This is a genomic window from Lactobacillus sp. RTP31084st1_F9_RTP31084_210423, assembly GCF_040919545.1.
GTDB lineage: Bacteria > Bacillota > Bacilli > Lactobacillales > Lactobacillaceae > Lactobacillus > Lactobacillus paragasseri.
In genome coordinates this window covers 403,700-461,370 of record NZ_JBCOVH010000001.1, presented here as the reverse complement: position 1 = coordinate 461,370, position 57,671 = coordinate 403,700, and the positions used below count along the sequence as shown (strand labels likewise).

The 57,671-nt window shown below is 34.8% G+C and carries 57 protein-coding genes, 1 pseudogene and 1 riboswitch (1 of these 59 cut by a window edge); of the genes and pseudogenes, 6 read left to right on the top strand and 52 right to left on the bottom strand.

Going from position 1 to position 57,671, the window contains the following annotated elements:
• From fetB to AB5359_RS02325, 8 genes are all read right to left on the bottom strand, one after another.
• On the bottom strand, positions 1 to 172 hold the start of the coding sequence (gene fetB / locus AB5359_RS02360; RefSeq protein WP_048686640.1) for an iron export ABC transporter permease subunit FetB. 587 nt of this gene lie to the left of the window's left edge; the window shows 172 of its 759 coding nt (coding positions 1-172); its start codon is at positions 170 to 172; its stop codon lies beyond the left edge, outside the window.
• Complete coding sequence (locus tag AB5359_RS02355; protein ID WP_020806994.1) at positions 169 to 807, bottom strand: ATP-binding cassette domain-containing protein; 639 nt, start codon at positions 805 to 807, stop codon at positions 169 to 171. The genes fetB and AB5359_RS02355 overlap by 4 nt, the downstream gene beginning before the upstream one ends.
• Before the next feature lie 232 nt (positions 808 to 1,039).
• On the bottom strand, positions 1,040 to 1,885 hold the full coding sequence (locus AB5359_RS02350) for an Rpn family recombination-promoting nuclease/putative transposase (protein ID WP_048686638.1): 846 nt from the start codon (positions 1,883 to 1,885) through the stop codon (positions 1,040 to 1,042).
• A gap of 315 nt (positions 1,886 to 2,200) precedes the next feature.
• Entirely contained in the window at positions 2,201 to 3,709 is a 1,509-nt protein-coding gene (gene abc-f, locus AB5359_RS02345) for a ribosomal protection-like ABC-F family protein (protein WP_048686635.1), read from the bottom strand.
• A 269-nt stretch (positions 3,710 to 3,978) separates the two neighbouring features.
• Positions 3,979 to 4,830 (bottom strand): alpha/beta hydrolase, encoded by an 852-nt coding sequence (locus tag AB5359_RS02340; RefSeq protein WP_048686633.1) that lies wholly within the window; start codon positions 4,828 to 4,830, stop codon positions 3,979 to 3,981.
• Positions 4,830 to 5,204, bottom strand: a complete 375-nt coding sequence (locus tag AB5359_RS02335; RefSeq protein WP_077410401.1) for a DUF2255 family protein — start codon at positions 5,202 to 5,204, stop codon at positions 4,830 to 4,832. Before AB5359_RS02335 ends, AB5359_RS02340 begins: the two co-directional genes overlap by 1 nt.
• 10 nt (positions 5,205 to 5,214) lie before the next feature.
• Positions 5,215 to 6,255: an alcohol dehydrogenase catalytic domain-containing protein gene (locus AB5359_RS02330; protein WP_368280121.1), complete on the bottom strand. Its 1,041-nt coding sequence runs from the start codon at positions 6,253 to 6,255 to the stop codon at positions 5,215 to 5,217.
• A 33-nt stretch (positions 6,256 to 6,288) separates the two neighbouring features.
• Positions 6,289 to 6,825, bottom strand: a complete 537-nt coding sequence (locus tag AB5359_RS02325; RefSeq protein ID WP_048686629.1) for a flavodoxin family protein — start codon at positions 6,823 to 6,825, stop codon at positions 6,289 to 6,291.
• A gap of 114 nt (positions 6,826 to 6,939) precedes the next feature.
• Between AB5359_RS02325 and AB5359_RS02320 the strand changes: the two genes are divergently transcribed.
• On the top strand, positions 6,940 to 7,086 hold the full coding sequence (locus tag AB5359_RS02320) for a LysR family transcriptional regulator (RefSeq protein WP_232001003.1): 147 nt from the start codon (positions 6,940 to 6,942) through the stop codon (positions 7,084 to 7,086).
• Positions 7,087 to 7,222: 136 nt separating this feature from the next.
• Complete coding sequence (locus AB5359_RS02315; RefSeq protein WP_232001004.1) at positions 7,223 to 7,645, top strand: hypothetical protein; 423 nt, start codon at positions 7,223 to 7,225, stop codon at positions 7,643 to 7,645.
• Between the two features lie 227 nt (positions 7,646 to 7,872).
• On the opposite strand, the gene AB5359_RS02310 is transcribed toward AB5359_RS02315, so the two are convergent.
• From AB5359_RS02310 to AB5359_RS02225, 18 genes are all read right to left on the bottom strand, one after another.
• Positions 7,873 to 9,789 carry a subtype A tannase gene (locus AB5359_RS02310; RefSeq protein WP_065425547.1) on the bottom strand — a complete coding sequence of 639 codons (1,917 nt, stop codon included), beginning with the start codon at positions 9,787 to 9,789 and terminating at the stop codon, positions 7,873 to 7,875.
• A gap of 120 nt (positions 9,790 to 9,909) precedes the next feature.
• Entirely contained in the window at positions 9,910 to 10,770 is an 861-nt protein-coding gene (locus tag AB5359_RS02305; RefSeq protein ID WP_048686625.1) for a LysR family transcriptional regulator, read from the bottom strand.
• Between the two features lie 162 nt (positions 10,771 to 10,932).
• Entirely contained in the window at positions 10,933 to 11,964 is a 1,032-nt protein-coding gene (locus AB5359_RS02300) for a YeiH family protein (protein ID WP_048686623.1), read from the bottom strand.
• Between the two features lie 196 nt (positions 11,965 to 12,160).
• Positions 12,161 to 12,622, bottom strand: coding sequence for a hypothetical protein (locus AB5359_RS02295; protein WP_003648742.1), 462 nt, complete (start codon positions 12,620 to 12,622; stop codon positions 12,161 to 12,163).
• Positions 12,623 to 12,889: 267 nt separating this feature from the next.
• On the bottom strand, positions 12,890 to 13,453 hold the full coding sequence (locus AB5359_RS02290; protein ID WP_003648741.1) for a metal-dependent hydrolase: 564 nt from the start codon (positions 13,451 to 13,453) through the stop codon (positions 12,890 to 12,892).
• A 158-nt stretch (positions 13,454 to 13,611) separates the two neighbouring features.
• Positions 13,612 to 14,214 carry a LysR substrate-binding domain-containing protein gene (locus AB5359_RS02285; RefSeq protein ID WP_048686621.1) on the bottom strand — a complete coding sequence of 201 codons (603 nt, stop codon included), beginning with the start codon at positions 14,212 to 14,214 and terminating at the stop codon, positions 13,612 to 13,614.
• 59 nt (positions 14,215 to 14,273) lie between these two features.
• Positions 14,274 to 15,161 (bottom strand): aldose 1-epimerase family protein, encoded by an 888-nt coding sequence (locus tag AB5359_RS02280; protein WP_020807000.1) that lies wholly within the window; start codon positions 15,159 to 15,161, stop codon positions 14,274 to 14,276.
• A gap of 27 nt (positions 15,162 to 15,188) precedes the next feature.
• Positions 15,189 to 16,583, bottom strand: coding sequence for an ATP-dependent protease ATPase subunit HslU (hslU, locus tag AB5359_RS02275; RefSeq protein WP_368280123.1), 1,395 nt, complete (start codon positions 16,581 to 16,583; stop codon positions 15,189 to 15,191).
• Between the two features lie 10 nt (positions 16,584 to 16,593).
• Positions 16,594 to 17,118 (bottom strand): ATP-dependent protease subunit HslV, encoded by a 525-nt coding sequence (hslV, locus tag AB5359_RS02270; RefSeq protein ID WP_003647372.1) that lies wholly within the window; start codon positions 17,116 to 17,118, stop codon positions 16,594 to 16,596.
• A gap of 3 nt (positions 17,119 to 17,121) precedes the next feature.
• The gene (gene xerC / locus AB5359_RS02265) at positions 17,122 to 18,045 is read right to left on the bottom strand and encodes a tyrosine recombinase XerC (protein ID WP_003648737.1); all 924 of its coding nucleotides are present in this window, start codon (positions 18,043 to 18,045) and stop codon (positions 17,122 to 17,124) included.
• A 2-nt stretch (positions 18,046 to 18,047) separates the two neighbouring features.
• Positions 18,048 to 19,364, bottom strand: coding sequence for a methylenetetrahydrofolate--tRNA-(uracil(54)-C(5))-methyltransferase (FADH(2)-oxidizing) TrmFO (trmFO, locus tag AB5359_RS02260; RefSeq protein ID WP_368280126.1), 1,317 nt, complete (start codon positions 19,362 to 19,364; stop codon positions 18,048 to 18,050).
• A 97-nt stretch (positions 19,365 to 19,461) separates the two neighbouring features.
• Positions 19,462 to 21,543, bottom strand: coding sequence for a type I DNA topoisomerase (gene topA, locus AB5359_RS02255; protein ID WP_048686614.1), 2,082 nt, complete (start codon positions 21,541 to 21,543; stop codon positions 19,462 to 19,464).
• A gap of 65 nt (positions 21,544 to 21,608) precedes the next feature.
• Positions 21,609 to 22,454, bottom strand: coding sequence for a DNA-processing protein DprA (dprA, locus tag AB5359_RS02250; protein WP_048686613.1), 846 nt, complete (start codon positions 22,452 to 22,454; stop codon positions 21,609 to 21,611).
• A gap of 51 nt (positions 22,455 to 22,505) precedes the next feature.
• Positions 22,506 to 23,258, bottom strand: coding sequence for a ribonuclease HII (locus tag AB5359_RS02245; RefSeq protein WP_048686611.1), 753 nt, complete (start codon positions 23,256 to 23,258; stop codon positions 22,506 to 22,508).
• Positions 23,255 to 24,094: a ribosome biogenesis GTPase YlqF gene (ylqF, locus tag AB5359_RS02240; protein WP_003648732.1), complete on the bottom strand. Its 840-nt coding sequence runs from the start codon at positions 24,092 to 24,094 to the stop codon at positions 23,255 to 23,257. Before ylqF ends, AB5359_RS02245 begins: the two co-directional genes overlap by 4 nt.
• Position 24,095: 1 nt before the next feature.
• Positions 24,096 to 25,544 carry a S41 family peptidase gene (locus tag AB5359_RS02235; protein ID WP_048686609.1) on the bottom strand — a complete coding sequence of 483 codons (1,449 nt, stop codon included), beginning with the start codon at positions 25,542 to 25,544 and terminating at the stop codon, positions 24,096 to 24,098.
• 7 nt (positions 25,545 to 25,551) lie between these two features.
• On the bottom strand, positions 25,552 to 25,779 hold the full coding sequence (locus AB5359_RS02230; protein ID WP_368280128.1) for a YozE family protein: 228 nt from the start codon (positions 25,777 to 25,779) through the stop codon (positions 25,552 to 25,554).
• The gene (locus AB5359_RS02225) at positions 25,779 to 26,636 is read right to left on the bottom strand and encodes a DegV family protein (RefSeq protein WP_048686608.1); all 858 of its coding nucleotides are present in this window, start codon (positions 26,634 to 26,636) and stop codon (positions 25,779 to 25,781) included. Before AB5359_RS02225 ends, AB5359_RS02230 begins: the two co-directional genes overlap by 1 nt.
• 141 nt (positions 26,637 to 26,777) lie before the next feature.
• Here AB5359_RS02225 and AB5359_RS02220 point away from each other — a divergent pair, with 141 nt between their 5' ends.
• The gene (locus AB5359_RS02220; RefSeq protein ID WP_039156405.1) at positions 26,778 to 27,443 is read left to right on the top strand and encodes a hemolysin III family protein; all 666 of its coding nucleotides are present in this window, start codon (positions 26,778 to 26,780) and stop codon (positions 27,441 to 27,443) included.
• Positions 27,444 to 27,489: 46 nt separating this feature from the next.
• Here AB5359_RS02220 and AB5359_RS02215 read toward each other — a convergent pair whose 3' ends face one another.
• Entirely contained in the window at positions 27,490 to 28,686 is a 1,197-nt protein-coding gene (locus AB5359_RS02215; RefSeq protein WP_003648727.1) for a CCA tRNA nucleotidyltransferase, read from the bottom strand.
• 55 nt (positions 28,687 to 28,741) lie between these two features.
• On the opposite strand from AB5359_RS02215, the gene AB5359_RS02210 reads away from it, so the two are divergent.
• Together AB5359_RS02210 and AB5359_RS02205 are read left to right on the top strand one after the other, a co-directional pair.
• Positions 28,742 to 29,632 carry a YitT family protein gene (locus AB5359_RS02210; RefSeq protein WP_048686606.1) on the top strand — a complete coding sequence of 297 codons (891 nt, stop codon included), beginning with the start codon at positions 28,742 to 28,744 and terminating at the stop codon, positions 29,630 to 29,632.
• Positions 29,633 to 29,840: 208 nt separating this feature from the next.
• Complete coding sequence (locus tag AB5359_RS02205; RefSeq protein WP_048686604.1) at positions 29,841 to 31,055, top strand: ATP-binding protein; 1,215 nt, start codon at positions 29,841 to 29,843, stop codon at positions 31,053 to 31,055.
• A gap of 210 nt (positions 31,056 to 31,265) precedes the next feature.
• On the opposite strand, the gene AB5359_RS02200 is transcribed toward AB5359_RS02205, so the two are convergent.
• The 10 genes and pseudogenes from AB5359_RS02200 to hsdR all read right to left on the bottom strand — a co-directional run bounded on the left by AB5359_RS02200 (position 31,266) and on the right by hsdR (position 42,205).
• Positions 31,266 to 32,207 carry a restriction endonuclease gene (locus tag AB5359_RS02200; RefSeq protein ID WP_077410404.1) on the bottom strand — a complete coding sequence of 314 codons (942 nt, stop codon included), beginning with the start codon at positions 32,205 to 32,207 and terminating at the stop codon, positions 31,266 to 31,268.
• 153 nt (positions 32,208 to 32,360) lie between these two features.
• Complete coding sequence (locus AB5359_RS02195; protein WP_231589400.1) at positions 32,361 to 32,468, bottom strand: FMN-binding protein; 108 nt, start codon at positions 32,466 to 32,468, stop codon at positions 32,361 to 32,363.
• A 177-nt stretch (positions 32,469 to 32,645) separates the two neighbouring features.
• A complete protein-coding gene (locus tag AB5359_RS02190; RefSeq protein WP_048686600.1) occupies positions 32,646 to 33,374 on the bottom strand; it encodes a potassium channel family protein in 729 nt (242 codons plus the stop codon).
• 4 nt (positions 33,375 to 33,378) lie between these two features.
• Positions 33,379 to 34,500 carry an AAA family ATPase gene (locus AB5359_RS02185; protein WP_077410405.1) on the bottom strand — a complete coding sequence of 374 codons (1,122 nt, stop codon included), beginning with the start codon at positions 34,498 to 34,500 and terminating at the stop codon, positions 33,379 to 33,381.
• A complete protein-coding gene (locus tag AB5359_RS02180; RefSeq protein ID WP_368280130.1) occupies positions 34,485 to 36,122 on the bottom strand; it encodes an ATP-dependent endonuclease in 1,638 nt (545 codons plus the stop codon). Before AB5359_RS02180 ends, AB5359_RS02185 begins: the two co-directional genes overlap by 16 nt.
• A 42-nt stretch (positions 36,123 to 36,164) precedes the next feature.
• Positions 36,165 to 36,777, bottom strand: a pseudogene (locus tag AB5359_RS02175) (restriction endonuclease subunit S).
• A gap of 64 nt (positions 36,778 to 36,841) precedes the next feature.
• Entirely contained in the window at positions 36,842 to 37,087 is a 246-nt protein-coding gene (locus tag AB5359_RS02170) for a restriction endonuclease subunit S (RefSeq protein ID WP_368280131.1), read from the bottom strand.
• A 37-nt stretch (positions 37,088 to 37,124) separates the two neighbouring features.
• On the bottom strand, positions 37,125 to 37,535 hold the full coding sequence (locus AB5359_RS02165; protein WP_368280132.1) for a restriction endonuclease subunit S: 411 nt from the start codon (positions 37,533 to 37,535) through the stop codon (positions 37,125 to 37,127).
• Entirely contained in the window at positions 37,525 to 38,970 is a 1,446-nt protein-coding gene (locus AB5359_RS02160) for a class I SAM-dependent DNA methyltransferase (protein ID WP_048686595.1), read from the bottom strand. The genes AB5359_RS02165 and AB5359_RS02160 overlap by 11 nt, the downstream gene beginning before the upstream one ends.
• Before the next feature lie 22 nt (positions 38,971 to 38,992).
• Positions 38,993 to 42,205, bottom strand: a complete 3,213-nt coding sequence (gene hsdR / locus AB5359_RS02155; protein ID WP_077410407.1) for a type I restriction-modification system endonuclease — start codon at positions 42,203 to 42,205, stop codon at positions 38,993 to 38,995.
• A gap of 211 nt (positions 42,206 to 42,416) precedes the next feature.
• On the opposite strand from hsdR, the gene AB5359_RS02150 reads away from it, so the two are divergent.
• Positions 42,417 to 43,571: a DUF3800 domain-containing protein gene (locus AB5359_RS02150; protein WP_048686593.1), complete on the top strand. Its 1,155-nt coding sequence runs from the start codon at positions 42,417 to 42,419 to the stop codon at positions 43,569 to 43,571.
• A 75-nt stretch (positions 43,572 to 43,646) separates the two neighbouring features.
• Here AB5359_RS02150 and AB5359_RS02145 read toward each other — a convergent pair whose 3' ends face one another.
• The 15 genes from AB5359_RS02145 to pfkA all read right to left on the bottom strand — a co-directional run bounded on the left by AB5359_RS02145 (position 43,647) and on the right by pfkA (position 57,576).
• Entirely contained in the window at positions 43,647 to 44,906 is a 1,260-nt protein-coding gene (locus tag AB5359_RS02145) for a tetratricopeptide repeat protein (RefSeq protein ID WP_048686591.1), read from the bottom strand.
• Positions 44,907 to 45,006: 100 nt separating this feature from the next.
• Positions 45,007 to 45,282, bottom strand: coding sequence for an HU family DNA-binding protein (locus AB5359_RS02140; protein WP_003647403.1), 276 nt, complete (start codon positions 45,280 to 45,282; stop codon positions 45,007 to 45,009).
• A gap of 164 nt (positions 45,283 to 45,446) precedes the next feature.
• Positions 45,447 to 46,754: a ribosome biogenesis GTPase Der gene (gene der / locus AB5359_RS02135; RefSeq protein ID WP_368280134.1), complete on the bottom strand. Its 1,308-nt coding sequence runs from the start codon at positions 46,752 to 46,754 to the stop codon at positions 45,447 to 45,449.
• 76 nt (positions 46,755 to 46,830) lie between these two features.
• Positions 46,831 to 48,030 carry a 30S ribosomal protein S1 gene (gene rpsA, locus AB5359_RS02130; protein WP_020807025.1) on the bottom strand — a complete coding sequence of 400 codons (1,200 nt, stop codon included), beginning with the start codon at positions 48,028 to 48,030 and terminating at the stop codon, positions 46,831 to 46,833.
• A gap of 62 nt (positions 48,031 to 48,092) precedes the next feature.
• On the bottom strand, positions 48,093 to 48,758 hold the full coding sequence (gene cmk, locus AB5359_RS02125) for a (d)CMP kinase (RefSeq protein ID WP_039156388.1): 666 nt from the start codon (positions 48,756 to 48,758) through the stop codon (positions 48,093 to 48,095).
• Between the two features lie 105 nt (positions 48,759 to 48,863).
• Positions 48,864 to 49,457, bottom strand: coding sequence for an ECF transporter S component (locus AB5359_RS02120; RefSeq protein WP_003648712.1), 594 nt, complete (start codon positions 49,455 to 49,457; stop codon positions 48,864 to 48,866).
• A gap of 79 nt (positions 49,458 to 49,536) precedes the next feature.
• Positions 49,537 to 49,647, bottom strand: a riboswitch (FMN riboswitch).
• A gap of 71 nt (positions 49,648 to 49,718) precedes the next feature.
• Positions 49,719 to 50,459: a LysM domain-containing protein gene (locus AB5359_RS02115; protein ID WP_035429661.1), complete on the bottom strand. Its 741-nt coding sequence runs from the start codon at positions 50,457 to 50,459 to the stop codon at positions 49,719 to 49,721.
• A 61-nt stretch (positions 50,460 to 50,520) separates the two neighbouring features.
• The gene (locus AB5359_RS02110; protein WP_048686588.1) at positions 50,521 to 51,240 is read right to left on the bottom strand and encodes a pseudouridine synthase; all 720 of its coding nucleotides are present in this window, start codon (positions 51,238 to 51,240) and stop codon (positions 50,521 to 50,523) included.
• 1 nt (position 51,241) lies between these two features.
• Positions 51,242 to 51,832: an SMC-Scp complex subunit ScpB gene (gene scpB / locus AB5359_RS02105; RefSeq protein WP_048686586.1), complete on the bottom strand. Its 591-nt coding sequence runs from the start codon at positions 51,830 to 51,832 to the stop codon at positions 51,242 to 51,244.
• A complete protein-coding gene (locus AB5359_RS02100; protein WP_048686584.1) occupies positions 51,822 to 52,565 on the bottom strand; it encodes a ScpA family protein in 744 nt (247 codons plus the stop codon). The genes scpB and AB5359_RS02100 overlap by 11 nt, the downstream gene beginning before the upstream one ends.
• Positions 52,558 to 52,920 (bottom strand): hypothetical protein, encoded by a 363-nt coding sequence (locus tag AB5359_RS02095; RefSeq protein ID WP_048686583.1) that lies wholly within the window; start codon positions 52,918 to 52,920, stop codon positions 52,558 to 52,560. Before AB5359_RS02095 ends, AB5359_RS02100 begins: the two co-directional genes overlap by 8 nt.
• 5 nt (positions 52,921 to 52,925) lie before the next feature.
• Complete coding sequence (gene xerD / locus AB5359_RS02090; RefSeq protein WP_368280139.1) at positions 52,926 to 53,816, bottom strand: site-specific tyrosine recombinase XerD; 891 nt, start codon at positions 53,814 to 53,816, stop codon at positions 52,926 to 52,928.
• Positions 53,806 to 54,699, bottom strand: a complete 894-nt coding sequence (locus AB5359_RS02085) for a S1 RNA-binding domain-containing protein (protein WP_048686580.1) — start codon at positions 54,697 to 54,699, stop codon at positions 53,806 to 53,808. The genes xerD and AB5359_RS02085 overlap by 11 nt, the downstream gene beginning before the upstream one ends.
• Positions 54,700 to 54,812: 113 nt before the next feature.
• A complete protein-coding gene (gene pyk, locus AB5359_RS02080) occupies positions 54,813 to 56,582 on the bottom strand; it encodes a pyruvate kinase (RefSeq protein WP_003648704.1) in 1,770 nt (589 codons plus the stop codon).
• A 34-nt stretch (positions 56,583 to 56,616) separates the two neighbouring features.
• On the bottom strand, positions 56,617 to 57,576 hold the full coding sequence (pfkA, locus tag AB5359_RS02075) for a 6-phosphofructokinase (protein WP_003648703.1): 960 nt from the start codon (positions 57,574 to 57,576) through the stop codon (positions 56,617 to 56,619).
• Positions 57,577 to 57,671 lie beyond the last annotated feature (95 nt).

Here is a 57,671-nt window from a genome sequence, read left to right as displayed (position 1 = left end):
AAATAAACTTTAGAACATAGCCAATAATTATTAGCTGGACAATTGCACGAATCACGCTAATTAAAATATCTTTGGTTAAACCAAGTTTCTCTTTAGCAGAAATTGCAATTGAAACTAGGACCAGCGCGAAGGCAAAGACTAACGACCAATTGCTTACCATTACATTTTTCATTTAAGAATGCCGCCTTTTTCAATTCGAACAATATGTTGTGCTGATTCAATTTCACTTTGATCATGCGTTACCTGAATAATTGTAACGTCTTTCCGATGAACTTGCTCAATCAGATGATGAACAATTTCTTTACTAGCTTGATCTAAACCTGTAGTAACTTCATCTAAAAGTAAAACCTCCGGTAAAAACAACAAATTTCTAATTAGGGCTATTCGCTGCTTTTCACCACCTGATAAGCTATTAATATCTTTATCTAAATATTCTGCTCCTAAGTTTACATCGCGTAACAACTGATATACACGCTCTTGATCAACTTTGAGATTTCTAATTTCATATGGGAAGGATAAATTATCTGATACTTTCTCTCCAAACAAAGATGGTTGCTGAAAACAATACGAAACATTTCTACGATATATTAGCGGATCGATTTTCATAATATCTTTGCCATTAAATAAAATCTTGCCATGATTTGGATTAATTAGATTAGCAATTAATTTCAAAATTGTGCTTTTCCCTGCACCAGACGGACCAATAAGGGTTAAAAATGCTTTTTCTTCTACTTCAAAGGATATATTTTGTAGAATTTGCTTTTGATTAGCTTGATAAGCTATATTTTCTAGTTTTAAAATAGCCATCATCTTTTCTCCATCACAAAATTAAATGTTCTTTTTCATTATTATTAACTATAATCCTTTTTAGAAGAGGAATAAATATAGTTAATATCTTAACTATCACACTAGCAATGCAAAATTTAACGCGTTCATTTTATACATTAGTTAGAAATTTAAATAAAATAAGCACTAACAACATTCTACTTAAAGTATCGGTGGTTATCAGTGCTTTTTAATTTTTTGGATAAAAATAGTTTTACTTCAAAAATTTTTCTAACTCCTCATCAGAAAAATCATCACTATAATCTTGTTTTAATTCTTGCAAGATCTGTTCATCGCTTTGATTCATTCTCTTTAGAATCTTAACTATTTTCCGTATATCAAAAATTCTTGCTTCTCTTCTTCCTTGCTCCAACCCCTGTTCTACACCTTGTGCAAGTGCCATTTCTTTAATTTGTTCCGTATTCATCACATGTTCACTCCATTCTTCTGTTTTACGATAATTATCCATTGTCTTTTTGATTCGTTTGATAAATTCACTATTTGTAGTATTTTTACCTTCCATCAACGAATAAAAATCTTCTAGTCCTTGACTAACGCTGCCTTTCTTCCCTTTGCTGTTTAAGTATATTATCTCAGATTCGTCGTTCAGTTCAACAGATTTATCTTCCCTAGCAGAGTAAGTGAAAGTATATCGCTTCAAGCCTTTGCCTTTAGGATCAAACGGTAAAACAAATATTACATAGACAGCCGTTAATTCACCATATCCTTCACCTTGATGTAAAAAGCCGCCTTCCATCATCTTATACATGTAGTAGCGTGCTCGTTTATCCAAGTCTTTTTGCGGTGCGACTTGCATCTCTATATCGTATCTTCTACCCTTACTGTCTTTTATTAAAACATCTAGTACAGAAAACTTTTCTTCCTTATTGAATGCAATCCTTTCCTGAGTTCGTACAGTAAGACCTTGAATATCTAAATCTGGAAAAACTTCATGCAAAAACATCCTGCAATTCACAGGATCTTTCATTACATTTTGAAACATCAGATCGTCTGTGATACCTAATAGTTTCGCTACATCTGGCTTTTTCTCTTCTTTCACGAAAAAGTCCTCCTAATAAATAGTTTAAGGAATCAATCCTCACTATCGATTACGCAAATGTGACGTTTATTTTTTCGTAATAATTAATTTCAAATAAAAAAAGAGAACATATCACTCAAGTCTTGGAGTGTATGTCCTATTTAGATACAGTTATTTAATATTATTTACCATAGTTTTTTATAGCATCTTTGGCTAGACGGTCTGCTTCTTCTTTCTAACGAGGGAATAACAAAATATATTTCTTTAATTTACCATTACTCAAAAAGAGGATAATTTTACACTAATGCTGTAAATCATCCTCTTTTTAAATTCAGTTTAATTTGATATAACGATCCGTTGATCTGCTACTTGCTCAATAAAATACTCATCGTGCTCAATCAAGAGCATCGCTGGCTTTACCTCTTGCAGCAGTTTAATCAACTGATCTTGATTGAACACATCTAAGTAATTAGCTGGCTCATCCCACAAGTATAAGTCAGCTTTCTCAACTAATGACTTAGCAATAGCAACCCGCTTCTGCTGCCCCATACTCATCTCTTCAATCGGCGTCTCAAAGTTTGAACGCGGAAAGCCCATCTTCTTCAACATATTAAGCAAGTCTTCATATGATATCCTCTGCTCTTGAGCAAACTTTTTTAAGCTTCCTTTGTATATAGTAAAGTCTTGCGGTAAATAGGAGATTGCCAATCCATTTGCCAACCTATAGTTACCTCGATAACTAACCTCTCTTGCTTTTTCCAGCAACAACTTTAGCAATGTCGACTTACCAGCTCCATTCTTGCCTTCAAGCGACACCACGCCGTGATTTCTTACCACTAAGTTTAGATCAGTAAACAATTCCTTCTCTTGAATGCTTACATTCAAATCTTTTATTTCAAGTAGAACTTGATGGTAATTAGGGCAATAATTCATCGTTAGGCTTGGCACATCCTCAATATTTACCATCAATCCTTCTTTTTCTTCAATCCGCTTATCCATTCTATTTCTAGCACTAATCGACTTCTTCATCATCTTCGCCGATGCATGACCTAAAGCTGCCTTATTGATTCTAGACCTTCGGTTAATAATGTGTTGCGTTTTTTGACCTAACTTCTTTTTAGCTTCTATCTTTTGTGCCCAATGGTAGAATTGTTCCTTTTGCCGATGAAGATTACCAATTTCACCAGCTAATTTTTGATTCTTTTCACGGTTGAACGCGTCTCTTTCTTCTTTAACTTCTTCATAAGTCGCAAAGTTTCCTTGATATAAATGAATTTCACTATTCTCAATTGCTAAGATACGATCCGTTACCTGATTCAAAAACTCACGATCATGGCTAACCACAATATAGCCTTGATGATGCATACGTAAATAATCGCTTACTTCCTTACGACTTGCTTCATCTAAATGATTGGTTGGTTCATCAATTAAGGGAAATGAATTCTGATCAGTAAACGAAAGCGCCAATAATATTTTCGTCTGCTCTCCTCCGCTTAGGGTATTAAAAGGTTGCCAAATCAGGTTTGGATCAGCACCTAGTAAATTTAATTCACGCTCTAACTCCCACTGCTCAAAATTCAACTGCTTTTGTAACTCATACAGAGTGATATTTTCCAGATCATTAATTGAAATAGGATAATAAGAGAAATTCAAATCAGTTTGTATCTTTCCTCTTCCCAATAACTTCTTATCTAATAGTTTTAAAAATGTAGTCTTCCCGCGTCCGTTTCTACCAACCAATCCTAGACGCCAAGAACTATCTAAGTCCAAATTCAATCTATTAAAAATATAATCGCTACTATCTTCATATCTAAATGATAAGTTCGAAATCTTGATACTACTCATCAAATCACCTCAAAAAAGAGCCTGCACTTATGACAAGTACAGACTCTTTCTTGCTTTTAAGATATCAAAAAGAAAATAGTGCCTAGCTTTAATCTTGTCAAAAGTGCATAGTCTTCCTATATAAAATAAAAAAATATATTTAACTATGCTTATTTTCACAAGATTAAAGACGCAACGGCGACCCTTCTTTCTAAGAGATGAATTTCAATTGATAAAATTAGAATATCATGAAATTTTATCAATTTCAATAAGAAATATACTAGTTTTTATCATTTATTCCATAAAAACTTAATCAATGCCCGATCAACTTCCGCATTTTCATGTAATTTTGAATGTTGCGCATATCGACCATTAATTTTTAAAACTCGATAAGTGCTATTGCCACTACCAATTAGGTATTGAAGCGATAAGGAAGAAATATTATCTACGCGACCATCACTACGGTTACCTAGGTCACCAATGATATTTAAAACCTTAACATGTTTCTTATTATAAATACTTCTAACTTTAGTCATCTGCTTATATGTAGCATTCATCTGGTTCGGTTTACCATTACTATCCAATTTCATCCCCTTAGGTTGCTTAATTGAATCTGGAATTCCATCAAAAGTTAAACCACCAAAATGGCCAGCAATATCAACTTGCTTTTGAATTTGTGGCCTCTTCCTATTAGTTCCATTTCGCAGCATGTAATAAATAATTGAAATATTACCTAAAGAATGACCAACCATATTGATTTTCTTAAACTTATACTTCTTTTGCAATTCCTTTACAACATTTGTCACATATACACCATGCTTATTAAAATCAAGCTGACGATTATCTTCATAATTAACTTCGCAGATTGGATTCTTTGCATCTTTAGGCCAAGTACCAGTTAAAGTTACTTTACCTGACTTTTTCACATTTGCTCGGATTAGAGACTTAGTTACGCCTGCCTTTTCAGCAGCCCACACCATGTGTTCTTCTGCATGATAAGAAGAACCTCCGCCATGGAAAAATAAAGTTGGCGTTGAAGTAATTTTGATTTTTTTACCAGACGAATTACTTTGACTTGAACAACCTGTCAAAACCAACATAATTCCAGTGACAATTAGAATAAGTAAATTTTTCTTCTTCATTATCTTTTCACCAAGGCTACTGTTGCCTTAGCAACAGGATCTGACACCATCAAGTCAATTGGATACTGACCATGATATTTTTTATTAAAAGCTTCGGTAACATCCTTAATTAATTCTGCGTTATTAACTGCTTGGTATTTCACTTCAAACTTTTGACCAGCAACTTCAATTTGACCGCCATTTTTGGTTCCAGCTTGATACCATTTAGTATCCTTAATCCCTTTAGCACCGCGAATGAAAACCTGATTATCGACAGTTACTTCCCAGGCAGGATTGTCTTCTTCAAAAGTTGTCTTATCATCATTATAAGGACGATTGTGTAAAGTTTGAGCCTTATCAAAAGCAGCTATTTCTTCATTTGTCCACTTATTCATATTTTTCTCATTAATCACTAACTTTAATGTAGGACTTAATTACTTTTCTATCTGCCATATCTTGATAAGCTTCATTAATCTGATCTAAATCATATGTCTTAGTGAAGACCTTGCCTGGATTAATCTTGCCATCTAAGACAGCCTTAAGCAATACTTCCTTATCATAAGTAGTCACTGAAGCTGGACCGCCGGCAACACTCATATTCTTGTAAAAAATCAAACCCGGATTTAATTCAGCTCTGTGTGGTAAACCAACACGGCCAACAATTGCACCCGGACGACCAACTTGCACAGCTTCTTCGTTAGATAACTTACTGCCGACACATTCTAAGACTGCATCCGCACCACCACGCGTAATGGAGATCAAATTTTGAACTCCTTCCTCATCTCGCTCAGCCACATTGTCAGTTGCACCAAATTCACGTGCTAACTTTTCACGATCTGGATGACGACTCGTAGAAACGATTTGCTTAGCTCCACGCAATTTTGATGCAATAATTGCGGACAAGCCAACTGCACCATCACCTAAAACAATTACTGAATCTCCGGGCTTTACATTAGCTACACGAGCCGAATGATAACCAGTTGCCATTACATCAGCTAAGGCTAAAAATGACTTAAGCTTTCCTTCAGTATAATCTTCAGGCTTACCCGGAACCTTTACTAATGACCATTGTGCATGCTGGAAACGCACATATTTTGCTTGATAGCCACCAGAGAAGTTTTCACTCAAGTCATGATTCATACATACACCGTCAAAACCTGCTAAACATGCCCGGCAATGACCACAACCATGGGTAAAAGGAGCAATTACAAAGTCCCCCTTTTTGACGGTAGTAATATTTTTTCCAATTTCTTCAATAATTCCAATAATTTCGTGACCGCTATTTTTATGACCTTGCTCTTCTAATCCACGGTATGCCCACAAATCTGAGCCGCAAACACAAGTACGAAGGACCTTAATAATTACATCGTCATCTTTTTCAATCTTAGGCATTGGTTTATCAATAATTTTCATTTCACCAGCCTTAACAAATTCTGCGTATTTCATTTTATTTTTCTTTTTCTTCCTATATACAATGTTTTACTTAATACTCTTACCTAAGTTATAAGCTGCTTGAGCAAATTTCGCTAATTTTTGCTTATTCCATGAATCATCTGCATAAATTTGATCAATCATTTGCCAGCGCATATAGTCGCTCAACTTCTGCATATGAAGCTTAACTGCATCCATATCTTCTTGAGTGCCATAACCAGCCATCATAAAGATCATCTTTTTATCCTTTAATTCATGATTATAGTCATAAAAACGATCAATGACTGTTTTCAGCTGAGCATTAATTTCAAAATAATAAAGTGAAGATACCAAGACAACTACATCTGCATCTAATAATTCTGGAATAACTTTCTTTTCTACCTCATCATTATCAGGAATGCCAACTTCCATACCAGGCGCATGCTCTAATTGTAAAAAATGCGGCTGACTATCTCCTTGAAGACCTGCATCATAACGATAAATGTGATTGCCAGCTTCTCTGACGCCTTTTTCAAAATTATCAGCTAATTTTTGTGAAGAGCCCTCATAATGAGGACTACCAGTTAAAATTACTACTCGTGCCATAAGTCATTCTTCTTCCTTTCAAACTTTTCATAAATGATTATACGAAGAAGATCTATACTTGAAAATTCAGAGTTTTTAATGCTAGGATAAATATGTTTTATAGTGAGGTAAATTATGATTGAAAATTATTTATTAGAAGAACTAGTAACTTTTGCCAAATACGGCACAGTTGCTAAGACTGCCGAAGTATTAGGTCTAACCCAGCCAGCGGTTACTCATTCCATGAAAAAGCTCGAAGAAGATTTGGGCATCACCCTATAGAAAACCAAATAAGCTTTACTTAAGCGAAACTGGTAAATATACAGCCCGAGAAGCTAAAAAGTTAATTGATGATAATCTTGATTTTACTAACCGAGTCAAGCAATTTGAAAAAGATCAAACCACTTTAATTGTTGGCGTGAATGCACCAGGACCGGGAATCGTTTTACGGTCTTTACATGACCAAAATATCCAGATCGTCAGCGATTTAGTTGAATCTAATTTTAAAAATTTATTAGCCGACCATCAAGTAATTTGCCTTTTGCTTAACTTTCCAATTGAAGACCGCGACATTACTTCAACTTACTTAGGCACAGAATCAATGTCTGTTAACTTACCTGCCGAATGCAATCTTAATCAACATAAGGAACTATCCTTCAAGATGCTTAAGGGCAAAACAATCTTAAGCCCTTCACCAATTGGCTTCTGGACTAAGATTTATCAAGACGAGATTCCAGATAGCAAAATCATTTTTCAAAATGAATCCAGTGAATACAGCGAGATTTTACAATACTCTGTTTTACCTTTCTTTACGACAAACTTAACGAGTTTAGACTCATAATGGGGACTTAATTTACCTAATAATCGTAGCGTTCGTCCATTAAAAGACGAAGTAGCCCATCAGAAGTTTTATGCTTGTTACTTAAAACAAAATAAAGATCGAGTCCAGCCTGTAATTGAAAAATTGCAAGATCAATGGAGTAAATATGATTAAAAAAGGCGATTGCACAAATAATGATGTGCAATCGCCTTTTTGATATATTGGTATTTTATAAATGTATATCACAGCTAATTTTTCAAACACTTATTAACCCACTTAATAAAGTTGGTTTCGTTATTTCCAGTTCTTTCAGCTTCAGTATGTCCTTGACCCCAAACCGTAGCAAAGTTAACACTTTTAACCTGACTATCTTGCTTTAAAGCTAAAGCTAAGTTAGTTTCAACAGTTAATGCAGTATCGCCCTGATTAATACCAGTTCTAATCCTCCAGTATTTAGCTACTTTAGTCGTATTATAGCCCTTGTAGTAATCAGACAAGTAATACATTGGATTATACATGTTTAATCTTGTAGTCATCGTGTTTCCTTGAGCATCTTTTTGCTTTAAATCTGATGCAAAGGCACTAGCATAACTAGATTTGTAATTCTTTAATTTAGCATATTTACCTGCATTTTCACTAAGTAAATTACTCATCGTAGAATCAAAGTGGCCATTTTTTCTCGTAGTTGTTGCAAACAAATTATTTTCGGTTTGTTGACGAGTAAGTCCATCAAAAGCTCCAACATCCTTTGAGGCTTCTTTACAATGAGTCACAAAAGCTTTCAAACTAGTGATTTTGGCAGTATTAGTTTTAGCGTTATATTTTACCCAAGTGCCGTTCTTATTCAAAGACTTAATGTAACTTTGAACGGTCTTATATGTTTTACCACTACTTTGTGAACCACCTGGTGCGCCAGCGCCACCATTTGGCATGCTACCACTTGGCTTCTTGCCGCTTGGTTTACTATTATTACCATTCTTCATGTTATTGCTTGGTGCACCACTCGGTTTTTGACCTGATGGCTTAGAACCAGATTGTTGTGCAGCTCCACTTGGACCATTCATTGAAGTAGCTGTATATGGGAACTTAGTATCCTTCAAGAAATTATTAAGCGACTGCTCTACTTCTGCCTTTAAATATTCGGCATAAGTCCCTGAAGTATAGATACCTGAGCTTGACTTCTTTAAGGTAAGTTTTTGGTTCTTACTATCCTTTAAACCAAGTTTATTAATGTATTCAGCATACTTTTTAGCCATATCGTTTGATAAAGCCTTGGTAAAGGTGCCAGAGGCACGTGTTCCACTAGTTGAATACTGTCCCATATTCCATTCGTAAGCTTCATTAGCAGTATCTAAACTAGTAATTGGACACCATGACATCGCACCTTCAGTTGCATCGCTTGTAGCCTTTCCAGAAGTAGTAGCAAGCGGTGCCCCGATTGCCTTCAAATATTTAATGTAAGCCTTACTATTTCCGGAACTACCTACAATAGCACTTTGAGCACCACCACCACTGTGGCCAAAAGTGAAAATACGATTAGTGTTTCCAGCTATTCTATTTTCATTCAAACGCAAAGTTCTAATAGCTGCCTTCAAATCAGTAACACCCCATGGTGAAGATCCGTTAGAACTATCAGTTTGGTTTAAACCACGGTAACCAGCAAGAACATAGATAAATCCTGCCTTAGTAAACTTGGCTGAACCAGATTCATAACCAGTTGGTGCTTGCTGTGCGGAATAGCCTGGCGTATTAATTGGCATTACAATTGGCGCAGTTGACGCAGTATAACCATTTACTTTCTTATTAGTATTAATTGAGATCTTATAGGTATTAGTACCAGATTTTTTGGCATTTACATAAGCTGCTGGAATATAAATTCCCATTGATTCATAAGAACTCTTAGTCTTAGTACCGTATTTAACGTTTACTTGATAGTAAACCTTGTTTTTAGCGTTATAGTGCCATTTACTTGAATTAATTAGGAGCTTTTTAGCGTTACTAATGTCGCTATTAGATACTTGATACTTAGTTGCCTTAGCAACAACTTTACTAGTATTAGCTGAAGAAGAATTATTATTGGTGGCGCTTGTTTGACAAGCAGTAAGTAAGGTTAAAGAGGTAAGCACCATTCCTCCTAGCAAAATTACTCTTCTTTTTCCTTTCATAATCAAGATCCTTTCTATAAATAAAACTAATATTTATGGAATACTAATTGGCTCTATTTTGATAAAAAACACTATGCTTAGCAATTCTTTTTTTGGATAGTTCAATTCCAAAAGAGAATATTATTTAACTAAGTAATTCCAAAAATCGCTGGCTATCTTAGTAGCTTGGTTAGGTTGTCGCACGCAAACTAATCTGGTAGAAAAAGCTGGCTTAATCGGTACATAAGTTACATCTTTCGCTTTTTCAGGAGCATGCATGAGAATACTAATTCCTTCATTATTCTTAACTAGATTTAAGATCGATTTTATGTTGTGGCTGGCAAAAGAAAATTGAGGTTCAAACCCACTTTCTCGGCAAAGGTCAAATACTGTGTGATATAACATCTCTTCACCTGAATAGAAGACAAAGTTTTCATTCTTTAAATCAGCTAGTTTTAAAGATTTTTTTGTAGCTAAAGGATGTTCATAATTTAGACAAGCACAGAAAGATTCATGATCAACTGTAAATTCCTCAAAATCGGATTTATAGCCATACGTAGTTCTTACAAAAGCAAAATCCAATTTACCCTGCTGGAATAAATTTGTTAAATAGTTTATTTCACCTTCTTTAATAATTATTCTCAAATTTGGGTTCTGTCTTTTAAAGTTACTTATTTGATCAAAAAAAGAATAATTCCAAAAAGTCGGTAAAACACCAATAATAATCTTATCGTCCCGATCCTGAAGACAGTTTCTCAAATCAGACAAAGCTTGATCGTTCAATTTGATTATTTTTTGAGCAGCTGGAAAAAGAATTTTGGCGTACTCCGTCATTCTTATTTGACGCTTTGCCCTGATAAATAGTTCACAGTTCAGTTCTCTTTCAAGTGATTTAATTTGTTTTGACACACTACTTTGGTTTATAAACAAATTTGCTGCAGTTTTTGAAAAACTCAAAGTAGAAGCCAATTCTACAAAAGTTTTTAATTTATTAATTTCCATAATTATCTTCCTTTTAGGCTTTAAATCCAATAAAGGAAATTATTCTAAATGAATCAAGATAAATAAGCTTGTTTTAGAAAAAGCCAAACTAATTAATTTTTTTATAAACATATAAAGAGGCGATTGCATAAGATTTAAGATGCAATCGCCTTTTTACTATATTTAAAAGAATAATTTACTCATGATAATCATGAAAATCATCAAACAAGTTGAACTAATTGCCGCAGCACCAAAAACTGTGCCACCGCGCTTAAAGATCACATTGAAGTTAACTGAAATTCCAAGCGCAGCCATTGCCATTCCTAAGAATACGTATGCTGCTTGAACCAAACTATCCAAAACTACTGGCGGAAATGGTAAGAATGTTCCTAAAACACTAGTTAAGATGAAACCACCTAAGAACCATGGAATTGGCAATTTTTTAGGTGCTTGCGTGTGATCCGCTGCACTCTCTTTAACTAGTCTTCGCTGATACCAGTAACCAACAATCAGGGCAACAGGCGCTAAAAGTAAAACACGAGAAAGTTTCATAATCAAGGCGCTATCTAAACTAGCTTCGCCAAATGCATTTCCAGCTGCAACAGCGTGAGCAATTTCATGTAGAGATCCACCAGCTACAATTCCAAACTGTGAATCAGTCAATCCCAGCATTGGCTTGATCACAATTTCAAGTAATGTAAAGACTGTTCCCATTACACAAACTACTGCAACCGCAAGAACTTCGTTTTCTCTTTTACGCTCTTCATCGCGGCTTTCAATTTGAGGAGAAACACCCATTACTGCAGCTGCTCCGCAAATACCAGTACCACAAGCAGATAGAACTGCTAATTCATCTTCTGCCCCAAATTTTTTACTTAACCAATAAGTTAAAACAATCGTACCGCTAACACCTAACATTGCCACTAAAATAGTCTTAATGCCAGCATCAGCTAACTTGGTTAGATTAAGCCTAAAGCCTAGTAAAATAATTCCTAGTCTCAAGAACTTATTAGAAATAAATCCAATTCCGGGTGCTGCCTCTTCTCTAACCCCTACTGGTAAAACCTGTAAAGATATTCCTAGTAGCAGTGCAATTACTAATGCACCGATTAAATTAAGATATGGCAATTTAGCAATAAAAATTCCAGCAACAGAACAGATTAAGGTCATTACTGCTGCTAGACCGAATGATCTACTTTTAACAATACTTATCAATAAAAAATACCTCCAGTTTAATTGCCTATTCCAACCCAGGAAAATTTACGGAATCTGCAATTTTGTAGTGTTATAAATTGATTCTCTCTAGAAAGCGAAATTTTATAGATACTATATTATCGGATTTTAAACTGAAAGTAAATTAATATGCTCATTAAATCACAATTATTTTAACTGATATAAAAAGGATGAAAGCTTAAATCGTACTTTCATCCTTCAATTTTGTGAGATTGTTCATAAAGTCTTTAAGATCAATCACTGTTTCAAAAGTGATAAAAAATAGTAATGCCTTAATCCATGATCGACTAAGTAAGAAAAAGAAGATGACTATTATTACCATGAAGCCAATAGCCATAAACAAAGCTAAAAAAGTCATCCCTGCACCAAACGAATTCATAATTTCCTTAAGACTGCTTGGCTCATTTTTAACTAATAATGACAAGGCGCGATATTGCTTGCTACTTCTGATTCTAAAAGAAAGTATGGTAAAGATCATTGCGATGATAATCATTAAAGAACCCAGCAATTGAAATGACATACTCATCGCTGGCTGTCTAAAAATAAGTATTCCACCAACAATTAAAAATAAATCAGCAATCAAGTTATAACGCAGACGCTTATGTTCTAATTTGGCAAAAATTAAATCGTTTGAATCCATAATTCATATCCTTTAATAGTTTCGTTATTATCAGTATACTGGCTAAATTAAAAATGACCAAGAGCAATTTTAACTCTTGGCCACTTTAATTTCTATTACCGCCCTTTGTGGACTGTGTCATTTTCAACTGGAATAGCCTGACTTTTCATATCTATCACAACATATAAAAGACTAATTAAACCAGCTATTACTAATAATTGGGACATACTAGGACTCCTCTCTTGGAATCTTCCCCCACTAATTATCTTAAAGGTGCGCAATGACTTTTCAAAACAAAAAGACTTGCGTCGCTGGTGTTAAGGAAATCCAGATCCAGTAAAAAGTTATCGTTATTACAGCTAAATAGGACATAATAGTTAAAAATTTTTCAAAACAGCCACCAACTTTATAATGAAACGGTGACTTTTTCTTTTTCTTATAAAATGGAGCTAACCACTCTACTCCCTGTTTACTGAAACTATCTTGAATTAAATGCAAAAAATAGCCAATTACTAGACCAAACCAAAGTGCACTCCAGTAATTCTGCGAAGTTAAATTATTAATCCGAATAGGGATAAATTTATTCATTAAATAATATAAACCACCAGAAAAAATTGCCCAACCAAGAAAAGAATGTGTAATCCCGCGATGTCTAAGGAAAAGGCTGAAGTTAATTACTGATTTCTTACTTGCTGAACTGTTGTATTCGTCAATGTCAGGTAAAGAAGCACCGATTGCAGTTGCAGCTAGAATAATAATGTTGTTAACTGGATCAATTAACAAGCGATTCGTTAACAATAAACTTAATTCGACGATTGCAATACTGCAAATCCGATGCGACTTAGTCAGCACTTCTTTTCACCCTCTCTATAGAACATACATTCTATTGTACCAAACTTCGCACCAGAATGGGAACTTGTATATCGCAAGGCAGGAAAAAACGTCCAGCTTTTTACACTGGACGTTTAAAATACACCAATCAAGGCAATACTTCACATAATTATTTTACTTTAATCAATACTTTCTTTCATTATCTTGCTAAATTCTGCTAATCTTGCATCATCTGGCTTAGCAAGTAAGACATACTTCTCACGCAATTGCTTACCATCCCTGAGCAAAAATAATTTCTGCACCTGATCGTCATCTACATGACTTGCAGTCATTTCATTCATTATTAAGTAACCTGACCCAGATTCAACCATCAAAATTGCTTCACCTAAAGTTTCAACTGCAATCAGATCGTTCTTTATTCTCAAAATGTCTTTTAGATAATGATACTCGCTCTTCTCATCTGCTACTGAAGCAACCATAATACACGGCACATTTTTCAACTCATCTAATTCAACAGTTTGCTGATACTTATTAAAATTACCTGCCTGAACTAAGGCAAGTAAGGCAATCTCACTTACTGAATAGCTTGCAAGCGCTTGATAAATGTCATTTCTAGAATTAACTAAGACTGCATCTACTTCACCATTTTGAATCTTAGCTTCAATCTCATCATAGCCAACTGGTTCTAAATCAATTTTTTCATTTTCATGTAAAGTCTGCCACTTAGATGACGCCTGTTCTAATTCATGTCTACCCAAATTCTTTAGATATCCGATTTTCATTTTTTCACCTATATACAAAATAAGACTTTGATCTCTCAACCAAAGTCTTAAATCTTTAATTACTTAGCCTTATCGTGGAAAGCCATTGTAAAACCATTCTCCCAAACTTCGTTTGGAGCAATGTGATTCATTCCACGCTTGTGCTCTAATTGACCATCACTATCTAAGGTGTCTGCAATACCCCACCATGGTTCAATACATATGTAATTACCAGATTTAGGATATTGTGACCATAAACCAACAAATGGCGCATTTTCCATTTTAACGTTGATATGATAATCACTTTTATCAGTTCTAATAGAAATCTTATTAGGTTGCTTTAATTCAAAGACCCAAGCATCATCCTTAAATAATTCATCACTAATTTCAAACAGTGAATCTGTTGCAAGCAATGAACGATTATCCCAGTCAAGGTAAGGTGCCTTCAATGGAATCTTCACATGATCCATGGATGGGGCAAATTTGAAGTAATAATCATTCTTAGTCAAACCATTATCAGTTGGTAAATTAAAGCCAGGGTGGCCACCGATACCAAAGATCATTTCCTTAGTATCTGTATTAGTTACCGTAAAGTGTTCTGACAACAAGTTATTGACTAAGCTGTAAGTTACTCTTAACTCAAAATCAAATGGATACATTTTTTTAGTATCTTCATTAGAAGTCAGAAGAAAAACAATGTGCTTATCGTCTTGTTCTTCAACAGTAAACTTCGAATCTCTTGCAAAACCATGTTGTCCCATATGATAAGTCTTACCATCATAAGTATATTGATCGTCCTTTAAGCGACCAACTACAGGGAACAAAACTGGCGCATGACGACCCCAAATTTTAGGATCAGCTTGCCAAATATATTCTCGACCACTGTTTACATCTTTAACGCTTTGGATTTCAGCACCCTGATCAGAAAGCGTTACTGTTAAAAAATTATTTTTTAATTGATAATCCATAATTTAACTTCTCTTTATCTACTAAAATTACAAAATAAATTTTGTTAAGTCCTTATTGATAATTATATCACTCAATTTTTGGTCAACATACTTCTGAGTAATAGTAATTTCGCCCACATTCATATCTGGACCCTCGTAAAGAACATCTTCAAGCAATTTTTCTAAGATAGTTGCTAAACGACGAGCACCAATGTTATCAGTACCTTGATTTACTTCAAAGGCGATTTGAGCAATACGGTCAATTGCTTCTTGAGTGAAGACCAGCTTAATACCGTCAGCTTTAAGAAGTGCAATATATTGCTTCAAAAGTGAGTTTTGAGGATCCTTCAAAATTTTAACAAAATCTTCTTGAGTTAAGGCGTTTAACTCAACCCGAATTGGAAAACGACCTTGCAATTCTGGAATTAAATCGCTTGGCTTACTTTCAGCAAAAGCTCCAGCTGCAATAAAGAGAATGTGGTCAGTTGAAACAGGGCCATACTTAGTTGAAACAGTTGATCCTTCAACAATTGGCAAGATATCTCTTTGGACACCTTCACGAGAAACTTCACCAGAAGTCTTCTTGTTGCCAGCGGTAATCTTATCAATTTCATCGATAAAGATAATTCCATTTTGCTGAGTCCGTTCAATTGCGCGTTGGTAGAGAGAATCGTAATTAATTAACTTCTTAGATTCTTCTTGGATTAAAATTTCACGTGCATCCGATACCTTCAAAGTACGCTTAACAGTCTTCTTAGGCATTAAATCTCCCATCAAGCTCGACATATCAATTCCCATTTGGCCCATCATGTCGCCCATTGGGTTAACCTTAGGTGCTTGTTCAACTTCAATTGTTACTTCACGATTTTCAAGTAAGCCCTTATTAAGTTGATCAGCTACGCTAAGACGTTCATTTCGAATATCATCAGTTACTTCTTCATTATCTTGAGCTTGGTTCATGTTGAAGTTGCCAGAAAGCATCTGCATCATTTGCTGCATTGAATTTTCACGGTTTTCACGCTTAATGCCTGGAACGATTAACTTAACTAAGCGGTTATTTGCCTTCTTAGTTGCTTGTACTTTAACACGGTCGAATTGTTCTTTTTCTTCCATGCGAACGGCTTCTTCAACTAAGTCACGCACCATTGATTCAACATCGCGTCCAACGTAACCTACTTCAGTAAACTTAGTCGCTTCAACTTTTACAAAAGGTAAGTCAACAATTTTAGCTAAACGACGTGCAATTTCAGTTTTACCAACACCAGTAGGACCAGCCATTAACATATTCTTTGGGGTAATATCTTGTTGCATCTGCTTAGGTAGCTGCAAACGACGGTAGCGATTATATAAAGCTACAGCAACAGATTTTTTAGCTTCGTTTTGGCCAATAATATATTTATCAAGTAATTCTACAATTTGTTTTGGAGTTTTTTCTTCAGTCAAAATATTTCACCTAGATTTCATCAGTAGTAATGTGGTCATCAGTAAAGACATCAATTCCAGAAGCAATCTTAACTGCTTCTTTGGCAATTTCACTCGCACTCATGCCACTACTATGGCGAGTCATCGCAATTGCTGCTGCTTGTGCAAAATTACCACCCGAACCAATTGCTACCACATCTTCGTCTGGTTCAAGAACTTCACCATTACCAGAAATTAATAATAAATCTTTGTCATTAAAGGCAATTACCATCGCTTGCAATTTAGCTAAAGTTGGATCTTTTCTCCAGCTTTGTGCCATTTCTACAGCTGCTCTACGTAAATCGCCTGAGTATGTTTCAAGCTTTCCTTCAAGCATATCTTGCAAGCTAACTGCATCTGCAACTCCGCCGGCAAAGCCAATTACTACTTGATCGTGATAAATTCTTCTGATCTTTTTAGCAGTTGCCTTAGCGATTACCTTTTCACCTAAAGTAACTTGACCATCACCTGCGATGGCGGTTTGATTGTTGTATCTAACAGAACAAATTGTTGTCATATATTATGCCTCGTCTTTCTTATCTTTTCTTGGGAAAAATTTTTGATAATCTGCTTGTAAATGCTTCATCGTAACATGAGTATAAATCTGCGTCGTAGATAAAGATTCATGTCCCAACAATTCCTGGACACTTCTCAGGTCCGCTCCATTATTGAGCATTTCAGTTGCAAAAGAGTGTCTAAGCATGTGGGGATGAACCTTGCCGCCAACTCCAGCTTTAATGAACACTTGCTGCATAATGTATTCAATCCCGCGTCCAGTTAGCTTCTGTCCGCGATTATTCAAAAATACATAGCCTAAATCTTCATTTTGACCAAGAAGAGCTGGTCGAACATCATCACGATATTCCTTTAAAGCATCAAGTGCATCTTTTCCAAAAGGAACATAGCGATCTTTATTACCCTTCCCATGAACTAAGATAATTTTTAAATCAAAATCAATCTGATCTAGCTTCAAAGATGCCATCTCACTTAGCCGCATCCCAGTCGCATAAAAAAGCTCAAACATGGCGCGATTTCTCACTACCAACCTGTCATGCCCCACAAGACTATCAAAGACTTGGCGCATCTCTTTTTCGTAGAAAAACTGTGGTAGTTTCTTTTCGCCCAATCTTAAGCTAATTGTCTGCATGGGATCATTTTCTAACACTTCTCGCTTAACGAGAAAGCGATAAAAAGATCTCAAACTCGACATCTTACGCGCTTGAGTTGTTCTAGACCTATTCTGTGTAGCTAAATTTTGTAAGAAAATTTCAACATCGCGACTTTTAACTTTATCCCAGCCGCTAAAGCCACCATTTTCTTTAAAAAATTGCTTCGCTTCATCTAGATCGTTTAAGTAAGAGCTTACAGTATTTTTACTATAATTACGTTCATAGTTCAAGTAATCTTGGAATTGTTTGATTAACTTATCATTTTCTTTAGACATTATTAATCAAGCTTCTTTTCTTCCTTAAAGGCTTCAAGATCTCTCAATGCTCGCTTAGAAATTTCCAGGTGTCTTTCCTGCTTATTTCTAACCTTATAATCTAGTTTTGGTAATAATGCATAAGATGCATTCATTGGCTGGAAGTGCTTAGCACTAGTAGTTGTGATGTAATGAGCCATCGATCCTAAAGCTGTTGACTTAGGAAATACTAATGTTTCTTCGCCTATGGCTTCTCTTGCTGCATTGATCCCAGCAATTAAACCAGAACCTGCACTTTCTACATAACCTTCTACCCCCGTCATTTGTCCCGCAAAAAATAGACCAGCTTGTTTTCTAGCTTCATAATTTGCATTTAAAACTTCAGGACTAGCAATGTAAGTGTTGCGGTGCATTTTACCATAACGGACGAATTTTGCATTTTCAAGACCTGGAATCATTGAAAAGACTCTCTTTTGTTCGCCATATTTTAAATGAGTTTGGAAACCAACAATGTTGTACATCGTGCTTGCCGCATTATCTTGACGTAGTTGCACAACTGCATATGGAGTCTTTCCTGTCTTAGGATCTTCTAAACCAACAGGCTTAAGTGGCCCAAAGAGCATTGTTTTTTCTCCTCTTTTTGCCATAACTTCAATTGGCATGCAGCCTTCAAAGACATTTTTATCTTCAAAGCCATGCAAAGTAGCAGCTTCTGCACTAACTAAGTTTTTATAGAAATTATAGAATTCTTCCTTAGTCATTGGACAGTTCAAGTAAGCTGCTTCACCTTTGTCATAGCGAGATTTCTTATAAACGATGTCACGATCAATTGAGCTTGCAGCTACAATAGGCGCAGCCGCATCAAAGAAATGAAGTGAATCAGTACCACAAAATTCCTTAATCTGTTCTGCCAATGTATCTGAAGTGAGTGGTCCAGTCGCAATAATGGTTATCCCGTCTTTTGGGATCTTAGTAATCTCTTCTTCATGAACGCGCAAATTCGGCAAGTCCTTTAGAGTTTTTGTAACCACTGAACTAAACTTATCCCGATCAACTGCTAAAGCTCCGCCCGCAGGCACAGCTGTTTCATCAGCAGCCTTCATAATTAAAGAATCAAGCTGACGCATTTCCTCTTTTAACAAACCAACGGCGTTTGAAAGTTGGTTTGATCTCATTGAATTAGTACATACTAATTCGGCAAAATTTGCAGTTTCATGAGCAGGTGTGTTTTTCTTTGGTCGCATTTCATATAAATCTACTTCAATGCCACGCTTAGCCAATTGCCATGCAGCTTCACTTCCTGCAAGGCCTCCGCCAATTACGGTTACATTTTTTACCATGCAATCTTTCCTTTCTGCTCGACTCTTTCAAGTCTATATAAAAATGATATCATTAAACCGCTTTCGTTTTAATGATATCATTGATTTTTATAATAATTTAATTTTCTTCTGGTTCTTCACGATAATCGCCGTTTGGACAAAGAATAACTAGTCCCTTCTTGTTCTTCTTTTGAACTAAGAAATGACCATCATTTGGACAATTACGACCAATTGGTTGATCCCAAGATACAAAGTCACAATCTGGATAACGAGAGCAACCATAGAACTTGCGATTACGTTTAGACTTCTTTTCAATAACTTCTCCCTTACCACACTTAGGACAAGTTACACCAACCTTTTTAACAATTGGCTTAGTATTACGGCAATCCGGGAAGCGTGAGCAAGCATAAAACTTACCATAACGTCCCATCTTAATTACCATCGGTGCACCACAAATGTCACAATTAAAGCCAGCTGGTTCATCCTTAATTTGAACTTTTTCAATTTGTTGATCAGCCTTGTCTAATTCTTTAGAAAATGGCTTGTAGTATTCATCTACGACTTTGATCCAGTTCTTTTTGCCTACTTCAACGCCATCAAGATCATCTTCTAGTTGAGCAGTAAAGTCAACGTTAACTATATCTGGGAAAAATTCTTCGATTAATTTATCAACGATTTCACCTAGTTCAGTAGGCACAATTGATCTTCCCTCAAGTTTTACGTAATAACGTTTTTGAATCGTATCAATTGTTGGTGCATAAGTTGATGGACGACCAACGCCATTTTCTTCAAGAGCTCTAACTAAACTAGCTTCAGTGTATCTTGCAGGGGGCTGAGTAAAGTGCTGACGGTCATCAGTCTTCTTAAGCTTAACCTTATCGCCTTCGTTTAACTCAGGCAATTCATTATTCTTTTCCTTTTGGTTATCGTAAACCTTAGTAAAACCAGCAAACTTAAGTTTTGACCCAGTTGTTCTAAAGGTGACACCATTTTGTTCAATATCTGCTCTTACAGTGTCGTAAACAGCTGGTGTCATTTGACTAGCAATAAATCTTGACCAAATTAAAGTGTAGAGGCGATATTCTTCAGTTGTTAGATATTCTTTAACTGAAGCTGGTGTCCTAAAAGCTGAAGTTGGACGAATTGCTTCATGGGCGTCCTGAGCATCAGCATCGTTTTTAAAGTGTTGCGGCTTGATTGCTGCATAATTTGCACCATATTCTTCATGGATAAATTTTGAAGCTTCATGCTTAGCAACATTAGCAATACGCTTAGAATCAGTACGCATATAAGTGATTAAACCAACTGATCCCTTACCAAGGTTGACCCCTTCATAAAGAGATTGAGCAATTCTCATTGTTCGACGAGTACGATATCCTAAACGCTTGTTGGCTTCTTGCTGCATAGTTGAAGTAGTAAAAGGAGCAGCAGGCTGACGTCTTCTTTCTTTCTTAACTACTTTGGTAACTTCAAAGTTCTTACGTTTATCAATCTGTTTTAAGATATCCTGAACTGCTTCATTATTTGGTAAGTCTTGCTTTTTACCCTTAATGCCATAAAAGGCACCCTTGAATTTTTCCTTACCCTTTTCAAAATCAGCATCAATTGTCCAGTATTCTTCTGGCTTAAAGTTCTTAATCTCGTTTTCACGGTCAATTACTAACTTCAAGGCAATTGATTGAACACGTCCAGCAGACAAGCCCTTCTTAACTTTTTGCCACAAGATAGGGCTGATTGAATAACCAACCAAGCGGTCAAGAACACGCCGTGCTTGTTGAGCATCGACAATATCCATATCAATGGTTCTAGGATTCTTAAAGGCATTTTTAACCGCATCTTTAGTAATTTCGTTAAAAGCAACGCGGTTGTGCTCTTTAGGATCTAAGTTTAAAGCATGAGCTACGTGCCAAGCAATAGCTTCTCCTTCACGATCGGGGTCGGAAGCGAGATAAACATACTTTGCTTTTTTAGCTTCGCTCTTTAATTCTTTAATCGTATCGCCTTTTCCGCGAATGGAAATATACTTTGGTTCATAGTCGTGTTCGACGTCAACTCCCATTTGGGACTTAGGTAAATCGCGAATATGACCTTTTGAGGCGATAACATGATAATTTCTACCTAAATATTTTTCAATTGTCTTAGCCTTATGTGGAGACTCGACAATAACTAAATTCTTTTTATATTTTCGTTTAGTAGGCATAAAATGCCCCTTCCTTGCACAATTTCTACCAAATTCTAAAATACCAAAAATTTCACTCTTGTCAACTAAAGCAAGTTTCTAAAATCAGCATTAACTAGTGGATATGCACCAGCAGCAATTAGCTCGTTAGGCCCCTCAGACAGGGGACTTGAGACTGGTCCAGGAACCGCAAAAATATTGCGATTTTCTTCTAAAGCAATATTTGCAGTAATTAAAGAACCAGATCTTTTTCTAGCTTCAGTGACAATTATATTTTTGCTTAAACCCGCAAGAATGCGATTACGTTCAGGAAAGCGATAAGGACGCGGGGGTGTGTCTGGTAAATATTCACTAATTAATAAACCCTTAGCCACAATTTCTTCTTGCAATTCCTTATTTTCTTGCGGATAAAAATGATTCAATCCATTTCCAACCACGGCAATTGTTTTACCATTATTTTTCAAGGTTTCCTGATGAGCAATCCCATCAACTCCGCGAGCCAAACCACTAGCAATTACAAAATCTTGCTCTATTAGCTGCGGAATTAACTGTTTTAAAACAAACCGGCTGTAATTTGTGGGTTGTCTTGCGCCAACTATAGTCGCAATTTCTTTTTTAAGCAAGGATAAATCTCCTCTAGTAAAAAGAATCGTAGGTGCATTGTACATCTCGCGGAGTCCTTCTGGATAGATTGAATCAAAGATAGTGACAACATCACACTGCAATTTAATTCTTTCAATCCAAGAATTAAATTTATCATTTCTCATCGCAGCTAAAACAAGATTTTGGATATTTGATTTTAATGATAAACTCTCTATTTTGTCAACTGTTACTTCTTCGCCAGCCGTAAAATTTTCAGCGATTTTACCCAAAGTTGTAGTACCGACACCATGTTGCAATTTTAATCTTAAGCAAAATTCTTTTAAATTCATAAAATAAAACCTCCACTATCAAGTACGCAAAAGTGAAGGTTTATTTTTTATTTATTTTTCGTATTCGCTAACTGGTGCAAAAGATCGACGATGAATTGGCGTTGGACCATACTTTTTCAAGGCTTCCATGTGCTCACGTGTACCATATCCTGCATTGTGCTTAAAATCATACTCTGGATAAACTTTACCATAGGCATCCATCAAATTGTCACGGAAAACTTTAGCCACAATACTAGCAGCAGCAATTGAATTAGACTTAGCATCCCCGTGAATCAATTTGATTTGTGGAATATTCAACGGTACATTCATCGCATCGACTAACAAGGCATCTGGCTTTACTTTTAAACCTTGAACAGCATGCGCCATTGCCAGGCGATCAGCTTCATAGATGTTAATCCGATCAATTACATCATTATTAGCTAAGCCAACGCTAACGCTGACTGCTTTGGCCAGAATTTGAGGAAAAAGCGTCTTTCTCTTTTTAGGAGATAGTTTCTTTGAATCGTTAACGTCAATCAAATCAAAATTATGGGGCAAAATAACAGCAGCTGTAACTACAGGCCCAGCTAGTGGTCCTCTTCCTACTTCGTCAACTCCAGCAACAAGTTGATTTTTTTGCCAAAATTCTTTCTCATAAGAAAAACGATTTTGAAACTGAGCAAGAGCTTGCGCACGTTTAAGCTGTCTTTTTTCGTAACTAACTAAGAGCTTTTGCACGCCTTTTCTTTCGTCAGCACGTAATTCTTCTAATTGTTCGCTACTTACTTCTCCTTGAAGCAAGTTTTTTATTTCAGTAATGGTCATCTAAGATCAAATGTAATCCTTCCCAGTTTTCCTTTACGTAAACGTTGAAGCATAAAGAGTGAAAACTTGTCATAATCATCCCGCATGCCGTATTTGTTAGTCATAGCTAGTAATAAATCCGGATTAGACATATTTTCAAGCTCCTCACTAGTTGCTTGGGCAAATTTGGCAAGATCTTTTTGATAGTTTTGCTTCAAAAATTCAATTACAAATAAGGCGACATCATCGGGATGAAAAACATCAGCCTTAATTGCACCACAAGCTGCTAACTTATAGCCTACCTCTTGATCAGAGAATTTAGGCCACAAAATTCCTGGTGTATCTAGAATTTGAACATTCGTCTTGGTCTTTAACCAGCTTTGACCACGAGTTACACCAGGCTTGTCTCCTACAATCGCCGCATTTCTTCCAACCATTCGGTTAATAATCGTCGATTTGCCGCAATTTGGAATTCCAGCAATCGCTACGCGGATCATCGGATTAGAAGCACCCTTTGCAATCAACTTCTCTGTCTTTTTCTTACCAGCTAATTTAATAATCTTAAACAAACTCGTCATATTAGTATTATGCTGAGCATCCATTGAGATGACGAAATTGCCCTCATCTTGGAAATAACGAGTCCATTTTTTAGTCTGAATTGGGTCAGCTAAATCTGACTTATTCAAGATAATAATATGAGGTTTCTTCTTGGTTAATTGTCCAATCATTGGATTACGAGAAGAAACTGGAAGACGCGCATCTAAAACTTCAATTAAGACGTCAATCAAGTCTAAATTGTCTTCAAGTTGATTTTTAGCCTTGTTCATATGTCCTGGATACCATTGAATAGTTGCCATTTTAGTCCTCCATATCCTTTAGATTTAAGCTCAACGCTTTCTTTAAAGCAGGATTATCATCTTGTAATTTTTGAGCGACTGCTAGATAAAGCTGAGCTTGTACTTGTCCATTTACTATACCATCTGTTGTCAAGTTATGTTCTTTTTGAAATTTAATTACAGCATTCTTGGTTTCATCATCAAAAACGCCAGTAACATGCTTTGGTAAATAGCCTAAGGCAGTTAAGTATTGCTGCAAGGTAGCCACATCAACACCAGTCATGGACTTCTTCAAAACGCTCATACTTTGGAATTGCGGCAATTTTGCTAAAGGTGATTCAGAAACTGGATAAGTTGGCTTAAGCCCCTTTTGATTAATCCAAGTTCCATTTGGCGTCAACCATTTAGCAACTGTATATTTATACTCTGAATCCTCAGTTTGTCCCACTTGCTGAACAGTTCCTTTACCATAGCTCGTTTGACCAACTGAAACCCCGCAATGATTTTGCACTAAAGCAGCTGTAAAGATTTCACTCGCACTAGCCGTATTTCCATTAATTAAAATAATTGGCTTGAGTGAAGTATGAAAGCCTCCTGAAAGCTTCTTATCAGAGCGAATTACTTCTTTTTCCTTGCGGTCCTTGTATTGCATAATAATCTTCTTGTTTGGCAAGAAATAAGATGCAGATTTCAGAGCAGCATTCATTTCACCACCTGGATTATCCTGCAAATCAATAATTAACTTAGGATATTTTTTAGTATTGATTGACTTTAAGGCACTCTTCAAGTCCTTAGCAGTATTCACGTCAAACTGCGTAATTGTAATAATTGTCGCATTACCTTCTGTACGTTTAGTTAAGCTAGACTGCGAAATTTTAGCGCGCTTTAAAGTAACATTAAAGGTTGAATTACCACGCTTGAGTTTGAGTGTTACTTTGGTACCAACTTTTCCTCTAACTAAGGAAGCGACTTTAGTGAACTGAGCTGTGCTGACTTTTTTATTGTCAACGGCAAGAATTTCATCACCTGGCTTAATAGTACTCTTTGAAGCCGGAGAATTAGCAACAATAGAGTCCACAACAACTTTATTGTTGCGTACTGCCATCTGAATACCAACTCCGCCAAAAGTTGAGCCTTCTAAGATGTTATTAACTTGTTCTTGATTCGCGCCACTTAATCCTTCTGAAAAAGGATCATTAAGACTATCAAGCATCCCGTTAATTGCCCCTTGGCGCAATGTTTGCGATGAAACTTTTTTATAATATGAACCTTGTAATTGCTCATACACTTTTTCAACTTGATAAAAAGGCGACTTTAATTCCTTAACTTCCATAATTCCAAAGGTCAAACCTGCACCAATCGCCGCACCAGCTATACCAGTTAACAAAAATTGAGCATATTTGGGAAGATGTTTCTTTTTATTTTTTGTAGTCTTCTTTTGATGAGAATTATTGGGTTCTACTTCTGCCATATTAGCCTCAGTTCATATTGTCTAAATATAATTGATATGCCTTGTCAAAAACACTCATGCTTGGCAAATAGCCAGCGTTTAACTCTAAGTAGTCTGATAACTTTTCATAGTCTTCTTCTTGTTTTGGAAAAGAACTATCGTGTTGAGCATTATTAGCAAATTGAGCAATATCGTCTACCGATCCTGGATTTCTTTGCGTCATTAAAAAGCGATAAAAGCTTTCACTATAAGCCATTAATACTCCTCCATTGTATAGAATACTGCATATGCTCCGCTACCTGCGTGAGTTGAAATAATCGGACTAGTTACTCGAGTTAAAACCTTAATATCAGGATTAATTTCTTTAATCTTTTCAGTCCAAACTTTCATATCTTCGGGAGTATCAACATAAGAAATTGCTACTTCTTTAATTTCCTGCTTGTGTTCTTCGATATCTTTTAAAACGCGTTTATCGCAATTTTTAGAAAATTTCTTACCGCGTCCTTTTTTAGCGACTTCAAGATGACCACCTGGCATGTGCAATTCAATTCGGATATTCAATAAGGTAGCAATCTTACCCGCAAGCGGTCCGAGACGACCTCCTTTAATTAAATTATTGAGGTTTACAACCATCATATAGAGTTTTTGATGTTCTTTAAGTCGCTCAACGTGGGCGACAATTTCTTCAAGACTCTTACCTTCTTTGGCATCTTTAGCTGCAGCTAGTACTTGGTATGCTTCTGCTCGATCAGTTAAGTCAGAATCAATCAAAGTTACTTCTTTGCTCTTACCAATCAAATCCGCAGCTTGTCTAGCAGCCTCAATTGTTCCACTTAAAGAGCGAGCAAGAAAAATACCTACAACTTGACTGCCATCATCAGTCAAATCTTTAAATACTTTTTCAAAAACTCCAATTGATGGTTGACTGGTTTTAGGCAATTCTTTTGATGCATCCATCTTTTTCACAAATTCTTCGCGGCTAATGTCGACGCCATCTGTGTAAGTCTCACCATCAATGGTAATGGTTAATGGAACCACAGTAATGTCATATTTATCAATTTCTTCAGGAGTTAATTGAACTGAGGAATCAGTTACTACTTTAATCTTAGCCATGCTAGCTCCTATCCCCTATTCTTCTTTAATTATTATTCTATGTTAGAATTTATTAAGTACAACCTCAAGTATATCAAAAATACAAAAATGAGTTAAAATTTATTAAATAGATTATAAAAGTATATAAGGCGGAATCAATGAATGTCTTTTAAACAATTGTGGCAAGAGCCCAAAAATCGCTCAAAAACATACAACATTTTAAATAATATTTTTAGTGCTATTACTCATGGTATTGGCTTTTGCCTAGCAGTAGCTGGATTAGTAATTTTAATTGTAAAAGCTGCCCATACAGGAAGTGCGGTAAGAGTAACTGCCTTTACTCTTTATGGTTCAAGTTTGATTATTCTCTATCTCTTTTCAACACTCTACCATAGTTTGATTTTTACTAAAGCTAGAAGGGTTTTCCAGATATTTGATCACTCCTCAATTTTTATTTTAATTACTGGAACTTATACACCCTATACTCTCGTTGCAATTGGTGGCGCTAAAGGCTGGGTAATGTTTAGCATTATCTTAGCTCTAGCAATCTTTGGCATCTTGTTTTATATTTTCAATCAAGGAAAACACGTTGTCTTAGATACGATTTTATACGTATTAATGGGATGGATTGTTATTATTGCTTCTAGCACCCTTTATCCAGTTCTTGGACCAACTGGTTTTTGGCTTCTAGTTTGGGGCGGAATTGCTTATACTGTTGGTGCTATTTTATTTTCAATGCGCGGAGTTCCTTATATACATGTGATTTGGCACATGTTTGTTTTACTCGGATCAATTTTGATGTATTTTTCAATTTTATTTTACGTTTAAAAAGGCAAGTAGTGATTTTTCACTGCTCGCCTTTTTGCTAGCTATTTTAATTATTTAAAGAAAGGAATTCAGTAATTGCTGCTTCGTTGTTGCTAATTACCCCTTCAAGGACTGCCTTTTTAATTTCTTCTAGTAGTAGACCCACTCTTGGTCCAGCTGGAATACCATTTTTTAATAAAAAGTGGCCATCAATCACTAGATCATGGCTATTTTTAATTGGCAAAGCTTCATAACCATCAACCAAAGCACTGCCGTTAATTGGCTGACCTAAAATATGCGCCAAATCAATGGTCGAAGCGATAGTTTCTAAGCCAGCTTGATATAAATCATAGTTGTTTGGAGCACGTGAACTAATTAAGTCAAAGAAAGCGACAATATCAGCTACTTGACGCTCCATTGCATTAGAATTCTTCCACATCCGCATAAAAGAAGGAATCTTCTCATTTGGTAATTTTAGTAAAATAATCATCAAAGCCCATAGATTAGCTTCAGTAGTAGGACTAAAATTGAGTTGAGGATAAAGAGCCAAATTCTCTTTTTTACCTTTAAAACCTGGAACTTCTTCAGATAAACCAGTGTCTAAGAAAATCTGAAAAGCCTTTTGACTACCGGGAGCAATCCCCATTTTAACAAATTCGTCGCGAATTCGTTCAACAGAAATCTTACTGAGCAATTCATGATTATCGCTAATTGCTTGCTCAGTTTCTGGTTCAAGCGTAAATTGCAATTGACTCATAAAACGAACTGCCCGCATCATTCTTAAGGCATCTTCGTGGAAACGGTTCTCAGCTTTACCAACTGCACGAATTAGATGCTTGTCTAAATCGCCCAAACCATCGAAGTGATCAATGACATTGCCATCAACATCCATGGCTAGAGCATTAATCGTGAAGTCTCTTCTCTTCAAGTCTTCTGATAAGTTCTGAACAAAAGTTACATGATCGGGCCTGCGGAAGTCTTGGTATCCTGATTCCGTTCTAAAGGTTGTAATCTCGTAACTTTCACCTTCATAAAGAACTGTCACTGTCCCATGTTTGATTCCCGTATCAATTGTCTTTTTAAAAATTTGCTTAATTTCCATTGGATAAGCACTTGTTGCAATATCAACATCATGAATATGACGATTTAAGAGCAAGTCTCTAACACTGCCTCCAACAAAATAAGCCTCATAACCCGCTTCATTAATTTGCTTTAAAACTGGAAGCGCGGCGGTAAAAACTTCCGGTAAATTGGTAATTTTCATATATTCCCCATTCCCCTTAATTATTCCTTAGTGTTGTAAGAAAGAAGGAAGTAACATGACTAAGATTTTCAATAAACAACTCTTTAAACAATTATTTTTCATAACTCTTGGTTGTAGTATTTATGCTTTTAGCTTAGATGCCATCAGTATCCCTAACAAACTAGCTGATGGTGGAATAAGTGGTATTGCGCTTTTACTTAGATATTGGTTCCATATCAATCCTGGTCTATCAACGTTACTTCTAAATATCCCCTTAATTATAATCGGATATCGTTTTATGGGCAAACGGCTACTTGCCTTGACCATTTGGGGCACGCTTTGTCTATCCTTCTTTTTATCATTTTGGTTACACATTCCTATTATAAACCAATTGAATTTAGAACATGATCTTTTTATTGCAGGTGTCTTGGCAGGACTTTTTTCTGGCTTTGGCATCGGAATTGTCTTTAAATATGGCGGCACCACTGGCGGAACCGATATTATTGCTAGGATATTAGATTTAAAATTAGGTATACCTGTTGGGAAGTCGCTTCTTGGTCTTGATGCTTTTGTTTTGACAATTTCCTTAACTTATTTAGACATTAAGCATATGATTTACACGTTGCTTGCTAGTTTTGTATTAGCGCGAATTACTGATTCAATCCAAGCTGGCGCTTACGCAGCACGCGGTCTCTTTATTATTTCTGATAAGTATGAACAAATTGCTAAGATGATTGATGTGCAGCTAGATCGCGGCTATACATTTTTAAATGCCGAAGGTGGCTATGATCACTCCGCTAAGAAAATGATTTATTGTGTGGTTTCTCCTAGAGAAATTAGCCAGGTCAAAGAATTAATTTTGCGTGAAGATCCCAATGCCTTTGTTTCCGTAATTGATGTACATGAAGCATTAGGCCAAGGCTTTACTTATGAAAGAAAAAAGAGACATATTTTCTTTAGAAGATAGTAAGAAATAACCTAGCCATTGTGGTTAGGTTTCTTTTTTTGTACTTAACTCCAAAAATAAGTAAAAAAATATAGCTTATTTGGAGTTAACTCCAAAAACTTGCTAAAAAAGATCAAAGTTTGGAGTTAACTCCAAGCTTTTGCTAAAATATATTTATAAATATACATACTTTATATATGCCAATCGTTTACTATGGAGAAACAAAACTATGCAAAAATACGTTAACCGCCCTGAATATTTAGATTTCTTAAAAAGATGGCAAAATAGACAAATTATTAAAGTAGTATCTGGCGTACGCCGTGCTGGAAAATCTACTCTCTTCTACCTATTTCGTAATTATTTAAAGGAACATGAAGGAGTTAAAGATGAACAATTCATTAGTATAAATTTTGAAAATATGAAATATGATAATCTTCGTAATGCTCAAAATTTATATGATTATCTTGAGAATAAAATTCTACCTGATCAAATGAATTATATTTTTCTTGACGAAATCCAACACGTTAAAGAATTTGAAAGAGTAGTTGATTCATTATTTTTAAAAGATAATGTCGATATCTATTTAACTGGTTCTAATGCATATTTCCTAAGTAGTGAAATTGCTACACTACTTACTGGTAGATATGTAGAACTTAAAATCTTGCCATTATCTTTTTCTGAGTTTGTTGCTTGGCATAAACAAAACGATAAGTTTACTAATAATGATGACATGTTCAATAAATATCTTGAAAGTTCTTTTCCTTATACCTTATTTATTGATACTCCTAAAGAAAGAAATGAATATCTTCAAGGCGTTTACTCTACAATCGTCTTGACTGATATTGTTTCTCGGTTAAATATTAAAGACACACCGGTTTTAGAGCGAGTTATTCAAAACCTCTACTCTTCAATCGGCAGTCAGGTTTCTATTAATAAGATAACTAATACTCTCAAAAGTGCTGGGTATTCCTCTAGCAACAAAACGGTTGATCGATACTTAGGCGGTATTCTAGACAGTCTATTAATGTATGAAGCAAAAAGATATGATATCCATGGTCGTCAACTCCTAAATAGTCAGAGTAAATATTATGGTGTTGATATGGGAATTAGGAATATTCTCCTGCCTGACCATCAAGAAGATTTTGGACATATTATTGAAAATATTGTTTATTTAGAGTTACTTAGACGCAATAAAGCAGTTTATGTTGGAGAAAGCAATAAATACGAAGTGGATTTTGTCGGGATTAACGATATGAATGAGCTTTCCTATTATCAAGTTGCTTTAACCACTATGGATGAAAAAGTTTTAAAACGCGAATTGAGATCGCTAGAGCAAATTCGTGATTCTTACCCTAAATATCTGTTGACTTTAGACACTATCAACCGCACAGCAAATTACAACGGTATCCAAAAACTTAATTTAATTGATTGGCTATTAAACTAATTAAAATGGCAGCAGATCTCTACTAATCTGTTGCCATTTTTTAACTCTCGCGAACTTTCGCGCGCAAAGTGAGAGTTCGCGAAAGTTCGCGTTTTTTGCGAGAGTTAAACTAAGAATCCTATGATATCAAGGATCTTCAATACTTTAGAGAGCAAAAGTTGTTGCTTCATTCAAACCAACTATAATTTTAGCTTATAATCTTTTGAATTTTTATTCTTCAAAGAAATCATCATCAATATCATACAATTCATAATTTTGACGAATTTGTACCCCCACTTTGTACTGAATCATCAAATTTGTCAGCATTTCCCCATCAACTAATGCAATATTCAACTGCTTTGCTGCATCCCTTGCATCATTAGTAAACGAAGAAGTAGTAATAAATACACCACGATCTGCTTGTTTACGTCTAAGTGCACCAAAAAAGCTATTAATTTCAGGACTACCTACAATATTTTTTTCTGAATATCTTTTAACTTGCACGTATACTGTACGCAAACCTAATGGATCTTGATTAATGATTCCGTCAATACCACCGTCATTAGATTTCTGAGTTACGACGGATTGTCCATTAGTCCCTTTATATCCCATCTCATTTAAAAGCCGGACCATCATATGTTCAAATTGATAAGGATCTGTACTGCGTAATTTAGCAATTAATTGTTCAGATAAATCACTACTTTGTTTATCAAACCAATCTTTGATTTGCTTTTCAGTTAATTCAAAAGTTTGATCTTCAGTGATATCATTATCAATTTCCTTTTTATTTTTCAACTTATTTTGGTGTTCAATATATGCTGGCTGAGAATGAACGAAATCACGTGTAATATTCAGTCCGTATTTAGCTAATGCTTCTTTTCCGGTTTCACTTATCCTATAGATACTTCTTTTAGGTGAATTAAGTAAACCCGATAATTTTAGCTCACTTAAGGCCCATCCGACACGATTATATGCGATTAAATCGTGATATTTAGATGCATATCTTAAATTAGCAAGTTCTTCAGGTAAATCAACTTCATCAAGTACTGCTTGATCCAATTCTTTCCCTATCCATTCTCTTTTAGTACTTGCCACCTGCAATACAGGACCAAGAAAAGCAACCCATGTCGGCATTCCATTATCACTATGCTTTAAAGTTCTATAATCAATCATTTCTTTTTCCCTGACATTTTTGTTATATATTATTTTTAGTGCAGTTAAATATCCATCTTTAAATGCGCCATAATTTTTAATTTAAATTATACCAAAAAACGGTCGAAAAGCTTTTCGACCGTTTTTACAACCGCATTGTGATTGTAAATTATTTTATTCCTTCACATTTTTCAAAGCCTTGCGGACGGCTTCGCTGATTGCCCGACTTGTAGCAAATGCACCAGAAACCGCATTAACATCTGGAGTGTTTTCTTTAACAATACGCTCTGGAATAACCTTAATTATATTCCTTGCCTTTGTTATCGCTTACAAAAAATATTATAAGTGTTGACTACGGCTTTGTATAATAATTAGCAACGCAGGGTTATGATTGTGTTATTTAATTTAGGATGAAAATAAGCTACCTGCCATGGCTTTGGTAGGTAGCTTATGTTGTCGCTATTTCTGTTTTAATTTTTGAATTTCTTCTCTTAGATCTTTATTTTGTTTTTCAATTTCATCCAACTTTTGCATGATCTCTTCAAGCTGAGTATCTTTATCATCAGATTTATTATCTTCTCTCACAAAATATGTTGTAATCGAACTTGTTAACATCCCAATTACACCAATTCCTACTAGCATTAAAACTAATGCTACTATCTTTCCCACAAAAGTATGCGGAGAAATATCACCATAGCCAACAGTCGTTGCAGTAGCAATTGCCCACCAAAATGACTGCGCTAAGGAAACATGCTCAGTCATAGAGTAAGTAATAGCACCAATAATTAAAAGGCTAAGACTAGTATATAGAAGATAAATTAAACCATTAGTATAAAGAATTTTCCTCAATCTACCAGTTAAACCAACTAATCGCAAAACTCTAAGCAAGCGCGTAAGTCTCGCTAGTCTTCCTAGTCGAGCTAGTCTGAAAAGTGTAAAAAATCCATTTACTGGGATGATTGATAATAAGTCGAAAATATTATGTTTAAAGAAACTCCATTTATTCTTAGCAATAATTAGACGATAGAAATAATCTATCGCAAAAATTATTAAGATGCCATTGTCTACCCACATCCATATTCCAGTATTTAAATTAATAACTGAAGCATAGTCTAGGATAACAAGAATAATAGATATTACAGCCAGAATGGCTATTATGAAGTTGTATAGTTTTACTTTTTTAGACATTGTTTTACTTTATAAAATTATACGGCACTAAATATACATTTCCTTTTGTTCTAGTTAATGCAACATAAAATTTATTTTTAATTACCACTGACATTGAACTTAAATCATTCCTTTTTAAAGCATTCGTTAATGTAGATGTTAAGAATATTATTACATTAGTATATTCCATCCCCTTTGAAAAACCATAGTTTATCATTTTAGATTCATCAGCATTAAACTTATCTCTAATTTTATCTTTTTGTCTTTTATCATAGGTTAATAACTTACAGTCTTCACTATTTATTAAATAAACTAATTTTGAATCGTCAATGTACTTTACTTCACCTAAAATATTTGTATTTTTACTTTGTATATCAATACCTAAAACCGATTTAACAAATTCACAAACTTTTGGTGGAACACGATAGCTACTTTTTAATTTTCTATTATCAATATCAAAATATCTAGTCTTTAATCCTAACTTATCCCTAACAAATCTTTCTTCACTCATATTCGAAGTAAATTTATCATATGGTGATATTTTTAAAGACGTTTTCTCAACACAAGATTGGTATAAATCACCCACTAAAATTAATTTTAAACTTGATGTCCTATAAATCTGTGCCCCTAATTTTTGTAATATTTTCAATTCTGGATTTACAATATCTTGAAATTCATCTATAACAATATAATCATAAAATTTTTCTAGCCTCTTAACGGCATTTTCAAACACAAGCTGATTTCGTTTTTCAATTAATAAGGCTGATAATTTATCACCAAAAAGTGCGCCAGATTCACTTTGCCAAAAAGCTGAAGACTTCTTTTTAATATACTTGCTATTGTTAATTTCTTTGCTATTTCTAAAATATAATCCCGAAATATCATAGTTTAATTCTAGATTTTCTCTTATAGATAATTTATATGGTGCAATTAATTCTCTCTCTAAAAATTGATAAAACGTAAGCACCTCATAGTCTTTAAAAGAAATAGACGATATTTGAAGTTTATCTTTTAAATTTTCAGTATTTTGACGCGTATATGTAATAAACAAAACATTCTTATTTTTAAATTGCTCTTTCAATCCAGAAGTAATAAAAGTAGTCTTTCCAGTACCTGCTTTCGCTAAATATATTATTCCTTTAACCATTTTAATCCTTCTTCAATATATCCTGGAATATTATACGTTCCATTTTCATATCTAGAACGCATTAGTAATGCTGACTGACTCTTATTATTTAACATAAAAGCTAACTGCCGTGATGGCATATCTTTTTTATTGTATTTAAATGTTCGTGCGTTTTTATTTATAGGATACTCTCCATCTATCTTATTTTTATTTGATTCATATTCAGATACTTCAAATGTAAAATTATTTGGATTCATATCACAAAAAATTTTTATTGAATCATATTGAGTATTTTGATTTTTTATTTGTGCTATTCGATTTCCCTTGTTATCATCTGATTCAACATCAGAATCGTTATCCGTAAAAATCACCATTTTTCCTTCTGAAAATTCAACTAATTTTATAAAAGGAGCATAATATCGACCTCGCATAGATAAAATCTCATAGTCAGACATGTCTTCACCAAGAGACTTTTTAATAAAAGTTCTCATCAAAATATATTCAGCTGCTCCCTCTACTAAAATTATTTTTTTGGCTATTAATAAACGCAAAAAATCTATATCATCTCTTCTTTTAAAAAACTCTTTTGTTTCTTCATCCAACTGCTCATTAAAATGTACTTCTTGCTTTTCTTCTTTTAATGAACGAATCCAAATTAGATTTTCTAAATCTAATCCCGTTACTATTTGAGAATTGTGAGTAGTTACGATTAATTGATTTTTTAAACTATTTAGTTGATCAATTTGCTTTCGTGTATTGTTAGCCGTTAAATGATTTTCTGGTTCTTCAATTACAATAAGCTTTGAATCTAAATCTAAACTTAATTGCGTTTTAATTAAATTCTCCTTTCCACTTCCTAACTCTTGAAGTGATACATCTTTCGAACTAACATCAACGATTGAATCAAATTTTAAACTATTTGGATCTATATTTAGATGATATTGGTTTTCATTCTTGTTATTTATATTATCAAATAGAGTTTTATTTATAAGTCTAAACTTACTTTCAATAGTAATACGTTCCCTAGTTGTCAAATTATTATAAATTTGACGAGCAAACATATTAAAAGGATTTCCTTCAAAATTATCATTATCAATAAATATGCTCTTTAAGGGATCCATCATACTTCGGTATATGTTTCCAGCAAAAGTTTTGTGTTCTGTTTTATACATACTAAAAGGGATAGTGAATGTATCCCTACCTTTATTCTCATTTATAAAATTAGTGTATTCCGATAAAAATTGATCATCAAAACAATATTTAAAACTTATACCGTATTCGTTGCTATGGATACCAGTACTATCCTTATACTCACCATTAAGTTTTTTTAATTTTAAATTCTTGTCTTCTTTTTCTACCCCAAAAACAGCAATCAAACTGAAATAAGGTAATTCGTCTACCAAATGACTATTAGAATTCTCAAATTGCTTTTTGACTTCACTATTAATATATTTGGCCAAATATGACACCCCATTAAATTCAAAGCGTGATCCCTTTAATAATAATCTTAACGCTTGAACTATTGTTGTTTTCCCTATCCCATTGTCACCAATTAAAATATTTTTATTAGGATTAAATTCAAATTCTATATTTCCTTTATATCCTTTAAAGTTATTTAATATTAATTTTTTGATATAAATCATTACATTACTCCTCTACTATATTTTCATTACTTAATTTTTTTGCTAGAGGAAAGCAAAAAGATTAATTATTTTAGTAGTAATCCGTTGTTGCTCCGACAGAGGTGGAAAAGGTATAACTTTTGGCTTTAATCTTGGCACAGTCAATTGGGGAATACTGGATCCATCACCTTTTTCAATTAATTCTTCACTCTGTAAAAAATAAGCATTTTAAATATTCTTTATTATAAGGAACAAATGAAATCAGACGAATAATTGGGAAGAAAGGGATAGATCTATATTCAACATGTCCTACTGTCCCCCTTGCTGATAAGGTTATCGCATCTTTTTTTACTCTAGGAGTTTTAGTAAAACCGTATAGGCCTTTATCTTTTAGTCCATTTGAATAAATTGGGAAAGGATTATCTGCATTTTTATGTTTGGAATAATTTTTTGGCTTATCTCCACCGGCAAAAATTTCTCCAATATCACCCAGCCTTACCCATTCCCAACTATCGGGAATATCAAACGGCTTTTCTTTATCAGTAATCGGAGGAAGTGGCTTACTCTTCTTAATCTTCTTTTCCTTAATCAGCTGTTCTTTCTCCACCTTAATCTTTTCAAGCAAAACACTAGCTGGTTCATCATGGGGATCTTGCTCTATTAATTTTCCGCGCATTGCCAAATCCAGTACCTTCGACTTCAGCAAAGTCTGAAGTTTTGTGTATTGTTGAGTAGAAGATTCAACTTTGCTCTGATAATGGTGGAAGTGGTATTTTAAGTTCATTAATTAAAGTTTTATTTAGCGTTTTCCCCTTGATAGCAGGTGTAAACTCTCCCATCGTGCTAATTATAGGAAGCAAATAATATAGATAATCCCTAGTTATATAATCTTTATTAATAAAAGGAAAAATAGAAATTATAGCTTCATTATGAACAGCCGGTACATCTAATATACAAACTTTTCCTATAGATAATTTAAAGCTCATCAATAATGTGCCTTTAGGAACTAAATTATTTTTAAAACTATCTTCTAATGCTTGATTTGTTATTTCTTCTTTTAGTTTTATTCAATAATCTTTTATCTTTAATATCACTAATTGAAACCCATGGAATAGTTCCATTTTCCCAATATTTTTTATTTCCTCTTCTTGGCGTTTTTCCTAAAGAAAAACTTACTATATCACCAAACTTCACCCATTCCCAACTATCAGGAATATCAAAAGGCTTTTCTTTATCAGTAATTGGGGCAAGCGGCTTAGTTTTCTTAATCTTTTTTTCTTTAATCAGTTGCTTTTTTTCAGCTTTGATTTTCTCTAAGAGTTCACTAGCTGGTTCATCATCCGGATCTTGTGGAACTAATTTTCCACGCATTGCTAAATCTAAAATTTTTTCTCTCAAAGCTTGTGCATCACAATCTAAAGTATTAATCTTCACTGTCGTCAATTCCTTCTAATGCCTTATTCAGTTCTGCAATTGCCTCGCTAATTGCTTTTGACTTATTATTCATTTCAGACAAAATTTCATTTAACGAACGATTATCTTGCTCTTCTTCATCATTCATCCAAGAAATATCTAAGCTAGTATTAGGGCGCTTTATAATTTCATCAATTGTAAACTTACGCCAGCGACCATTTGGATTCTTTTCTTTATTCCAAGTTTCCTTGCGCTTAGAGCGATCATCAACGCAAAATACCTTTTCAAAATCTTCAAAATCTTTATTATTTAACGGATTACGTTTACCAAATGAACGCATCTGATGACGCATATCATAGATCCAAGTTTCCTTAGTATTATCCTTATCACTTTCACCACGTGTAAAAAACAATACATTCGTCTGAACACCTGGTGCATAAAAAATTCCTGCTGGCAATCTTAAAATAGTATGCAAATTACACTTATTAAGCAAATTTTGACGAATTTTTTCACCAATACCATCTGCAAATAAAACATTATCAGGAACAACAACAGCTGCGCGAGCTTTTCCATTTGCTTTTAGGGAATTATAGATTATTTGTATAAAGTTTAATTGGTTATTAGCAGACGGAAAGGTAATATCATCCCTTCCAGGTAATGATCCATCGACACCAAATGGTGGATTAGTTAACACCAAATCAAAATTCTTCATCCAAGTACCATTTGTAGATAGAGAATCACCTAACTCTAATTTTCCGTCTAATCCATGAAGATATTCATTCATTAAAGCAAGTCTATGAGTATTAGGAACTAATTCCATTCCTGAAAAAGCTTCTTTAACTTGAAATTCTTCTTCATCTTCCGGTAAAGAAGAATAATCATCTGTCTTGTGCTTTAAATAATTATCTGCAGCTACCATGAAACCAAATGTACCCGCTGCTGGATCATTTAATCTTTCTCCAACTTTAGGCTGGGTTAATTTAACCATCATATTAATCAAAGCTCTTGGAGTAAAATACTGTCCAGCATCTGTTTTTACTTCTTCTAAACTTCTTTGCATTAAGCTTTCGTATAAGTTTCCTAAACTTTCTTCTCTTTCAGAAAACCAATCTAAATCGTTAATGTCTTTGATTAACTTTTCTAAAATAGCTGGTGCCGAAATCGTAGTAGAAGCATTGTTATAAATAATATTTACCTTTTTATTAGGAGTTATTTTGGGATTTCCTAAGTCAATTAATAGCTGGCGATAGAAATTTAATAGTTCCAGACCTTCCTTTTGGACTAAATTATTCCATCTATACTTTTCAGGAATACCCTCTTCCTCTCCTTGTTCTTCACACATTTTTAAAAACAGGAGAAAAGTTAACTCAGTTAAATAATCTTGTGAAGTAACTCCACCTTTTCGTAATACTCCTGCTTCTTTCCATAATTTACTTGCAATTTCTTGATTATTCACGAAATTCTATTCTCCTTAATATTTATACATACAAATTTTCATTCAATACATAAATTATTTGATCAGCATTTTCTTGAAAAATTTTCTTCATCTGTTTATACCCGCCCTGACGCTTGAAATACAAATTTTTGTCAAATGCTTCTTCAGCAGTAGGTCCTAAAACTGTATTAACTCTCAACTGATTTTCAATTTTCTTTAGCCATTTTCTTTGAGGAACAGTCCAATCAGCTAATCCATATACTTTCTGCATAGCATTATGAATTCTTACATCATGATCTATTAACTTTGAACCTGTAGTAGCCTGACGAATAAAGCTAATAATATCAGCCGTAGTTTGTACATGCTTAGTGGTTTTCCATGCAGTTTGAAGATCATTTTCTTTAAAGCCATTTTGTTCTAGCTTAAGTTTAATATCTTTCAGTTCATCAAAAGTAAGATCTTTAGGTCTAGTAGCAACAACTTGTAAAGCTGGAATTGCATCAATGTTTTTCTTGATAAAATTATCAAAGTTCTCAATATAATCTTCAGGTTTCTGATTATTCTTTCCATAACCTCGTATTACATTAACTACTTTATCCTCTGCATCAGAAATATATTGAACTGATTTTTTTGCTTTTAGCTCATCAAGTCTTTCAAATTTAGGCCATTGTTCAAGAAATTGCTCTTTATTCATTTTACTTAAGCCACGAGCCCATGCATCAATTGACTTAACTTCAGCTAATCGCTCAAATTCTTTCTTCTTTTGCTCATCTAAGATTTTAACTTTTCGTTCTATTGCTCCTGACATATCAATTTGATATGGAGCAACATCATCATTAATTTCAAAAAAGTCTTCTTTATGCTGCAAGAAATAGTGAACATTATGTCCAGGATTTTTCACCACTGGTTTCATGTTCGTTACCTTATTCATTGCATCATAGATGCCTACTGCATCAAAAATTGTAAACTTAGATTTATTAATCTTAGGACATAATCTTGTTGCACGCCCTAACATTTGCTCATATAGAATTCTTGACTGTACACGTCGTAAAAAAACAATATTCGTAATTTCTGGAACATCTACACCAGTTGTTAAAAGATCGACTGTTACAACAATATTTGGATACTTTTCATTCTTAAATTTTTTAATTTCTGTATCAGGATGTCTGATCGAACCAGTAATCTTTTCAATTGCATCATCATCAACAGGATTTCCTGCATCTTTAAAAGACTGCTTAAGCAATGTAACAACCATATCTGCATGTTCATCAGTTGCTGCAAAGATTAAAGTCTTTCCTAAATCGGAATCACTAGGATCTAAATATTGTTGTGCTAATTGATCACAAACTACTTTATTAAAGTTTTCGTTAATTACTCCCTTATTAAAGTCTTTAAGTTCAAAATCCATATTATCAGGTAACTTTTCTTTATTAATAGTCTTCTCTTCCTGATCAAAAAGATTAACTTCGGCACCTTTTTTAAAATGAATACCTTTCTGAGAAAGTTCTGTTTGAATAATAATAGGAGCATCGTGATCCACCAAGTAGCCATCAAGAACAGCTTGCTGATAACTATATGAATAAACAGGATCTCCAAAGATCTCAACAGTTTGCAAAGCTGGAGTTGCAGTCATTCCTATTGCAGTTGCATCAAAATAATCAACTACTCTGCGGTATTGGCTAACATAGTCTTCCTGCCCGTAATACTTATATTCATTGCTAGACATATCTTTATCTTCTGAATATCCACGATGGGCTTCATCAACAATAATAAAATCATATTGTCCAACAGAGAGTTTTGCCTGATTATCATCATTAAAGAAAAGCCGTTTTATCATTCCTTGTACAGTCGCAATTTGAATTTTTGTAGAAGTATCAGGCAGTTTGTCTGTCAGCTCTTTTAACTCATAAATATCAGCAACAGATTTATTATCAACCTTATTATCCTTAATTGCACCTGCTGTTTGTTTCCCTAATGAGTTACGGTCAACTAAGTAAAGAATACGACGAGCACGTTTATGTTTTAACAAACGATACATCAATGCAATAGCTGTTCTAGTTTTACCTGTTCCTGTTGCCATTGCCAGCAAAATACGCTTTTTGCCATCTTTAATTGCTTCCTCAATATTCTTAATAGCTTCTACCTGATAATCCCGATCAGCGAATTTAGGAAAGTCATTGTCATTAACCAAATCTTGATTTGCCTCATCAGGATTTTTAGCAGTTAATTTCAAAGCCAAATCTTCAGGATGATGGAATTCTTCTAACGCATATGCATTTTCCTTAGGATTTCGTGCATCCCAGAACCAAATACCTGATTTTTCTTTATATTGTTTTAAATATGGACGACCATTTGCAGTATAAATAAATGGAACTTTATAATCTCCCATCTGATTATCGACTAACAAATAATCTGATCTAAATGGCACTTCTCTAGAATATTCTTTTGGTTGAGCCATTTGACCAGCAATGTCTTGATCCCATTTCTTAGCTTCTACGATACCGTAAAATTCTAGCCCTTTAAATAAAGCATAATCAGCACGTTGCCCATTTGGTAACACCCATTCAGCAATTGCCATATTGTGTCCTTTTTTAGGTTCAGTTTTAAGCTTCCAATTGTTTAATTTCTCGGTATCAGCTTCCCATCCTGCTTCTTGCAATTGTTTATCAATTAATTGACGGGTTTCTGCTTCAGTTAATTGATGTTTCTTAGCGAACTTAACACTAATCTTACGCCGTTGTTCTCGAACTTCTTTAGATACCTCTAATGGCTTTTGACCATTTAATGCTACTTCTAATTCTTTTTTTAATTGATCAATCTGGGCTTGCTGTATCTGAAAAATATTAGCTTGATCAATTGGAGTTTGATAGTTAGCTGGATTATCTTGAGAATAAACTTCTAAGAAATAACTCCAAATCAAATGAGCTTTTTTATCAATTTCTAAAGCTTGTTTTTTAGAAACTACAAATTGATGATCATGATCAGCCAAATTTCTAATACGACGAATATCATCTAAATACTTTGTTACAACAGGTGGATAATCAGCACGATATTTTAGTTCATTAATGCGATCTATTTGCTTTAGATTCCAGTCACCAAAACCTTCAAGATGCATAATCTCACGTGTTAATTGTTCTGCGAAATTTCCAAAAATAGCTACACTACTTTTAGGATCAGAATATATTAAACTTTCAGCGCTAGTTGCTAATTTAGCATACTGTTGATAGTCTTTTTTAGTTGTTTCAAAATTAGACATCCTACAATCCTCATTCTTCATATTCTCTGCTTATATTTTACCCTGAATAGCCATTTCACAACAAGTTCATTAAGAATATATGTTCATCAATTTTACATAATAAAAAAATATGAATTAAAAAATACAATTTCAAAAATATTTTCCTTGTTCGCTTTCTTTCAGAACTTATGTTCGATATAATACTTCTATCAAACTTACTTGGAGAAAAATCATGATCTTAAAGAAGCTCTTTCAACCTCGCCGTCATACAAAAGAATTTCATATTTTTATTGATGAAAGCATTTCTTTTCAATCTCAATCTAACAATACAACTGAAAAGTTCTATACAGGCTTTTTAGTCATCTCCACCTTTCAACTAAAAGATTTATATAACCGATATTTTCAAAAAATTTATCATTCTCATTATAAAAAAGAAAAAAAGAGTGTAAATGTTTCAGACACGATGAATCGATTAGCGTTAGATATTGTTAAGCCTTTTCTAACCAATGCTTATATTTACCGACGCCCTACTTACCATAAGAACGATACCACTCTTGATAATACGATTATGCAACAAGTATTAATGCTTCAATCCTACATTTACCCAATTAAGAGAATTATTGAAGATCTACGTCAGCAAAATCCTGTTATTAACTTAAAATTAAATATTTACCTTGATCAAACTAATTTAAATTCTCAGCTTGAAAGTGAATATTTTAGCTGCAAGCTACTTTCTCAAATTATCAAAAATCTAGGCGAGGAAAACAACGTATTTTTTACTTATCAAACATGCGATAGTAAACAAGAATTAGGCATTCAAATGGCAGATATGCTCGTTGGTGCTTATCGCAAGCAAGAAAAATATGCTGCAAATGATGACAATACTACTCTCATTCCTTTTAACGTTACATCAATGATTGATACTCTAGCTTTTCAAAATCAAGATACTTTCTTAAAATTATATGGTTTAGTAAGTATTACTATGAAAAGTCCTACTAAAAAAGATTTAACAGCTTTCAAGAAATTTCTAAAAAATGCGCTAGATTCTGATTCTTACCAATATCCAAAAAGAAATAACTTTAATACTATAAGAGACAAATTAACTAAAGCAAAAAATAAAACTTATCAAGAAGAATTCAATCGCAAACTTGTCAGAATCTTAGTTTCACTAAATAAGTCCTTGACTAAAATTTATGGAAATAAATTACCCAAAGCTTATATCAAAAACTTAAGTCAAAAATATAATCGTAATAATTGTAATCGTACGATCGCTAATATGCAGAGAAATATAAACAAATTACAAAAAATACAATTAAGTATCTTTAAGATTTTTAAACTTAAGATCTCTTTGAGAAGATTTAACAAACAATTGGATAAATTACTATAAAAAAATACCACTCAAATTATCTTTGAGAGGTATTCTTTACGATCAAAAGCAATTACTTTCTAAATAGTCGCTCTATTATTCTTCACTATTCAATTCATCTAACATATCCTGCATATCAATATCGTCAGGTTGAACTTGCAAATACTTCTTGATCAATTCCTTAGTTGTTGGGATCTCACGCAATTCATAGAACAAGTTAATCATCTGTCTTAAGAAACTTGCATTCTTTTGAAAGGCAGGATAAGCAAGCAAAAATTCACTCTTGGCCTTATCATAGTCTTCAAGTCTTTGATATGAGATAGCCATATTCCAGTGAGCTTGTGGTTCAAGTTCTTCATCATCAAGATCCTTAAATAAGGCGATATTAGCTTCATCTTGGTGCTGGTGGAGATACAAGTTAGACAACTGCAAACGTAAGTCACTATTGTCTGGAGCAATCTCTAGCCCCTTCTTAAGCAAGCGTTCTGCTTCGTCTAACTGATTTAAGTTAGCAGCTGCTTTAGCACCTAAGCTATATAAGACCTCATCTAGTTCATTATAAGAAAGTCCCGTCTGAGCAGTTCTCAATACTTCTTCATTGTTATCCTCTGCTGCATAAGCCTGTGCAAGTAATGGATAGGCATTTACATAGTCAGGTTGAGTTTCTATTACTTGATCTAAGTACTTAATTGCTTCCTTATTATCGCCCGCAGATAACATAATTAAACCTGCTTCATATAATGCATCAATGCTCAAAATATCATTTTCATGACTCTTAATCTCGTTGGCCGCTTCTTCGTACTCACCTAATTTTGCAAGACAGGCAGCGATTCTTTGACTTAGGACTACTTCGCCAAAGGTCTTGTTTTCTTTTGCAAGCTCTCGGTATAGTCCTAATGCTTCACCATAATCGCCACTTAAGTAGTCAAGTTCAGCTAAGCCAAAGTTAATTGCATCTTCTTCAGGAGCTAATTTATGCGCTTCTAGAAGCTTTTGACGCGCTGTTTCAATCAGACCATTACTTTGGTAATAATCAGCTAAATCAAGTAAGCTCTCGATATAAGCATCACTTTCCGGCTTTACATCATATAGAAGCTGCAAACCATCATCTTCATCGCCAACATTTAGTAAAATTTCAGCTAAGTATACCTTAAACAAATCTTCTCTTGGAAACTGAGCAATCAAATAGCGGTAAACTTCCTTAGAAAGATCAGTAAAACCAAGATCAGTTAAGTTTTCAGCTAAAGAAGCTAAAACTTCCGGATCATCATTTTCAAGTGCTTTTTTAAGAAGAATATGATTATCAGAAAAGTCATGGTTTTGAATTGCATCTAGTAGTTGTTCAGAATAAGTCATTTTTTCACTCTTTTCATTTGTGCTAACACAATAATTGTACACAAAAAACGTGCCAAGCTATACAACTTAGCACGTTTTTATTTTGCTAGTAACTGAACAATTACTTAACAGCATCCTTAAGAGCCTTACCTGGCTTGAATGCAGGAACCTTAGAAGCTGGGATTTCGATTTCAGCCCCAGTTTGTGGGTTACGACCCTTACGAGCTGCACGGTGACGTACTTCAAAAGTACCGAAACCGATCAATTGAACTTTTTCACCTTTAGCAAGATCTTCTTGAATAGAGCTAAAGATTGCATCAACTGCAGCAGCAACTTCTTTCTTGGTTAAGTCAGTTTTAGCAGCAACTTCAGAAACTAATTCTGCCTTGTTTGCCATTCCACTTCACCTCCTGAAATGAACTAATAGTATTTTAAAACAAAACCTTTAAAAAATAAGAAAAATGATTTATTCATTTATTCCCTGCAATAAAATTAGCACACTAAGACGCTTAGTTGCAAGCTTTTTCGCAGATATATCCCTATTTTTTTGAAATTTTAGGCTTATTTACGTTTTCTAGCTAAGATTTTAATTGGTGTTCCCACAAAATCAAAGTTTTGGCGCAATTGATTAATTAAAAATCTCTGATATGAAAAGTGCAATAATTCTGGATCATTTACAAAAACAACAAATGTCGGCGGAGTTACTGCAACTTGCGTCATGTAGTAGATTCTTAATCTCTTTCCGTTAACAAGTGGCGTTGTCGTAATTCTGGTTGCCTCAAGTAGCAAGTCATTCAAGACACTAGACTTAATGCGACGAGTTTGATTATCGTGAACTTCTTTAACTAGTTTCAAAATATCAGGAACTCTTTGACCAGTCTTTGCCGAAACGAAAACAATTGGAGCGTAGTCCAAGTATTGGAACTCCTGTCTAATTGTATTTTCAAAGTCCTTCATGCTTGTGCTATCTTTTTTAGGAAGATCCCACTTATTTACGACAATAATTACTCCTCGGCCTGCGTCGTGAGCATAGCCAGCAACATGCTTATCTTGTTCACGAATGCCTGTGCTAGCGTCTAAAACTAAAAGTGTAATATCACTTTCTTCAATAGCACTAATTGCTCTTAGAACTGAATACTTTTCAGTCTTCTCGTAGACCTTGCCACGGCGTCTAATTCCGGCAGTATCGACAATAGTATACTTTTGCCCATCATTAGTAAAAGTCGTGTCTATGGCGTCTCTCGTTGTCCCTTCGATGTTAGAAACAATTACACGTTGTTCACCTAAAATAGCATTTACTAGTGAGGATTTTCCTACATTAGGACGACCAATTACACTAAATCGAATCGAATCATCTTCATGTTGATTGGCCTTATCGCCGAATTCACCAACAATTGCATCAAGTAAATCACCCATACCAGTTCCATGACTACCAGAAACAGGAATTGGGTCGCCCAAACCTAAACTATAGAAATCATAAATATCAGTTCTTTGTTCAGGATTATCAACCTTGTTAACTGCTAAAATAATTGGCTTCTTAGTTCGATAAAGCATCTTAGCAATTGTTTCATCCATATTAGTCATGTGTTGGGTCACATCTCCCAACATGACAATTACATCAGCTTCATCAATCGCAATTTCAGCTTGAGCCTTAATTTGCTCTTCGATTTCACCGGAGTCTAAAGTAATACCACCAGTATCAATTAGGATAAATTCATGGCCCATCCATTCAGCACGAGCATAAATTCTATCTCTGGTGACGCCAGCTTTATCCTCGACAATAGCTACGCGAGAATTAATAATTCTATTAAAAATAGTTGATTTACCAACATTTGGTCGTCCAACTAATGCAACGATGGGTAATGACATATTATTTCTACCCCTTTCTATTTATCTAAGAAATAAAAAAAGCTGACCGGAGTCAGCTTTTTTAGACGAATGACGATTAATCCTTATCTTTAAGTTGATCACCAATAATGTCACCTAAAGCAAAACCGTTGTCATTGTCATTCATGTACTTATCAGCTACAGAATCTTGACGACGACGTGGACGTGAGTTTTCACTCTTAGCAGCATTAGGATCAGCTTGCTTGATTGACAATGAGATTCTTCTGTCACTTGGGTCAACGCTCAAAACTTTAACTTTAACAGTTTGACCAACCTTTAAAACATCACTTGGCTTATCAACGTGCTTGTTAGCAATTTCTGAAACGTGTACTAAACCTTGGATTCCATCAGCTACTTCGATGAATGCACCGAATGAAGTTAAAGTCTTAACTTCACCTTCAATGATGTCGCCTTCATGTAAACCTTCAGTAGCTTCTTCAAATGGGGATGGTAAAGTTTGCTTAATTGACAGGGAGATTCTGTGTCTATCGTCATCAATACCGATAACTTTAACCTTAACATCTTGACCAGCCTTCAATACATCACTTGGCTTGTCAACATGCTTGTAAGAAATTTCTGAAATGTGAACTAAACCGTCCACACCACCAACGTCAACAAAGGCACCAAAACCAGTTAAACGTGATACTTTACCTTCAACAGTATCACCTACAACTAATTGAGAAGCAACGTTTTCGAATGCTTCTTCACGTTCCTTTTCGATTAAGTCTTTTCTTGAAAGAATTAATCTGTTCTTGTTAGGATCAATTTCAGTGATCTTCAAGTTCATCTTCTTGCCAATGTAAGGCTTCAAGTCAGAAACGTAACGGTTAGAAATAAGTGATGCTGGTAAGAAACCACGTGTACCAACGTCAACTAATAAACCACCGCGAACAGCACCAGTTACAGTACCTTCAACAGTCTTGCCTTCTTCAAAGACCTTTTCTAATTCCTTGTAAGCTTCTCTTTCCTTCAAACGAGTAACTGAGAAGAAGAATTCGCCGTTTTCTTTATCGCCACCAGCTCTTCTAAGAACTAAAGCTTCAAACTTATCACCAGGTTTTACCAATTGGTTCAAATCTGCGTTACGGTCATTAGTGAATTCACGTTTAGTGATTACACCTTCAACACCTGCATTTTCAACACCAACAGCGATTTGTCCATCTTCAACACTTAAAACTTCAACGTTAACAATGTTGCCGACTTCAACTCCCTGCATTTCTTTTAGAGCATCTAAGAATTGATTACTATTATCTGTCATAATTACCTCCCAATATCATACTTTATTTTAAAGTACTTGATGTCTTTTTTCCACACTTTTGTTTAATTTTTTTGCTTTTTTTGAATTATCTCGCTGATTTTAGCTACAACCTCATCAATAGTAAGGTTTGTTGTATCTAATTCAATTGCATCCGCTGCTTTTTTTAATGGTGAAATTTCACGATGAGAATCTTTATAGTCGCGAACTTCAATATCATGTTCAATATCTTTCAAGTCTTGGTGAATTCCTTTTTCTTGAAAATCTAAAAAGCGTCTCTTAGCTCTTGATGCCACACTAGCGATTAAGAAGATTTTTACCTCAGCATCTGGTAAAACTGTCGTCCCAATATCACGGCCATCCATAATAACATTATGTTTACCAGCCATTTCACGCTGTAATTCAACCATCTTTTCACGAATTGACTTCAAGGCTGACACTTGAGAAACATTCTCAGTAATTTCTGGAGTTCTAATGGCAATTGATACATCCTTGCCATTTACATAAACCTTCTGTTCTCCATCTTCTTGCTTAAATTCAATTGTGCTCTTGTCAACCAGGTCTAAGATCGCCTTTTCATCCCCATAGTCAACGTGATTGTCGTGTGCAATTAATGTACATGCTCGATACATTGCACCAGTATCGATATAAATATAGCCTAAATTATGCGCGATAATTTTAGCAACTGTACTCTTCCCCGCTGATGCAGGACCATCAATAGCTACTTGCATTAAAAAATTGAGTCCTTTCTTTTTCATTCAAAGTAAATTCTACCATAAAACAAAAACCAGAAGTCACTCGACTTCTGGCTAAACATAATTCTTTTAGAAAATATTTTAGAAATTACGTCTTACAAACTTCTCTAGAACAGGTAATAAAGTTTTCGCTAAAATCAAAACAACAATACTGTTAATCAAACCCTTAATTAAGTTGAAAGGAATAATAGCAGAAACAACGTAAGTTAAAAGTGATGAGTTTAACTTAAATCCCATTAAAGAAATATACATTGGAGTTAGAACAAAATAATTTGCTAGTGACATTACTACCGTTAAAGCTAGTGTACCGACAATTAAACCAAAAATTTGATATTTTACTTTATCCTCATGTTTTTTACTGATGAAATAAAATGGCAAGATATAAGCTAAACTTGCTAAAAACGCAGCCAGTTGTCCGATCATTGAAATTGGATTAAAACCAGAAATAAAAAGACTCAATAATGACTTAAAGAGTGCAATCATTGTTCCGCCCAATGGTCCAAAAACTAAGGTGCTCAAGGCAACAAGTGAATCCGAAAAGTCCATCTTCAAATAATCAAAGCCTGGAATAATTGGGACTTCAATTTTCATAATTAAAAATGCCAATGCACCAATCATTGCCCAAGCAAGCCAATAAGCAAGTCTGACATGACTTAAACTAGTTTTTCTTTGCATGATGATTCCTCCATAACATACAAAAGGTCTGTTGCCTCAGCAACAGACCTTATTAATCTAAATCATGTTTAGTTTTTTAGTCTGTCTTCTTCCATCTAGACTTTAACTATCGGTACCTAAGGTTCAACTACATCGTAGCTCGCGGACTCTAACCGCCGGTCGGGAATTTCACCCTGCCCTGAAGACAACATCCTTTTATTTACTTTTTACAAGTAAATAATAATACTTCTTAACTAAATTGTAAATAATAATGTTTTTTAATTACTTAAGTTTAATTGATTGACCAATACTAATACTATCAGCTGATTCTAAACCATTAAGCTGCTCTAAATGATGCACTGAAGTGTTATTTTCACGAGCAATTTTTGATAAAGAATCGCCTTCTTGAACAGTGTAAGAACTTGGTGCTTGATTTTGTGATGAGCTGCTTCCACTGTTATTCTGCCAGGTATTTTGATTATTTTGGTATGAATTTTGGTTTGCTTGTTGAGTTTGACCTTGAGTAGTAGTTTGACTAGCACTAGAAGCATAAGATTGGGTACTGCTTTGGCTAGTTTGACTACTTTGAGACTGACTAGTTACAGCTGGAGTTACGTCATGAGATTGGCTTGACGATTTCTTCTCTTCTTTCTTCACACTACTCTTAGACTTACTCTTCTTCGAAGAACTACGCTTAGGCTTTTTACTCTTAGATTTATGAGACTTAGAAGAACTCTTTGAAACTTTAACACTCTTTTCAGCCAAGTTATTAGAATTAGAGTGCAACTTTGAAGAAACAATCGGAATCAAGGCAATCAAAATTATTGCAACTATAATCAACCCAGCCCATAACTGACTATGGTTTGTACCCTTAGAGTTCTTATCTGGACGACTAGGAGTTGGTTCGGGTGCAGGCTCTGAACGGTGGCGATGATGCATCGCACTTCTAGACGTTGTCGGACGTTCAAAATGCTTGTAAGGACCCTTAGGTTCTTGATTGTCCTGAGATTTATTTTCCTTCATTCCAAAATCCTCCACAATTATAGATTATTAGTTTTATTTTATCATAGCTTGACAAGTAACGTTAGTCAGATAAGTGATTTAACCGAGAGACTTCTTCATGCGTTAATTCGCGATATTCACCTGAAGTCAGTGATTTTAAAGTCAAGAAAGCATACTTTTCACGAGATAATTTTTCAACAAAATGATGAACTGCTTCAAACATCCTCTTAACTTGGTGATAATGCCCCTCATGAATTGTTAATTGAACAATTTGAGTATTTTTCTTTTCATCAGTCTTCAGAATCTTCAATTTTGCTGGCGCACTCTTACGTCCATCAATTCGAACCCCATGTGTAAGAGAGTGAATATCTTCTGGAGAAAGAAGTCCTTTAATTTTTGCCACATAAACCTTTGGCACTTCATTACGAGGATGCATCAACTTATTAACTAATTCACCATCATTAGTCATTAATAATAAGCCTGAAGTATCATAATCAAGACGACCAACTGGATATAAGCGATATGGTACATCTTCAAAGTAATCGACAACAGTCTTTCTGCCCTTATCATCTTTTACTGAAGAAATTACGCCACGAGGTTTGTAAAACAAATATGTGTGGAGTGTTTCTTTCTCAATTGGAACTCCATTTACTTCAATTTTGTCGCTCGGTTCAACTTTCGTTCCCAGCTCAGTAATTCTTTTACCATTAACAGTTACTTGCCCAGCTGTAATCATTTTCTCAGCCTTACGTCTTGACGCAACGCCGGCTTGTGCAATTACTTTTTGCAATCTTTCAGCCATTTTACTCTCCTTCATCAAAATTTATTTCTTTGCTACTTCTCTCATCCTGATCAAATAAGTTCACAGGATTGTCATCTGATTCAAACTCTTCTATTACTGGTAAATCAGCCAAACTTTCATAGTTAAAATACTGTAAGAAATAGTCTGTAGTCACATATAAGTTAGGGTGGCCAGGTACGTCTTTTTTACCATTTACTTTAATCAGTCCACGCCAAACTAAAGTCTGCAATGCTCCTGATGAGTTAACACCTCGTAAATCATCAATTTCAACCCGTGTTATCGGTTGACGATATGCAATAATTGAAAGTATTTCAAGAGCTGACTGACTTAAATTCTTCGATAAATCTTTTTGGAAAAATTTAGAAATAACATTCCCGCATTCCGCACTGGTAGTTAATTTATAAGTATGATTAATGCAGATCAGTTGTAAGCCAGAGTTCTCATCATTTTTAAGTCGATCTTTTAGATGATTTGCTAACTCTCGTAATGCCGATGGTGAAATTTCTAATAATTGTAATAAATTATCTGTTTCCAAACCATCATCCCCTGCTGCATAAAGGAGAGCTTCTAATTGTGCTTCTTTACTTGCCATTAGTCTCAACTTTCTCTAATTCTAGGTCACCAAAGTCTCTATTTTGCTTTACTAAAATTTTATGATCACGACATAATTCTAAAGCTGCTAAAAACAACCCAATTACCTGATCAAGATCCTGAAAATTCTTAATACAGTCAAAAAAGCTAACCTTTTTTCTATGGTGAAGTTTATCCTTTAAAAATGTCGTCATTTCTTCAATTGAAGTTTCATGAACTTCTATTTGTCCCACTTGTGGTTTTCTTAATTTAAAACGCTCCAAAACGACTTTAAAAGTATTAGCCAGCTCATCACTTGTAATTTTTCCTAAGGGAAGAGGCTCAACTTCTTTTTTAGGCGAAACAGATGGATCTTTAGCCACAGTAATTGGCATTTCTTCATCTCGTTTCTTAAAGTATTCCGCAATTCTTTGAAAAACTGAATATTGGACCAGCTGCTCAACTAGTTCAGCACGCGGGTCTTCCTGATATTGATCTTCTTCAACAAAGTCATTTTTGGGAAGTAAATATTGCGATTTAATTCTAAGAAGAGTTGATGCCATCACAAAATACTCGCCAGCAATTTGCAAGTCTAAAGTCTGCCAGCGAGCCAAATTAGCTAAGTATTGTCCAGTAATCTTCGCAATTGGAATATCGTAAATATCTATCTTTTGTGATCTAATTAAGTGCAAAAGTAGATCTAATGGTCCCGTAAAATTTGGAAGATCTAAAGTTAATTCATCGACATTATTCATCGGTCTTATCTTCCTTTAAATAGCTTAATAAAAAGGCCCAGTCAGGTAAAGCGGTAATCATTTTATCAGGATAAAGATGCTTTAGATCTTTCATTACCAAGCGTTTGGTTTCTGAATCACGCATTGTTGGATCAAGAGATAGATAGCGAATAATTATAAAGTTTTTTTCTTCTTGAATGCCAATAATACCTCTTGCGTTACCCTTTTCTTTATAAATAAGAACTTCAAATTGATTAGAATCACTAGTATATAACTTCATCTCTTCTTGTAAGTTCTTAATATTTTTAAAATCTGGAAGATAAGACAAATATCCCATTACAGTTTTTTCATAGTCTTTTTTATATTTGCTGATCATAATATTTAAGCACGTGGATGTGCTTGATTATAAACCTCCAAAATATGCTTCTGCGTCAGATTAGTATAGATCTGCGTAGTTGTAATATCACTATGACCCAAAATTTCTTGAACTACACGCAAATCTGCCCCGTTTTCAAGCAAATGAGTAGCGAAAGTATGTCTCAAAGTATGGGGAGTAACATTTTTAGTTATTCCAACCAGCTGACAATACTTTTTTATCTTCTGCCAAACAGCCTGTCTCGTTAGTTGATGACCATGATTGTTTAGAAAAATTACATCAGTAAATTGACCGCTTTTTAGTACTTGAGCATCCCTAACATCCTTTTGATACTTTTCAAGCCACGATAAAGCAACTTCAGTAATTGGTACAAGTCGTTCTTTTGAACCTTTACCAAGAACTCTAATAATTTTTAAATCGGGATGAATGTCACCAGTTCGTAAATTTATTAATTCACTCACCCGCATTCCAGTTGCGTAAAGTAACTCTAGCATCGCACGATCTCTAATTCCTAATGGCGTATTCGTATCAGGAGCCGCAAGTAATTTATCTACTTCTTCTTCTCTTAAAGCGGTTGGCAATCTTCGTTCACTTTTTGGGGAATCGATTTTTATTAATGGATCACGTTCAATTATATCCTGTCTTAAGAGCCATTGATAGAATTTTCTCAAACTAGAGATCATTCGACTAATTGAAGTTGTTGCCTTGCCCTTGTCTTTTTGCGTAGCAAGAAAAGCGTCAACAACTAAATAGTCAACTTCCCAGCTTGTTTCATTTTGATCTTGTAAATAATCTAAATATTCTTCTAAATCAGTTCGATAAGAAATAATGGTATTAGGACTTAAGCCACGTTCCACTTGACTGAAACGTAAATAATCTTCTAAATTATCCTTCATCGTCTGTGTCTGATTCATCTTTTTCTACCAAGCTAATTGTTCCTGCATCTTTATCTTCAGTAATTAATCTATTTTTTAATAAATGACCTAAAGCGCGTTTAAAGGCTGACTTAGAGATACCAAAGTGATTCTTAATTTCTTGAGCATCGCTTTTATCATAAAAAGGTAAGGTCTTAGTTGCTTCACGGCGTAAACTTACTAAAATCATTTGAGCATCATCATCAATCTCCTCAAAGCCTCGAGGAAGAACGCTCAAATTCAATCTACCATATTGACTAACCCCGATTACGCGTGCCTTAATTTTTTGCCCTAGACGCAAGGGACGGAACATTTCAGACTTATGGACAAAGGCTAAGTAATATTGATCAGTAATTACAAAAGATCCAACTTCATAGTTACGGTACACAGTACCAGACATATTTTTGTTTTCCAAATGCGCAGGAAAATTGGCAGCTAACTGTTCAAAAACATCTTCTTCTGCCATCTTAGCCCAAATACGTTCCTTATCATCGGTCTCAAGGCGTACTAACAAACGATCATCTTTCTTTGGCCATTGATCTTTTTCAAGTGGAAGATCGTCTAAAGAAACAACAACGTCTTTATCATTTAATCCAATATCTAAAAATACACCCAAATCACGGCGCACTTCAGTTACTGTAGCCCAACCATACTGATCTTTTTGAGCAAAAGGATAAAATTGCGTCATTTCCTTCTTTTTATCTTTATTTTCATAGATAAAGCCCTGTACTTCGTCACCTAAATGGATTGGCTCATCTTGTGTAACTTCTATTTTCTTTAATTCAAAAGTTACGCCATCAACCTGTACATAAAAAGCAGTTTGATTTTCATCAGTAACTTTTCCTTTTCTTATTTCACCTAACATATCAGCGCCTCAATCCTTCTAATTTGTCTGTCACCTATATAGTATAAGGAAAAAAAGACAAAAATAAAATAGCCAGCTTTCGCTGACTATTTTAATAAGCTAATTAATTTAGATTAAAGGTTAGTTGCTTCACCTTGGTAAACAGCACCACGACGAGCATCAACAGTAATCTTAGAACCATCCTTGATCTTTTCAACTGCATCAGTAGCACCAACAACAACTGGGATACCAAGTGAAAGACCAACAACAGCTGCGTGGCTAGTTAAACCTGAAGCTTCAACTACCATACCTGAAGCCTTCTTGATTGCTGGTAAGTAATCCTTATCAGTAGTCTTAGCAACTAAAATGTCACCATCTTGAACTTTGCTGTTTGCTTCTTCAGCAGAAGTTGCAACTACAGCTTTACCAATAACTGATTGTTCACCAACACCTAAACCTTTAACAAGTTGGGTACCGATCAATTGTAACTTCATCAAGTTAGTAGTACCAGTTTCACCCAAAGGAACACCAGCAACGATAATTACCAAGTCGCCGTCTTTTGCAAGACCAGTTTCTTTAGCAAGTTCTGCTGCCTTGTCAAACATTTCTTCAGTAGTCTTAGGCTTTTCAACCAACATTGGCTTTACACCCCAAACAACACCTAATGAGTGTTCGATCTTTTCGTCGAAAGTCATAGCAATGATATCAGCGTTTGGACGGTACTTAGAAATCATACGTGCAGTGTAACCAGATTCAGTTGCTGCAATAATAGTCTTAACGCCCAATTCTTCAGCAGTTCTAACAACTGATTCACCAATAGCTTCAGTAACGTTTGAACCCTTGTATTCTTCAAATCTTTGAAGAGCTAACTTGTTACGCTTAGCAAGTTGCTTTTCAGTACGCATGTCAATTTCAGCCATAGCCTTAACAGCTTTAACTGGGTAAAGACCATTAGCAGATTCACCTGAAAGCATAGTTGCGTCAGTACCATCAAGAACAGCGTTAGCAACGTCAGTAACTTCGGCACGAGTTGGACGTGGGTTTTCTTGCATTGAGTCAAGCATTTGAGTAGCAGTAATAACTGGCTTACCTAATGCGTTACATCTTCTGATTAATTCCTTTTGTACAAATGGAACATTGATAAATGGAATTTCAACACCCATGTCACCACGAGCAACCATTAAACCATCAGAAACCTTTAAGATTTCATCGATGTTATCAATACCTTCTTGTGATTCAATCTTAGGGAAGATCTTTACGTATTCACAGTGTGCTTCTTCAAGCAATTGACGAATGTCAAGAACATCTTGTGCTTTACGAACAAATGAAGCAAAGATGAAGTTGATACCTTCCTTTAAACCGAATTTAATATCGTTAGTATCTTTTTCAGTGATACCTGGGAGGCGAATTTCAACACCAGGAGCGTTAACACCCTTCTTAGAACCAATTAAACCAGTGTTTTGAGCTTCACAAACTAATTCTCTCTTAGTGTCATCTTTTTCCTTAATCAAAAGGTCAACTAAACCATCATCGATTAATACGTGACCACCAACATGAGTATCATCGTAAAGTCCATCGTAGGTAACGTGGATCATGTCCTTGTTACCCTTCTTAGTGTCATCCATAGAAATACGGATAGTGTCACCAGTGTTAATAGTGAACTTGCCGCCTTCTTGTTCAGTAGTTCTAATTTCGGCACCCTTAGTATCAAGAGCAATGCCAAGAAGTTTACCAGTCTTCTTTTCAATCTCACGAACCATGTTCATACGTGCACGGTGTTCTTCGTGGTCACCGTGTGAGAAGTTGAAGCGGAATACGTTTGCACCTGCTTCAGCTAATTTAGTAATAGTCTCAACATCGTTTGAGGCTGGCCCTAAAGTACTAACAATTTTAGTTTTCTTCATCTTGAAAAAATCTCCTATAATACAAAATCAAAAACTACTTGGCTAAGTCTTTGTTTAATGAGTATAACGCATAATTACCGTGGTGTTTTGCATCAAACAAATCAAGAATATCATGGTGAGAAAGCTTGTTGTTTTCAATTCCAACAGCTAAGCCGCCTTTACCTTCAAGTAACAACTTAACAGCATAAGCACCCATTTCGCTTGCTAATACACGATCACGAGTTGTTGGGCTTCCACCACGTTGCATGTGACCTAAGATATTAGCACGAGCATCAAAGTCGCCATACTTAAGAAGTTCATCCTTAAATTTATTAGCGTCCATAACACCTTCTGCTAAAACAACAATTCCATGCTTCTTGCCATTAGCAAATCCTTGCTTCAAGTTTTCAGCAATTTCCTTAATGTCATAAGGTTCTTCTGGGATAACAATTGCATCTGCGCCAGTAGCAACACCAACGTGCATTGCAATATCTCCACAATCACGACCCATAACATTTACAACAAATACACGTTGGTGACTTGTTGCAGTATCACGAATTTTATCAATAGCTTCCATTGCAGTATTACATGCAGTGTCAAAGCCAATTGTGAAATCAGTGTAAGGAATATCATTGTCGATTGAACCAGGAAGACCAATAGCATTATAGCCATGTCTTGTAAGCTTCAATGCACCATGGTAAGAACCATCACCACCGATGACAACTAAAGCATCGATTCCGTGCTTCTTTAATTGTTCGATTCCCTTAAGTTGAACTTCTTCTTCCTTAAATTCTGGGAAACGAGCTGAATAAAGAAAGGTACCGCCGCGGTTAATCTTGTCCGCAACTGTTTCAGAAGTCATTTGGAAAATATCGCCAGCAACTAAACCAGCATATCCATAACGAATTCCGCAAACTTCGATACCGTTTGCCAAAGCTGTACGTGTAACAGCTCTAATGGCAGCGTTCATACCAGGGGCATCTCCACCACTAGTTAAAATACCAATCCGTTTCATGAATTCACCTCTACGATTTTCTGTGTTTTACTCACATCGGTTTTATCGTACCATTTTTTTAACTCATTGTCTTCAAAAATAATCCTATTTTTTTC

What these genes read in the sequence shown, in the direction of transcription:
- AB5359_RS02305 (WP_048686625.1), bottom strand. Translation starts at nt 10,770, where the DNA reads ATGGAAATTAATAAATTAAAAACTTTTGTAGAATTGGCTTCTACTTTG.
- AB5359_RS02145 (WP_048686591.1), bottom strand. Translation starts at nt 44,906, where the DNA reads ATGACTTATTCTGAACAACTACTAGATGCAATTCAAAACCATGACTTT.
- AB5359_RS02085 (WP_048686580.1), bottom strand. Translation starts at nt 54,699, where the DNA reads ATGTTAGGTGAAATAAGAAAAGGAAAAGTTACTGATGAAAATCAAACT.
- pfkA (WP_003648703.1), bottom strand. Translation starts at nt 57,576, where the DNA reads ATGAAACGGATTGGTATTTTAACTAGTGGTGGAGATGCCCCTGGTATG.
- hslV (WP_003647372.1), bottom strand. Translation starts at nt 17,118, where the DNA reads ATGACAACAATTTGTTCTGTTAGATACAACAATCAAACCGCCATCGCA.
- scpB (WP_048686586.1), bottom strand. Translation starts at nt 51,832, where the DNA reads ATGGCAAGTAAAGAAGCACAATTAGAAGCTCTCCTTTATGCAGCAGGG.
- der (WP_368280134.1), bottom strand. Translation starts at nt 46,754, where the DNA reads ATGTCATTACCCATCGTTGCATTAGTTGGACGACCAAATGTTGGTAAA.
- AB5359_RS02120 (WP_003648712.1), bottom strand. Translation starts at nt 49,457, where the DNA reads ATGCAAAGAAAAACTAGTTTAAGTCATGTCAGACTTGCTTATTGGCTT.
- AB5359_RS02200 (WP_077410404.1), bottom strand. Translation starts at nt 32,207, where the DNA reads ATGATTGATTATAGAACTTTAAAGCATAGTGATAATGGAATGCCGACA.
- AB5359_RS02235 (WP_048686609.1), bottom strand. Translation starts at nt 25,544, where the DNA reads ATGGCAGAAGTAGAACCCAATAATTCTCATCAAAAGAAGACTACAAAA.
- AB5359_RS02320 (WP_232001003.1), top strand. Translation starts at nt 6,940, where the DNA reads ATGATTGAAAATTATTTATTAGAAGAACTAGTAACTTTTGCCAAATAC.
- AB5359_RS02325 (WP_048686629.1), bottom strand. Translation starts at nt 6,825, where the DNA reads ATGGCACGAGTAGTAATTTTAACTGGTAGTCCTCATTATGAGGGCTCT.
- trmFO (WP_368280126.1), bottom strand. Translation starts at nt 19,364, where the DNA reads ATGGTAAAAAATGTAACCGTAATTGGCGGAGGCCTTGCAGGAAGTGAA.
- hsdR (WP_077410407.1), bottom strand. Translation starts at nt 42,205, where the DNA reads ATGTCTAATTTTGAAACAACTAAAAAAGACTATCAACAGTATGCTAAA.
- AB5359_RS02205 (WP_048686604.1), top strand. Translation starts at nt 29,841, where the DNA reads ATGCAAAAATACGTTAACCGCCCTGAATATTTAGATTTCTTAAAAAGA.
- AB5359_RS02180 (WP_368280130.1), bottom strand. Translation starts at nt 36,122, where the DNA reads ATGATTTATATCAAAAAATTAATATTAAATAACTTTAAAGGATATAAA.
- AB5359_RS02100 (WP_048686584.1), bottom strand. Translation starts at nt 52,565, where the DNA reads ATGAATAATGTCGATGAATTAACTTTAGATCTTCCAAATTTTACGGGA.
- AB5359_RS02115 (WP_035429661.1), bottom strand. Translation starts at nt 50,459, where the DNA reads ATGAAGGAAAATAAATCTCAGGACAATCAAGAACCTAAGGGTCCTTAC.
- AB5359_RS02185 (WP_077410405.1), bottom strand. Translation starts at nt 34,500, where the DNA reads ATGGTTAAAGGAATAATATATTTAGCGAAAGCAGGTACTGGAAAGACT.
- AB5359_RS02110 (WP_048686588.1), bottom strand. Translation starts at nt 51,240, where the DNA reads ATGGCTGAAAGATTGCAAAAAGTAATTGCACAAGCCGGCGTTGCGTCA.
- topA (WP_048686614.1), bottom strand. Translation starts at nt 21,543, where the DNA reads ATGCCTACTAAACGAAAATATAAAAAGAATTTAGTTATTGTCGAGTCT.
- AB5359_RS02335 (WP_077410401.1), bottom strand. Translation starts at nt 5,204, where the DNA reads ATGAATAAGTGGACAAATGAAGAAATAGCTGCTTTTGATAAGGCTCAA.
- rpsA (WP_020807025.1), bottom strand. Translation starts at nt 48,030, where the DNA reads ATGACAGATAATAGTAATCAATTCTTAGATGCTCTAAAAGAAATGCAG.
- abc-f (WP_048686635.1), bottom strand. Translation starts at nt 3,709, where the DNA reads ATGAGTAGTATCAAGATTTCGAACTTATCATTTAGATATGAAGATAGT.
- AB5359_RS02140 (WP_003647403.1), bottom strand. Translation starts at nt 45,282, where the DNA reads ATGGCAAACAAGGCAGAATTAGTTTCTGAAGTTGCTGCTAAAACTGAC.
- AB5359_RS02340 (WP_048686633.1), bottom strand. Translation starts at nt 4,830, where the DNA reads ATGAAGAAGAAAAATTTACTTATTCTAATTGTCACTGGAATTATGTTG.
- dprA (WP_048686613.1), bottom strand. Translation starts at nt 22,454, where the DNA reads ATGAATTTAAAAGAATTTTGCTTAAGATTAAAATTGCAACATGGTGTC.
- AB5359_RS02220 (WP_039156405.1), top strand. Translation starts at nt 26,778, where the DNA reads ATGTCTTTTAAACAATTGTGGCAAGAGCCCAAAAATCGCTCAAAAACA.
- AB5359_RS02170 (WP_368280131.1), bottom strand. Translation starts at nt 37,087, where the DNA reads ATGAGCTTTAAATTATCTATAGGAAAAGTTTGTATATTAGATGTACCG.
- pyk (WP_003648704.1), bottom strand. Translation starts at nt 56,582, where the DNA reads ATGAAGAAAACTAAAATTGTTAGTACTTTAGGGCCAGCCTCAAACGAT.
- AB5359_RS02295 (WP_003648742.1), bottom strand. Translation starts at nt 12,622, where the DNA reads ATGGATTCAAACGATTTAATTTTTGCCAAATTAGAACATAAGCGTCTG.
- AB5359_RS02210 (WP_048686606.1), top strand. Translation starts at nt 28,742, where the DNA reads ATGACTAAGATTTTCAATAAACAACTCTTTAAACAATTATTTTTCATA.
- AB5359_RS02245 (WP_048686611.1), bottom strand. Translation starts at nt 23,258, where the DNA reads ATGACCATTACTGAAATAAAAAACTTGCTTCAAGGAGAAGTAAGTAGC.
- ylqF (WP_003648732.1), bottom strand. Translation starts at nt 24,094, where the DNA reads ATGGCAACTATTCAATGGTATCCAGGACATATGAACAAGGCTAAAAAT.
- AB5359_RS02190 (WP_048686600.1), bottom strand. Translation starts at nt 33,374, where the DNA reads ATGTCTAAAAAAGTAAAACTATACAACTTCATAATAGCCATTCTGGCT.
- AB5359_RS02355 (WP_020806994.1), bottom strand. Translation starts at nt 807, where the DNA reads ATGGCTATTTTAAAACTAGAAAATATAGCTTATCAAGCTAATCAAAAG.
- AB5359_RS02225 (WP_048686608.1), bottom strand. Translation starts at nt 26,636, where the DNA reads ATGGCTAAGATTAAAGTAGTAACTGATTCCTCAGTTCAATTAACTCCT.
- cmk (WP_039156388.1), bottom strand. Translation starts at nt 48,758, where the DNA reads ATGCAAGTAGCTATTGATGGTCCTGCATCAGCGGGGAAGAGTACAGTT.
- xerD (WP_368280139.1), bottom strand. Translation starts at nt 53,816, where the DNA reads ATGAAGGATAATTTAGAAGATTATTTACGTTTCAGTCAAGTGGAACGT.
- AB5359_RS02280 (WP_020807000.1), bottom strand. Translation starts at nt 15,161, where the DNA reads ATGGATTATCAATTAAAAAATAATTTTTTAACAGTAACGCTTTCTGAT.
- AB5359_RS02330 (WP_368280121.1), bottom strand. Translation starts at nt 6,255, where the DNA reads ATGAAATACGCAGAATTTGTTAAGGCTGGTGAAATGAAAATTATTGAT.
- AB5359_RS02230 (WP_368280128.1), bottom strand. Translation starts at nt 25,779, where the DNA reads ATGGCTTATAGTGAAAGCTTTTATCGCTTTTTAATGACGCAAAGAAAT.
- AB5359_RS02095 (WP_048686583.1), bottom strand. Translation starts at nt 52,920, where the DNA reads ATGATCAGCAAATATAAAAAAGACTATGAAAAAACTGTAATGGGATAT.
- AB5359_RS02150 (WP_048686593.1), top strand. Translation starts at nt 42,417, where the DNA reads ATGATCTTAAAGAAGCTCTTTCAACCTCGCCGTCATACAAAAGAATTT.
- xerC (WP_003648737.1), bottom strand. Translation starts at nt 18,045, where the DNA reads ATGTCTAAAGAAAATGATAAGTTAATCAAACAATTCCAAGATTACTTG.
- AB5359_RS02285 (WP_048686621.1), bottom strand. Translation starts at nt 14,214, where the DNA reads ATGAAAATCGGATATCTAAAGAATTTGGGTAGACATGAATTAGAACAG.
- AB5359_RS02215 (WP_003648727.1), bottom strand. Translation starts at nt 28,686, where the DNA reads ATGAAAATTACCAATTTACCGGAAGTTTTTACCGCCGCGCTTCCAGTT.
- AB5359_RS02310 (WP_065425547.1), bottom strand. Translation starts at nt 9,789, where the DNA reads ATGAAAGGAAAAAGAAGAGTAATTTTGCTAGGAGGAATGGTGCTTACC.